At 57.1% G+C, this 56,567-nt stretch carries 61 protein-coding genes, 5 tRNA genes and 2 rRNA genes (2 of these 68 running past the window's edge); 8 read left to right on the top strand and 60 right to left on the bottom strand.

Annotation, left to right across the window (positions count from 1 at the left end):
* Positions 1–485: the 3' end of a hypothetical protein gene (locus tag KZ772_RS16285; protein ID WP_290537506.1), read on the top strand. Its footprint begins 493 nt before the window's first position; the window shows 485 of its 978 coding nt (coding positions 494–978); its start codon lies off the left edge, out of view; its stop codon occupies positions 483–485.
* 59 nt (positions 486–544) lie between these two features.
* Here KZ772_RS16285 and KZ772_RS16280 read toward each other — a convergent pair whose 3' ends face one another.
* Together KZ772_RS16280 and KZ772_RS16275 are read right to left on the bottom strand one after the other, a co-directional pair.
* Positions 545–1,039 carry a nucleoside triphosphate pyrophosphohydrolase family protein gene (locus KZ772_RS16280; protein ID WP_290537505.1) on the bottom strand — a complete coding sequence of 165 codons (495 nt, stop codon included), beginning with the start codon at positions 1,037–1,039 and terminating at the stop codon, positions 545–547.
* Positions 1,026–1,991: an alpha/beta hydrolase gene (locus KZ772_RS16275; RefSeq protein WP_290537504.1), complete on the bottom strand. Its 966-nt coding sequence runs from the start codon at positions 1,989–1,991 to the stop codon at positions 1,026–1,028. Before KZ772_RS16275 ends, KZ772_RS16280 begins: the two co-directional genes overlap by 14 nt.
* A 274-nt stretch (positions 1,992–2,265) precedes the next feature.
* Here KZ772_RS16275 and KZ772_RS16270 point away from each other — a divergent pair, with 274 nt between their 5' ends.
* Both KZ772_RS16270 and KZ772_RS16265 read left to right on the top strand, forming a co-directional pair.
* Positions 2,266–3,753, top strand: coding sequence for an adenylate/guanylate cyclase domain-containing protein (locus tag KZ772_RS16270; protein ID WP_290537503.1), 1,488 nt, complete (start codon positions 2,266–2,268; stop codon positions 3,751–3,753).
* Positions 3,746–4,756 carry a hypothetical protein gene (locus tag KZ772_RS16265; protein WP_290537502.1) on the top strand — a complete coding sequence of 337 codons (1,011 nt, stop codon included), beginning with the start codon at positions 3,746–3,748 and terminating at the stop codon, positions 4,754–4,756. The genes KZ772_RS16270 and KZ772_RS16265 overlap by 8 nt, the downstream gene beginning before the upstream one ends.
* A 93-nt stretch (positions 4,757–4,849) precedes the next feature.
* On the opposite strand, the gene gspD is transcribed toward KZ772_RS16265, so the two are convergent.
* From gspD to KZ772_RS16240, 5 genes are all read right to left on the bottom strand, one after another.
* Complete coding sequence (gene gspD, locus KZ772_RS16260; protein ID WP_290537501.1) at positions 4,850–6,904, bottom strand: type II secretion system secretin GspD; 2,055 nt, start codon at positions 6,902–6,904, stop codon at positions 4,850–4,852.
* 11 nt (positions 6,905–6,915) lie between these two features.
* Positions 6,916–7,782, bottom strand: coding sequence for a type II secretion system protein GspC (gene gspC / locus KZ772_RS16255; RefSeq protein WP_290537500.1), 867 nt, complete (start codon positions 7,780–7,782; stop codon positions 6,916–6,918).
* A gap of 101 nt (positions 7,783–7,883) precedes the next feature.
* Positions 7,884–8,618 carry a type II secretion system protein N gene (gene gspN / locus KZ772_RS16250; RefSeq protein WP_290537499.1) on the bottom strand — a complete coding sequence of 245 codons (735 nt, stop codon included), beginning with the start codon at positions 8,616–8,618 and terminating at the stop codon, positions 7,884–7,886.
* 8 nt (positions 8,619–8,626) lie between these two features.
* Entirely contained in the window at positions 8,627–9,154 is a 528-nt protein-coding gene (gene ssb / locus KZ772_RS16245; protein WP_290537498.1) for a single-stranded DNA-binding protein, read from the bottom strand.
* Positions 9,155–9,259: 105 nt separating this feature from the next.
* Complete coding sequence (locus KZ772_RS16240; RefSeq protein ID WP_290537497.1) at positions 9,260–10,627, bottom strand: MFS transporter; 1,368 nt, start codon at positions 10,625–10,627, stop codon at positions 9,260–9,262.
* Between the two features lie 241 nt (positions 10,628–10,868).
* Between KZ772_RS16240 and KZ772_RS16235 the strand changes: the two genes are divergently transcribed.
* From KZ772_RS16235 to KZ772_RS16220, 4 genes are all read left to right on the top strand, one after another.
* The gene (locus tag KZ772_RS16235; protein ID WP_290509083.1) at positions 10,869–11,519 is read left to right on the top strand and encodes a response regulator transcription factor; all 651 of its coding nucleotides are present in this window, start codon (positions 10,869–10,871) and stop codon (positions 11,517–11,519) included.
* Between the two features lie 140 nt (positions 11,520–11,659).
* Positions 11,660–14,482, top strand: coding sequence for an excinuclease ABC subunit UvrA (gene uvrA, locus KZ772_RS16230; protein WP_290537496.1), 2,823 nt, complete (start codon positions 11,660–11,662; stop codon positions 14,480–14,482).
* 119 nt (positions 14,483–14,601) lie between these two features.
* Positions 14,602–15,867 carry a glycerophosphodiester phosphodiesterase family protein gene (locus KZ772_RS16225; protein WP_290537495.1) on the top strand — a complete coding sequence of 422 codons (1,266 nt, stop codon included), beginning with the start codon at positions 14,602–14,604 and terminating at the stop codon, positions 15,865–15,867.
* A gap of 164 nt (positions 15,868–16,031) precedes the next feature.
* Positions 16,032–16,403: a hypothetical protein gene (locus KZ772_RS16220; RefSeq protein WP_290537494.1), complete on the top strand. Its 372-nt coding sequence runs from the start codon at positions 16,032–16,034 to the stop codon at positions 16,401–16,403.
* Positions 16,404–16,423: 20 nt separating this feature from the next.
* Here the strand turns inward: KZ772_RS16220 and KZ772_RS16215 are convergent, their stop codons facing one another.
* The 51 genes from KZ772_RS16215 to KZ772_RS15965 form a co-directional block, all read right to left on the bottom strand.
* On the bottom strand, positions 16,424–16,759 hold the full coding sequence (locus tag KZ772_RS16215) for a DOPA 4,5-dioxygenase family protein (RefSeq protein WP_290537493.1): 336 nt from the start codon (positions 16,757–16,759) through the stop codon (positions 16,424–16,426).
* 117 nt (positions 16,760–16,876) lie between these two features.
* Complete coding sequence (rplQ, locus tag KZ772_RS16210; protein WP_062817650.1) at positions 16,877–17,260, bottom strand: 50S ribosomal protein L17; 384 nt, start codon at positions 17,258–17,260, stop codon at positions 16,877–16,879.
* 50 nt (positions 17,261–17,310) lie between these two features.
* Positions 17,311–18,318, bottom strand: coding sequence for a DNA-directed RNA polymerase subunit alpha (gene rpoA, locus KZ772_RS16205; protein WP_290537492.1), 1,008 nt, complete (start codon positions 18,316–18,318; stop codon positions 17,311–17,313).
* A 20-nt stretch (positions 18,319–18,338) separates the two neighbouring features.
* Positions 18,339–18,971 carry a 30S ribosomal protein S4 gene (gene rpsD / locus KZ772_RS16200; RefSeq protein ID WP_062817652.1) on the bottom strand — a complete coding sequence of 211 codons (633 nt, stop codon included), beginning with the start codon at positions 18,969–18,971 and terminating at the stop codon, positions 18,339–18,341.
* A 16-nt stretch (positions 18,972–18,987) separates the two neighbouring features.
* Positions 18,988–19,386 carry a 30S ribosomal protein S11 gene (gene rpsK, locus KZ772_RS16195; protein WP_011587706.1) on the bottom strand — a complete coding sequence of 133 codons (399 nt, stop codon included), beginning with the start codon at positions 19,384–19,386 and terminating at the stop codon, positions 18,988–18,990.
* Between the two features lie 35 nt (positions 19,387–19,421).
* Positions 19,422–19,778: a 30S ribosomal protein S13 gene (rpsM, locus tag KZ772_RS16190; RefSeq protein WP_062817653.1), complete on the bottom strand. Its 357-nt coding sequence runs from the start codon at positions 19,776–19,778 to the stop codon at positions 19,422–19,424.
* A gap of 116 nt (positions 19,779–19,894) precedes the next feature.
* Complete coding sequence (rpmJ, locus tag KZ772_RS16185) at positions 19,895–20,011, bottom strand: 50S ribosomal protein L36 (protein ID WP_008928865.1); 117 nt, start codon at positions 20,009–20,011, stop codon at positions 19,895–19,897.
* A gap of 17 nt (positions 20,012–20,028) precedes the next feature.
* Positions 20,029–21,411 carry a preprotein translocase subunit SecY gene (gene secY / locus KZ772_RS16180; protein ID WP_290537491.1) on the bottom strand — a complete coding sequence of 461 codons (1,383 nt, stop codon included), beginning with the start codon at positions 21,409–21,411 and terminating at the stop codon, positions 20,029–20,031.
* Between the two features lie 11 nt (positions 21,412–21,422).
* Positions 21,423–21,857, bottom strand: a complete 435-nt coding sequence (gene rplO, locus KZ772_RS16175) for a 50S ribosomal protein L15 (protein ID WP_290508866.1) — start codon at positions 21,855–21,857, stop codon at positions 21,423–21,425.
* Between the two features lie 3 nt (positions 21,858–21,860).
* A complete protein-coding gene (gene rpmD, locus KZ772_RS16170; RefSeq protein WP_062817655.1) occupies positions 21,861–22,043 on the bottom strand; it encodes a 50S ribosomal protein L30 in 183 nt (60 codons plus the stop codon).
* Positions 22,044–22,066: 23 nt separating this feature from the next.
* Positions 22,067–22,564, bottom strand: coding sequence for a 30S ribosomal protein S5 (gene rpsE, locus KZ772_RS16165; protein WP_035249941.1), 498 nt, complete (start codon positions 22,562–22,564; stop codon positions 22,067–22,069).
* Positions 22,565–22,576: 12 nt separating this feature from the next.
* A complete protein-coding gene (gene rplR / locus KZ772_RS16160; protein ID WP_035249939.1) occupies positions 22,577–22,927 on the bottom strand; it encodes a 50S ribosomal protein L18 in 351 nt (116 codons plus the stop codon).
* A gap of 17 nt (positions 22,928–22,944) precedes the next feature.
* Positions 22,945–23,478 carry a 50S ribosomal protein L6 gene (rplF, locus tag KZ772_RS16155; protein ID WP_290508858.1) on the bottom strand — a complete coding sequence of 178 codons (534 nt, stop codon included), beginning with the start codon at positions 23,476–23,478 and terminating at the stop codon, positions 22,945–22,947.
* A gap of 31 nt (positions 23,479–23,509) precedes the next feature.
* Positions 23,510–23,902 carry a 30S ribosomal protein S8 gene (rpsH, locus tag KZ772_RS16150; RefSeq protein WP_062817658.1) on the bottom strand — a complete coding sequence of 131 codons (393 nt, stop codon included), beginning with the start codon at positions 23,900–23,902 and terminating at the stop codon, positions 23,510–23,512.
* Between the two features lie 26 nt (positions 23,903–23,928).
* Positions 23,929–24,234 carry a 30S ribosomal protein S14 gene (gene rpsN / locus KZ772_RS16145; protein WP_035249935.1) on the bottom strand — a complete coding sequence of 102 codons (306 nt, stop codon included), beginning with the start codon at positions 24,232–24,234 and terminating at the stop codon, positions 23,929–23,931.
* Between the two features lie 11 nt (positions 24,235–24,245).
* Positions 24,246–24,785: a 50S ribosomal protein L5 gene (gene rplE, locus KZ772_RS16140; protein ID WP_290508859.1), complete on the bottom strand. Its 540-nt coding sequence runs from the start codon at positions 24,783–24,785 to the stop codon at positions 24,246–24,248.
* 12 nt (positions 24,786–24,797) lie between these two features.
* Positions 24,798–25,106 carry a 50S ribosomal protein L24 gene (rplX, locus tag KZ772_RS16135; protein ID WP_290508860.1) on the bottom strand — a complete coding sequence of 103 codons (309 nt, stop codon included), beginning with the start codon at positions 25,104–25,106 and terminating at the stop codon, positions 24,798–24,800.
* Between the two features lie 15 nt (positions 25,107–25,121).
* The gene (gene rplN, locus KZ772_RS16130) at positions 25,122–25,490 is read right to left on the bottom strand and encodes a 50S ribosomal protein L14 (protein WP_022986486.1); all 369 of its coding nucleotides are present in this window, start codon (positions 25,488–25,490) and stop codon (positions 25,122–25,124) included.
* Between the two features lie 50 nt (positions 25,491–25,540).
* Positions 25,541–25,807: a 30S ribosomal protein S17 gene (gene rpsQ, locus KZ772_RS16125; RefSeq protein WP_290508861.1), complete on the bottom strand. Its 267-nt coding sequence runs from the start codon at positions 25,805–25,807 to the stop codon at positions 25,541–25,543.
* 2 nt (positions 25,808–25,809) lie between these two features.
* Positions 25,810–26,001, bottom strand: coding sequence for a 50S ribosomal protein L29 (gene rpmC, locus KZ772_RS16120; RefSeq protein ID WP_011587694.1), 192 nt, complete (start codon positions 25,999–26,001; stop codon positions 25,810–25,812).
* Between the two features lie 3 nt (positions 26,002–26,004).
* Entirely contained in the window at positions 26,005–26,418 is a 414-nt protein-coding gene (rplP, locus tag KZ772_RS16115) for a 50S ribosomal protein L16 (RefSeq protein WP_035249931.1), read from the bottom strand.
* A 13-nt stretch (positions 26,419–26,431) separates the two neighbouring features.
* The gene (rpsC, locus tag KZ772_RS16110) at positions 26,432–27,130 is read right to left on the bottom strand and encodes a 30S ribosomal protein S3 (protein ID WP_062817663.1); all 699 of its coding nucleotides are present in this window, start codon (positions 27,128–27,130) and stop codon (positions 26,432–26,434) included.
* A gap of 4 nt (positions 27,131–27,134) precedes the next feature.
* On the bottom strand, positions 27,135–27,479 hold the full coding sequence (gene rplV / locus KZ772_RS16105) for a 50S ribosomal protein L22 (RefSeq protein WP_062817664.1): 345 nt from the start codon (positions 27,477–27,479) through the stop codon (positions 27,135–27,137).
* Between the two features lie 10 nt (positions 27,480–27,489).
* Positions 27,490–27,765, bottom strand: coding sequence for a 30S ribosomal protein S19 (rpsS, locus tag KZ772_RS16100; RefSeq protein WP_035249928.1), 276 nt, complete (start codon positions 27,763–27,765; stop codon positions 27,490–27,492).
* Positions 27,766–27,787: 22 nt separating this feature from the next.
* The gene (gene rplB, locus KZ772_RS16095; RefSeq protein ID WP_290537490.1) at positions 27,788–28,612 is read right to left on the bottom strand and encodes a 50S ribosomal protein L2; all 825 of its coding nucleotides are present in this window, start codon (positions 28,610–28,612) and stop codon (positions 27,788–27,790) included.
* An 18-nt stretch (positions 28,613–28,630) separates the two neighbouring features.
* Positions 28,631–28,927, bottom strand: a complete 297-nt coding sequence (rplW, locus tag KZ772_RS16090) for a 50S ribosomal protein L23 (protein ID WP_035249926.1) — start codon at positions 28,925–28,927, stop codon at positions 28,631–28,633.
* Positions 28,924–29,526, bottom strand: a complete 603-nt coding sequence (rplD, locus tag KZ772_RS16085) for a 50S ribosomal protein L4 (protein WP_290508863.1) — start codon at positions 29,524–29,526, stop codon at positions 28,924–28,926. Before rplD ends, rplW begins: the two co-directional genes overlap by 4 nt.
* A gap of 14 nt (positions 29,527–29,540) precedes the next feature.
* Positions 29,541–30,176, bottom strand: a complete 636-nt coding sequence (gene rplC / locus KZ772_RS16080; protein WP_035249924.1) for a 50S ribosomal protein L3 — start codon at positions 30,174–30,176, stop codon at positions 29,541–29,543.
* Positions 30,177–30,219: 43 nt separating this feature from the next.
* The gene (gene rpsJ / locus KZ772_RS16075; RefSeq protein ID WP_022986497.1) at positions 30,220–30,531 is read right to left on the bottom strand and encodes a 30S ribosomal protein S10; all 312 of its coding nucleotides are present in this window, start codon (positions 30,529–30,531) and stop codon (positions 30,220–30,222) included.
* A 352-nt stretch (positions 30,532–30,883) separates the two neighbouring features.
* Entirely contained in the window at positions 30,884–32,071 is a 1,188-nt protein-coding gene (gene tuf, locus KZ772_RS16070; RefSeq protein ID WP_290537489.1) for an elongation factor Tu, read from the bottom strand.
* 32 nt (positions 32,072–32,103) lie between these two features.
* Positions 32,104–34,203: an elongation factor G gene (fusA, locus tag KZ772_RS16065; RefSeq protein WP_290537488.1), complete on the bottom strand. Its 2,100-nt coding sequence runs from the start codon at positions 34,201–34,203 to the stop codon at positions 32,104–32,106.
* Between the two features lie 79 nt (positions 34,204–34,282).
* Positions 34,283–34,753, bottom strand: coding sequence for a 30S ribosomal protein S7 (gene rpsG / locus KZ772_RS16060; protein WP_062817997.1), 471 nt, complete (start codon positions 34,751–34,753; stop codon positions 34,283–34,285).
* A gap of 138 nt (positions 34,754–34,891) precedes the next feature.
* Positions 34,892–35,266, bottom strand: a complete 375-nt coding sequence (rpsL, locus tag KZ772_RS16055; protein WP_022986299.1) for a 30S ribosomal protein S12 — start codon at positions 35,264–35,266, stop codon at positions 34,892–34,894.
* Between the two features lie 152 nt (positions 35,267–35,418).
* Positions 35,419–39,621 (bottom strand): DNA-directed RNA polymerase subunit beta', encoded by a 4,203-nt coding sequence (rpoC, locus tag KZ772_RS16050; protein WP_290537487.1) that lies wholly within the window; start codon positions 39,619–39,621, stop codon positions 35,419–35,421.
* Positions 39,622–39,719: 98 nt separating this feature from the next.
* Positions 39,720–43,862: a DNA-directed RNA polymerase subunit beta gene (gene rpoB / locus KZ772_RS16045; protein WP_290537486.1), complete on the bottom strand. Its 4,143-nt coding sequence runs from the start codon at positions 43,860–43,862 to the stop codon at positions 39,720–39,722.
* A gap of 146 nt (positions 43,863–44,008) precedes the next feature.
* Entirely contained in the window at positions 44,009–44,386 is a 378-nt protein-coding gene (gene rplL, locus KZ772_RS16040) for a 50S ribosomal protein L7/L12 (protein WP_290537485.1), read from the bottom strand.
* 65 nt (positions 44,387–44,451) lie between these two features.
* Entirely contained in the window at positions 44,452–44,982 is a 531-nt protein-coding gene (rplJ, locus tag KZ772_RS16035) for a 50S ribosomal protein L10 (RefSeq protein WP_290537484.1), read from the bottom strand.
* A gap of 310 nt (positions 44,983–45,292) precedes the next feature.
* Positions 45,293–45,988, bottom strand: coding sequence for a 50S ribosomal protein L1 (gene rplA / locus KZ772_RS16030; protein ID WP_290509367.1), 696 nt, complete (start codon positions 45,986–45,988; stop codon positions 45,293–45,295).
* A 3-nt stretch (positions 45,989–45,991) separates the two neighbouring features.
* On the bottom strand, positions 45,992–46,420 hold the full coding sequence (gene rplK / locus KZ772_RS16025; RefSeq protein WP_062817991.1) for a 50S ribosomal protein L11: 429 nt from the start codon (positions 46,418–46,420) through the stop codon (positions 45,992–45,994).
* A 113-nt stretch (positions 46,421–46,533) separates the two neighbouring features.
* Complete coding sequence (gene nusG / locus KZ772_RS16020) at positions 46,534–47,076, bottom strand: transcription termination/antitermination protein NusG (protein WP_062817990.1); 543 nt, start codon at positions 47,074–47,076, stop codon at positions 46,534–46,536.
* 9 nt (positions 47,077–47,085) lie between these two features.
* The gene (gene secE, locus KZ772_RS16015; RefSeq protein WP_062817989.1) at positions 47,086–47,460 is read right to left on the bottom strand and encodes a preprotein translocase subunit SecE; all 375 of its coding nucleotides are present in this window, start codon (positions 47,458–47,460) and stop codon (positions 47,086–47,088) included.
* A 43-nt stretch (positions 47,461–47,503) separates the two neighbouring features.
* Positions 47,504–47,579: transfer RNA gene (locus KZ772_RS16010), tRNA-Trp, on the bottom strand.
* Between the two features lie 67 nt (positions 47,580–47,646).
* Complete coding sequence (tuf, locus tag KZ772_RS16005; RefSeq protein ID WP_290537483.1) at positions 47,647–48,837, bottom strand: elongation factor Tu; 1,191 nt, start codon at positions 48,835–48,837, stop codon at positions 47,647–47,649.
* 155 nt (positions 48,838–48,992) lie between these two features.
* A tRNA-Thr gene (locus KZ772_RS16000) sits at positions 48,993–49,068 on the bottom strand.
* 43 nt (positions 49,069–49,111) lie between these two features.
* Positions 49,112–49,185: transfer RNA gene (locus tag KZ772_RS15995), tRNA-Gly, on the bottom strand.
* Between the two features lie 66 nt (positions 49,186–49,251).
* Positions 49,252–49,335: transfer RNA gene (locus KZ772_RS15990), tRNA-Tyr, on the bottom strand.
* A 75-nt stretch (positions 49,336–49,410) separates the two neighbouring features.
* Positions 49,411–49,486 (bottom strand) — tRNA-Thr (locus KZ772_RS15985).
* 83 nt (positions 49,487–49,569) lie between these two features.
* Positions 49,570–50,220 (bottom strand): SPOR domain-containing protein, encoded by a 651-nt coding sequence (locus KZ772_RS15980; protein WP_290537482.1) that lies wholly within the window; start codon positions 50,218–50,220, stop codon positions 49,570–49,572.
* A gap of 16 nt (positions 50,221–50,236) precedes the next feature.
* A complete protein-coding gene (locus KZ772_RS15975; RefSeq protein ID WP_290537481.1) occupies positions 50,237–50,971 on the bottom strand; it encodes a type III pantothenate kinase in 735 nt (244 codons plus the stop codon).
* Positions 50,968–51,939, bottom strand: a complete 972-nt coding sequence (locus KZ772_RS15970) for a biotin--[acetyl-CoA-carboxylase] ligase (protein ID WP_290537480.1) — start codon at positions 51,937–51,939, stop codon at positions 50,968–50,970. The genes KZ772_RS15975 and KZ772_RS15970 overlap by 4 nt, the downstream gene beginning before the upstream one ends.
* Positions 51,936–53,621 (bottom strand): AMP-binding protein, encoded by a 1,686-nt coding sequence (locus KZ772_RS15965; RefSeq protein ID WP_290537479.1) that lies wholly within the window; start codon positions 53,619–53,621, stop codon positions 51,936–51,938. The genes KZ772_RS15970 and KZ772_RS15965 overlap by 4 nt, the downstream gene beginning before the upstream one ends.
* 384 nt (positions 53,622–54,005) lie before the next feature.
* Here KZ772_RS15965 and KZ772_RS15960 point away from each other — a divergent pair, with 384 nt between their 5' ends.
* The gene (locus KZ772_RS15960) at positions 54,006–54,242 is read left to right on the top strand and encodes an acetyltransferase (protein ID WP_290537478.1); all 237 of its coding nucleotides are present in this window, start codon (positions 54,006–54,008) and stop codon (positions 54,240–54,242) included.
* Positions 54,243–54,551: 309 nt separating this feature from the next.
* On the opposite strand, the gene rrf is transcribed toward KZ772_RS15960, so the two are convergent.
* Together rrf and KZ772_RS15950 are read right to left on the bottom strand one after the other, a co-directional pair.
* Positions 54,552–54,667: ribosomal RNA gene (gene rrf, locus KZ772_RS15955) — 5S ribosomal RNA — on the bottom strand.
* Positions 54,668–54,854: 187 nt separating this feature from the next.
* A 23S ribosomal RNA gene (locus tag KZ772_RS15950) occupies positions 54,855–56,567 on the bottom strand; it runs 1,185 nt beyond the window's last position.

Below are 56,567 nucleotides of genomic sequence, written 5' to 3'. Positions count from 1 at the left end.
GCGAAAACCATAACTGGGGCAGTCAACATACCGACCGCTATGCCTGGGGCCAGGTAGCGGGCTTCGATAATGCCCCGGACGCCTTTCTGGAATGCGCCACCGCCCAGGTGAAGGTAGGCCCACTCTACAGTCCTCAACTTTCCATTGCCGCCCTGCGACTGGACGGGGAAACACTGCTGTTCAACAGCCTGTCACGGGCGCTGCGTGCCAACGCCCACTACCGCCCTTTCCAGTGGACCCTGCAGACCGGTAACGGTGATACCCGTTTAAACATCAGTATGGCCACGATGGCAGACCGGGTGGCTGCCCTGACCTATTACAACCCGCCAGGGGGCAACAAGATCTGCCTGAACAGCAAACTGGCCGGCGTCACCGCCACCCTGTCCCGGCGCGGGCAACCGGAACGGGTGCTACACAGCGCCCATGGTGGCGCGTTTGAAATTTTGACTGATCGCTTGCCTGTGGGGATGGCGTTGCAAGTCTAAGCGCCAGCCTTTGGCAAGCCTCCAACGCTCACAGCCCGGAGCATCGCCGATCACGGCTGCTATTCCGGGTCATTGCCGCCCTGCCGGGCCAATACCGGTGCCAGCGCCGGCGGAGAATAGGCCGGCCCCTTGAGCACCTTGCCGCGCTCGTCTTTCACCGGCCTGCCGTCGGCACCCAGCTTGCTCATGTTGCTGCGATGCACCTCCGCGCAGGTGGCATTCAGGTCGATGCCGAAGGTATGGCCGGCGCCATAGGTCACATAATTGATGTCGGTGAGCGCATCGGCCACTTCCACCAGGTCCACGCGAAAACCTCTGAGCGATGCCAACTGCTCTCTGGCTGCCGCCAGAGTATCGAGAAACGCCTGTTGATCCTTATCCGGTTGCTGGCAGGTGGCCTCGGCCAGTTCGTGAAACTCCTCCAGCAACAGGGCCAGACGCAGGCGGATGGTGGCATCATCAGGCACCACTGGCTGCGGCTCCACCGGCAGGGAAAACGCGCGGTGAAACTCGGCCACCCGGTGAAAATTACTGGTTTGTTCAGCCTTTGCCATCGACTTCCTCCAGAAAGGCGATCATCTCACGGTTCACTTCCGCCGCCTGCTCCATCTGGATCCAGTGCCCGCACTGGTCCAGCATCACCGTGCGCAGATCCGGGATGTAATCGGGCATGCGTTGCAGGGCCTTCTGACTGAACACGATCACCGGGTCCTGCATGCCGCCGATAAACAGGGTGGGCATGGTCAGCTGCCAGTTGTCGTCGTCCCGGCTTTCCTCCCAGGACGCATCCATGGCCCGGTACCAGTTGATCGGTCCGGTAAAGCCGCTGTGCTGGAACCGCTCCACGTAATAGGCCAGGTCTTCCTCACGCATCCAGCGCGGCTGTTGCTCGGGGGTCGGCATGGATTGCAGGAAACCGGTGTCGTCCGGAGCCACCCGGAAATCGGCGATACCATCCGCAGACAATCCGTGGAAGATCTTGCGCAGGCTGGTGGGCACATCCGCCTCCAGCTCCTGCTCAGGCAGTTGCGGCTTCTGGAAATAAAGCATGTAGAAGAAGCGGTCTTCGAACAGCCGCCGCATTGACTCGGTGGGTGCCTCCGGGGCAGGCCCGCCATAGGGCACCGACATGCCGATTACGGCACGAATCATTTGCGGGTAGCGGCGCGCCACCTGCCAGGTCAGTGCGCACCCCCAGTCATGCCCGACCAGGATTGCCGATTCATGCCCCAATGCCCGGATCAGGGCGACCACGTCCTCCACCAGCACGCTCTGACGGTAACTATCCGCCTCCGCCGGGCCTCCGGTGTAGCCGTAGCCGCGCAGATCCGGCGCCACCGCGTGGTAACCGGACTGGGCCAGTACCGGTAACTGATAGCGCCAGGAAGCCCAACATTCCGGAAAACCATGCAGACACAACACCAAAGGGTTTCCCGGCTCCCCAGCCTCCGCTACAAAAAAATCCAGGCCATTGGCAGCAAGCTGCCGCTCACGCATAAATGCCATACTCTCTCTTCCCGATTCCAATTCAGCCAGTCAGCATAGACAACTACTTACCCGGCACGACGAAAGTGCTATTGTTAGCATATTCGTTTGACCATTGTTGTGATTCAGCATAAGCGCAAAAAGAACAAGAACTCTGCGCCACTGCCGCGGTCTTAGCCGACGCAGCGCCATTCCGGGCCCGTTAATTCGCCCGGGGCGGACTGTGAATTTGACAGCATGGTCCGCCGCTGACAAGCGTGCAAAGTGACCGTTACGACTCAACCAGGGACGCATCGTGACAGAGCCGCAAGGACAAGCCAGCCCCACGAAGCCCTCCCGCATTGGCGGGTGGCTGGCTCCCTATGTGCCTGCTTACTTTCCAGTAGCCTGGAAGCTGGGGCTGTCCATTTCCCTGCTGATCCTGTGTGGCATGACCATTCTCGGCTCCCTGCTGCTCAACAATCAGCTCGACCGCATGCGCGACCAGGCGGACACCTTCGGTGAAGCCATTGCCCTGCAGCTGGCCAACACGGCCCGGGAGCCCCTACTCGCCGATGACACCTTCCTGCTCAAGGTCCAACTCAACAACCTGACACGCAGTGAGAGCGTGCGCGGCGCCGCCCTGTTTGATCGCAGCGGCAACCTGGTCGACAAGGCCGGCATTTTGCCCCTGGCCGCCGATCCGCTGGAGGAACAGATCAAGCGCTGGGAACTGCAGAACGAACCGGTAACCACCTACTATGCTGCTGTTGATGTGGGCGATACGGTAGCCGGCTACACAGCCATTTCCCTGTCCGACCGCCCGATCATGGCCGCCCGGGAATCAGTGCAGGACACCATGATCAATGCCACGCTGATCATGAGCGTAATCGCCATCATCGCCTCGTTCCTGATCAGCCGGCGATTGGCTCGCCCCATTCAGGATCTACTGGAGGCCACCAGCGCCATGCGCCGGGGAGACCTGAATTATCGAATTCAGGATCGTCGCAATGATGAAATCGGCGGTCTTATCGAAGCCTATAACACCATGGCCCACGGCATGCTGGAAAAAGACCAGGTGGAACAGGTACTGAAGCGTTTTGTCAGCCCGTCGGTAGCACAGAACATGATGGCGGACCTGGACCAGGTCCAACTGGGTGGCCGCGATGTCCATGCCACCGTGGTGTTTGCCGATATAGTCGGCTTCACCCGGCTGTCGGAAACCCTCCCACCGGATGCCATCGCCGACATGCTCAATGTGTATTTCGATGCTATCACCACCGCCACCACCTTTTACCGTGGCACCATCGACAAATATATGGGCGACTGCGCCATGATCGTATTCGGCGTACCCGAGAAGGATGACGAGCACCTGTTCCACGGACTGTGCTGCGCAGTCATGATTCAGAGAATGGTGGAAAGGCTTAATGAGCACCGCCGTGCCCATGGCCACACCACAGTGGAATTCCGTATCGGCATCAATTCCGGCGCCATGTTGGCCGGCAACCTGGGCTCGCGGGAGCGCATGCAATACACGGTGGTTGGCGATACCGTCAATCTGGCATCGCGCCTGTCCAACATGGCCGGTGGCAACGAGATCATTGCCGCCTCGACACTACTGGCCAACCCCAACATCGCTTCGCGGGTTCGCGCTACCGAGTACGGCGCCATGCGTATCCGTGGCAAAGCCGAACCGGTGAGCACCTTCCGCATCGATGGCGTTCACGCCCTGTCGGAAACGCTCATGGAACAACGTATTGCCCAATTCCTGGCAAAACTGAATACGGAGTCGCAACGTGCGTAAGGCTGGCCTGGTGATGGTAGCCCTGCTTGGTGGCTGTGCCACCCTGGGGAACCCGGAGCGCCGGGTCAGCGAGGCCCTTGCAGAAGGCAATTACGCCCGCGCAGCCGCTATCATTGAAGATACTCACCCCGCCCATGATCAATATCCTCTTCTGCAGGAGCAATACCCGGGCATCATTATGGCAAGCCACCAGTATCGCCAGCGCCTGATTCTTGAAGCCGGAGCCATGAGCCGCGAACAACACTGGGAGCAGGCTCATACTCTGGTGAAGAATCACCGCCACAAGGTGGTAGATCCCTCCGCACTGGATGAAATGCTGACCGCCCTGAACAGCCTGGAAGAACACCAGTTAAACCAGGTGCTGGCTGAACGGCGACGTGCTCAGGCCCAAGCCCTGCAGGACAGTGCCGGCCTGACAGAAAAATTAAGCGGCTTCCACTTGCCTCGCGCCAAACAGGAACAGCAGCAGCTAGCAGAGGAACGGCTTTTTGTGGCAAACGATCTGACACGTCTGGGGGAGTATTTCGCCCAGCGTCAGCAATGGCTGCTGGCCCGCGACCTGCTCAGCACCGCTCACCAACTGACGCCAGATCAGCCTCCTTCTGCGCAATTGGCCAAAGCCCAACAGATTCTCAATGACGCCAGCCAGCGAGCCCGCGCCCGACACAATCGCGCTCTGCTTACAGAAGCGGATCAGTTGATGGCTCGTTATCAGCGCAACGGCCAGCTGGATTCATTGCTTGCTGCCCGCAGCTTCCTGAATAAACACCGGAACAACCCGGCGCTGGCCGATCACCAGAAACGCCTGGAGCAATGGGCCCGACGCCGCTTCAGCGAAGAAATGAATACCGGCGAAGCTCTGTATGCCCGCGGCCAGTATCGCGAAGCCTACAGAATCTGGAAGCAGGTAGCGCCGCTCTATCCTGATAACGAAGAACTGAACAAAAAACTGGAGCGCAGCCGCCGGGTCCTTGCCAACCTGCGAAACCTGCAAGACAACTAACAGGGCAACGCCTGCATACGGCCGGACACCCCTGTGCCGGCAGCAAAAAAAACGCGCCATGATAGGCGCGTTTTTCTGCAACCCTTTACGACACTACTCCTGCTCGGCGCCCTCGACCTCAACATCCTGTTCAGGTGCGTTTTGTCGGGCGTCATAGGCATCCCGGTATTCCTGAGAGATTTTTTGGCGACCTTCGAACACCTGCTCAAGATTGACCGGCAGCGGGTTACGCACCACTTGCTCCAGTTGGCCCTTGCCATTCAATTCGAACTGCAAGGCGGTAATGCCCATGTATTTCTGTCGGGTCATGCTCAACAGTCGTTCATTATCCGGCAGGATAGTCGGCCGCAGAAAGACCATCAGGTTACTTTTCTCTCGCGAATTGCTGGTTGAACGAAACAGGATGCCCAACAGGGGAATATCACCCAGGATCGGTACCTTGCGTACCGTCTTGGTAATATTGTCGCGAATCAAGCCGCCCAGGGCGATGGTCTCGCCATCGTCCGCCAGCACCGTGCTTTCCAGCTTGCGCGTGGTGGTAACGATATCCGCCGCTTCGCCCACGGAGTCCTTTACCTGGGAATTTTCCTGCTCCAGCTCCAAACGGATGGTGGACAAGCCCGCCACATGGGGAGTGACCTTCAGGCTCAGACCCACATCTTCGCGCTGGATGGTCTGGAAGGGGTTGGACACGCCGGAACCGGTGCTGGTGCTGGTGCCGGTAATGAAGGGCACGTTCTCACCCACCACAATGGAGGCTTCCTGATTATCCAGGGTCAAAATACTGGGGGTGGAGAGCAGGTTCACATCGGTGGAAGTGGACAGGGCCTGAATCAGCGCACCCCACTTCAGATCGCCATTGGAGTCCTCTTCCCCGAAGCCCATGGTAATGCCATCGCCGAGGGCCAGACCTGACGGGTCATCCGTGGCCAGGGCCTGAACGATAGAGTTGATGGTGAGGCCCGCGTTGCCAAAATTGATCGCACCGACGCCGCTTTCATCACTGCCTGCCACATACTGAAAGCCCAGCGCCTTACCGGTATCCCCGGACACTTCCACGATGGCGGCTTCGATAAGAATCTGTGCCCGGCGCACATCCAGCTGACTGATCACCGACATGATCTCTTTCATCATTGCCGGTTCTGCGCGTATCACCAGAGCATTGAGGGATTTGTCCGCCTGAATGGACACTTTGTCTCCGGTAATGGATGCCGCGGCGGCCTTACCGTCGGCGCCTGGCTTGGCGGCGGAGGCGCCCTCGGCAAAATTTTTCAGCAACTCGGCCAGCGCTTCCGCATCACCGTGGCTGAGCCGTACCACCTGCACACCACCAGTGGCACTGGCTGGAGTATCCAGATTACGGATCATCTGCGCCATGCGCTGGCGAGTAATCCGGTCACCCTTGATGATCAGACGATTGGTACGTTCATCTGCCACCACGGTAACGCCACCATCCTTGGTCTTGCCCCGGCGACCACCAGTCTGGGGGGTCAGGCTTTCCAGCATTTTCACCATGTCGCCGGCAAAGGCATGCTCCAGCTTGATCACCTGTACGTCCTCGGACTCGGCATTGTCCAGGCTGGCGATGATCGCTTCCATGCGGCGAATATTGTCCATGTGGTCACTAATGATCAGGGCATTGGCTGAACCCACGGCCGCCAGATGACCGTACTGGGGCACCAGCGGACGAAGCACCGGCACCAGCTCCTCCACCGGTGAGTTTTCCACCGGAATCACTCGGGTCACCAACTCTTCGCCACCAGCTTCGTTCTTGCCCACCAGCGGCAGGTTACTTTGCTTGGCGGTGGTATTGGGAACGATCTTGATAATGTCGCCGGAAGGCACCGCCGCGTAGCCATGTACCTGCAGCACGGACAGAAACAGCTCGTAGACTTCCGCAGCAGTCAGCGCCTTGGTGGATACAACGGTGACATCCCGGGCACGAACGCGAGGATCGACCACGAAGTTCTTGCCGGTCATCTCGGCGATCTGGCTGATAAACGCCTGAATATCCGCATTGCGGATATTCACCGTCCAACTCTTGCCATCTTCACTGGCCGCAACCTGGGCCTGGCCGGTAAGCGCCGCTGCTGACAACAGCACCACAATCAGTGTTCGAAGTGCCGAGGCTTTGAAAAAGGACATCATAAAACCACTCACTATGGCGGATAATTCACGGTGAATTGCTGATCACCCCGCTGCACCACGATACTGGCCTGCCGGGTTTCCTGAAATGAACGCAACGCAGCCAGATCACCCTCTTCCGTTCCCAGCCCGTGGCCATTAACAGAGAGAATGACATCATTGCTTTTCAAGCCAACCTGACTGATCAACTGCTTGGGCGCGCGCCTACCCAGCTGGTAGCCTTGATTGTCGCCTTCGGCCACCGGCGTCAGCCCTAACTGGCCTATAATGGCCTTACGCTGACGCTGCATGTCTTCCTCGCTGCCCTCACTCACGGCCTGCTCATCAGCCGGCCGTTGCACCGGTTCGGCACGGGATTGGACCTGACTGACACCGCCCAGGGAACTGTCAGACCAGCGCAGGGTTTCCAGACGCCCGGCCCTGCGCAGGATTACCCGGTCCGGGTAGACCTCTTCCAGGCTGGCATTACCGGGAATACTGTCGCCGATACGGTACAACTCACCTTCCTTGCCCTTTTCGGCAATGATGGCGGAGGCCTTTGCGGTATCTGCAGTCTGGAACACGCCAAGCAACTCCAGGCGCAGGCGGGTTTCAGGGGCGTCGGTGGGCTTGTCTGACTGGGTGGCAGCTTCCTGCTCGAAGTTTCCGAACAATTGCCAACTATCTACCTGGGACTGGCTCAGACTAACAGTCTGGCCGGCAGAGGAGACCTGTAAGCGGGTCTTGCTATTGGAAGGAATCGGCTCGCTGGGTCCGTACCACAACAACCAGAAGGTTTGGGCCAGCACAAAGGCCAACGCGATAACCAGCAAAACGGCAACCAACCAGCGCACCGGCTTGCCCCACTGCTGATACTGACCCCACGCTGCCCACTGCGACATAACTGTCCGCTCTTCCTTTATCGTTATTACCGGACTGAAGATACCGGATTTTAAGGCAAATTATTGCAATATAGTGTTACTGAAACTGGGTTTTCTGCTTCTCAACCCTGACTACGTTTTAGCGAGAACGGTTGGGACATCTGGAATACCACATCATCCGGGCTACCGCCCTGGCTGACACCAAGCAACAACGGCCACGCACGCATCACTTCCAGATGGAAACGACCTTCACTGATGCGTGCATGCATCAGACGCTCTCCCTGGGGATCTTTCACCCGCAGCGTGGGCACCTGGCCCTCCATGCTCAAACGCCCCTGTAACTCCGGCACCGTGGCGGAGCCGTTATTCCCCCAGGTCACCGTACCGCCAGTGTAGTCCAGAGTACCCTGCAGGTTACCGATCGTGTCATCGGCAATCCGCAGGGACATCAGCACCGCATCCACCCGGCCGTCGGCGCCGCCCTGGGGAACATGTTCCGCCACCAGCGCCACCGGCAAGGACAGGCGCGCCTGCTCTACCTGCCAGTCACCCCAGTCCGCGCCGACCCAGCCTGACAGGTTCGCCTGTTGCCCCTGATCACTGCGCAGGGCCAGTTGCGCGCCCGGCACCAGGCCGTGCCAGTCCAGGGTCCAGTCCAGCGAGCCCTGCAGCTGCTTCCAGCGCCAACGGGCCTGGCCCTGCCACCAGCGCCCACGGGGCTCGGACAGGGTCAGCGCAGCATCGGCCAACCGCACGGCAGGGACTCGCTCCACTACCACGGCGGCAGGCATGCTGACAGTCAAGAAAACCAACAAGCTGACAATGAAGACCAGTGTCAGCGTCAAAGTACGAGGCATGGCGGTTCTCAGAACGGGATATCGTCGTCGAAATCGTCCGCCGGGCCACTGAAGCCACCCTGATTCTGGCTCTGGCCGGAGGGCTGATTCTGCTGCGGTGCAGCACTGCCCCCACCACCGTAGTTCTCATTCTGGTTCTGGTAACCACCCTGATTACCCTGGGACGCATAGCCACCACCCTGACCACCGCCGCCGTCACCACGGCCATCCAGCATCTGCATCTCGTTGGCGACGATTTCAGTGGTGTAGCGGTCCTGGCCATCCTGGCCCTGCCACTTACGGGTACGAATGGAGCCTTCGATATAAACCTTGGAGCCCTTCTTCAGGTACTCACCGGCAATCTCGCCCAGCTTGTTGAAAAATACCACCCGATGCCATTCCGTGCGTTCCTGCATCTGCCCGCTCTGCTTGTCTTTCCAGCTTTCGCTGGTGGCCAGCCGAACATTGGTGACAGCGCCACCACTGGGCATGAAACGGGTTTCCGGGTCAGCCCCCAGGTTGCCAATCAGAATTACCTTGTTAACGCCGCGCGCCATGTTTCTCTCCGTGACTCTCAGGGTCAGTACTGTTGTAGCCGGCGATACCCTGCCAGGTAAATCACCGGTTTCTGAAATGCATGTCAGATCAAGCCAATCATTGTGTCAGCTTTGCCCGGCGCTCGCGAGTCCCGCAAGTCGGGCCTCATCCAGCAGCCCGGCATCTACCTTGAGCAGGGCCAGGGCCTGCTCCTCGACGATCACCGTCTCGACCACACCGGGCACCGTCTGCAGCTCACGGGCCAGTTTCTGCCAGTCCTGGCCCGGCGCCAGCATTAGCACCCGGTTATCCAGTTTCGGCAGCTCCCGCAGCCCCGTCAGCACCACCAGCCAGACCGCCGCCAGCAGTGCACAGCCATAGAAGACGGCTTCAGCGCCTACCCACTGGTACAGCGCACCGCCCAGCTGCCCGCCGACAAAGACGCCCAGAAACTGACTGGTGGAGTATACCCCCATGGCCGTGCCACGAGTTCCCGCCGGCGCCGCACGCCCCACCAGTGAGGGCAGCAGCGCCTCAAGCAGATTAAAAGCAGCAAAGAATACCAACAGAGCCAGCACAAAGTGCCACAGCTCGGCCCCAGCCACCGCCAGAAGGATCTGTGACACCGCCAGCAGCACCACCGCCAGCCGCTTCACCGGCACTGCGCCACGCCGTTCGGCACGGATGATCAGCGGCACCATGGCCACGAACCCGGCCACCAGCACGCCCAGGTAGATCAGGCTGTGGCTGCGCAGCCCCAGCCCAAGTCGTTCGCTGAGCAGAGCCGGCACCACCACAAATGAGGCCGTCATGATCAGGTGCAGGGTAAAAATGCCCACGTCAAAGCGCAGCAATGTCTCGCTGCCAAGCACACGACGGAAACGCACCCTCACCGGCAAGGCTTCACCTTGCAACGCCCGTGGTGCCGGCACCACCATGGCTACCAGCAAGGCAAAAACGCCCATCACCGACGTCATCCAGAACAGGCCGGACAACCCCAGCCAGCTAGCCAGTAGCGGGCCCAGGATCAGTGCCAGCACAAAGGAACCACCCACCGACATGCCGATCAGGGCCATGGCCCGGGTACGGTGCTTTTCGCTGACCACATCGCCGATCAGCGCCATGATCACACTGGCAATAGCGCCGGCGCCCTGCAGGGCGCGCCCGGCAATGACGCCATGGATATGATCACTCATGGCCGCCACCACGCCCCCGGCCACAAACAACAGCAGACCGATCAGTAGCAGCGGGCGCCGCCCGAAACGGTCGGAGAGCATGCCAAACGGAATCTGAAGCAGGGCCTGCATCAGCCCGTAGGCACCGATGGCGGTACCGATCAATAGCGGTGTCGCACCTTCCAGAGATTGCCCGTAGACCGCAAAAATCGGCAAAATCATGAACAGGCCGAACATCCGCAGCGCGAAGATGGTCGCCAGATAGCCGGTGGTTTTCAGCTCTGTTCGCTGCAGGACACGGGAAGAAGATGCCGACATGAACGCTTGTTGCTCCAGAAACGGGAGGCCGCAACGTCACGGCCACTACAAAAAGGCGGGCAGTGTATCAGATTCCCCACCGGGCCGGACCAGGACACAGTGCCCCACTTTGGCGCTCCGAGATCGTGAAATCAGTAAAACCGGGCAATGGTAAATTGAACCCCGGTCAAAGCGGTGATAAATTCACACGCTGATAAGTTTTTTTTCTTAGGCTTTGCCTGAGACATCATGGACGGCATCGATGAACAGCCAACAACAAACCCAGCAAGTTTACGTAGTAGGCAGCCAGCAACTGCAAAATGCCCTGCTCACCGAATTTCTCGTCAAGGAAGAAGTGGCTAGCAAGAGCATTCCCTCGGTAGAGACCATCTCCGTGGAAACCCTACGGGAATTTGACCAGAACCTGTTTCTGGTGGATTACCACAGTGTCGACGTGAACGAGGTGATCGCCCATCTCCTGGAAGCAGATCAGGAAGTGGAAAACGACGTTCTGATTGCCCTGTTCAATGTGGACAGCGACGATTCGCTCTCCCGCCTGGCCGGCCTGCCCATGGTCAATGGCGGTTTTCAGCATGACTGCCCCCAGGCACTGCTGAGCAAAGGCATCAAGGCAATTTTCGACGGCGAGCTGTGGTTCCCACGCGCCGTGCTGCAGGCCTATCTGATGAAAAGCCGCACTTTCAACAAGACCTTTTCCCGTAGCGAGGTAAACCTTACCGACCGGGAAGTGGAAGTGCTGAAAGTCATGGCCACCGGCGCCAAGAATTCGGAAATCGCCTCCAGCCTGAATCTGAGCCCGCACACCATCAAGACGCACATCTACAATATCTTCAAGAAGATCAACGCCTCCAACCGCCTGCAGGCGGTGAACTGGGCACAAGAGAACCTGTAGCAACCCCGCACGCAACACGCTCGCACGCTTTTTTGCGTGCCCGCGTGAAGCGGGCTGCAGGAAAGCGCGCCTTTCTTTTCCCCTTCACACGAATTCGCCTATACTGCCCTGTTCATTTTGACAGTAGTCAGGGGTAGTTGATGGATACCATTCTGGTCCGCGGTGCACGGACTCATAACCTGAAGAACGTGGATCTGGATATCCCGCGTGACAAACTGGTGGTGATCACCGGCCTGTCCGGCTCCGGCAAATCCTCACTGGCCTTCGACACCCTTTACGCGGAAGGCCAGCGCCGCTATGTGGAATCCCTCTCCACCTATGCCCGCCAGTTCCTGTCGATGATGGAGAAGCCCGATGTGGATCACATCGAAGGGCTCAGCCCGGCCATTTCCATCGAGCAGAAATCCACCAGCCACAACCCCCGCTCCACCGTGGGCACCATTACCGAAATCTACGATTACCTGCGGCTGCTGTTCGCCCGGGTGGGCGAACCCCGCTGTCCGGAGCACGAGGCGCCGCTGGCTGCCCAGACCATCAGCCAGATGGTGGATCAGGTACTGGCCATGGAAGAAGGCAGCAAGCTGATGCTGCTGGCGCCGGTGATTCGCGAAAAGAAAGGCGAGCACCTGCACCTGTTCGAAGAGCTGCGCGCCCAGGGCTTTATCCGCGCGCGTATCGACGGGCGCATCTATGACATGGATGACACACCGGATCTGGACAAGAACAAGAAGCACACCATCGAAGTAGTGGTGGATCGCTTCAAAGTCCGTGACGACCTGCAGAACCGGCTGGCGGAATCCTTTGAGACCGCCCTTAATCTGGCTGACGACATCGCCATCATTGCCCCCATGGACGGCGATGGCGAGGAAGTGACTTTCTCGGCCAAGTTTGCCTGCCCGCACTGCGGCTATTCGATCCCCGAACTGGAACCGCGGCTGTTTTCCTTCAACAATCCAGCCGGGGCCTGCCCCAGCTGTGATGGTTTGGGCATGAAGCAGTTCTTCGACGAGGACAAGGTGATCAATTCCGACGAATTGTCCCTGTCGGAAGGCGCCATCCGCGGCTGGGACCGCCGCAATGTCTACTATTTCCAGATGCTCAACTCCCTGTCTCAGAGCCTGGGTTTCGACATGGACGTGGCATTTCGCGAGCTGCCCGGGGATATCCGCAAGAAAGTCCTCCATGGCACCGGCAAGGAAAGCATCGAATTCCGTTATCTGAACGACCGCGGCGACATTATAAAACGCAACCATCCGTTCGAGGGCATCATCCCCAATATGGAGCGGCGCTACCGGGAAACCGAATCCGATGCGGTGCGCGAGGATCTGCTCAGCTACATGTCCACCTCCAGCTGCCCCAGCTGTAATGGCTCGCGACTGCGCGAGGCGGCCCGTCACGTGTTTATCGAAGAAACCACCCTGCCGGAGGTGGTACGGTTGGCGGTCGGCAAGGCCCATGCCTATTTCAGTGACCTGAACCTGCCCGGCAGCAAGGGCGAGATCGCCGACAAGATTCTCAAGGAGATCCGCGATCGCCTGCAGTTTCTCGTCAACGTAGGCCTGGAATACCTGACCCTGGAGCGCAGCGCAGAAACCCTGTCCGGCGGCGAGGCCCAGCGCATCCGTCTGGCCAGCCAGATCGGCGCCGGCCTGGTGGGCGTCATGTACGTGCTGGATGAGCCGTCCATCGGCCTGCACCAGCGCGACAACGAGCGCCTGCTGAGCACCCTCACCCGCCTGCGTGACCTGGGTAACACCGTACTGGTGGTGGAACACGACGAGGAAGCCATCCGCCTGGCCGACCACGTGATCGACATCGGTCCCGGGGCCGGCGTCCATGGTGGCACCGTAGTCGCCCAGGGCAGCGCCCAGGACGTGGCCGACAACCCGGACTCTCTCACCGGGGACTACCTGTCCGGCCGCAAACAGATCGCTATCCCCAAACAACGACGGCAGAACGAGGCCGATCACTGGCTAACCCTGCACGGTGCCACCGGCAACAACCTGAAGGGTCACCCATTGAACATCCCGGTGGGGCTGTTCACCTGCATCACCGGCGTTTCCGGCTCCGGCAAGTCCACCCTGATCAACAGCACCCTGTACCCTTTGGCGGCCACCAAACTGAACAAGGCCACCACGCTCACGCCGTCTGTTTACGAGTCCATCGAGGGGCTGGAGCATTTCGACAAGGTGGTGGATATCGATCAAAGCCCCATCGGCCGTACCCCACGCTCCAACCCGGCCACCTACACCGGCATCTTCACCCCGGTGCGCGAACTGTTCGCCGGCACCCAGGAAGCCCGCGCCCGTGGCTACAAGCCCGGCCGTTTCAGCTTCAACGTGAAAGGCGGTCGCTGCGAAGCCTGCCAGGGCGATGGCGTGATCAAGGTGGAAATGCACTTCCTGCCGGATATCTACGTGCCCTGTGAAGTCTGCGAAGGCAAACGCTATAACCGGGAAACCCTGGAAATCACCTACAAGGGCAAGAACATCTTCGAGGTGCTGGACCTGACCATCGAAGACGCCCGTGAATTCTTCGATGCGGTCCCCTCCCTGGCCCGCAAACTGCAGACCCTGATGGACGTCGGCCTGAGCTACGTGAAACTGGGCCAGGCCGCCACCACCCTGTCCGGCGGCGAAGCCCAGCGGGTGAAACTGGCCAAGGAACTGTCCCGCCGCGATACCGGCAACACCCTCTATATCCTCGACGAACCCACCACCGGCCTGCACTTCCACGATATCCAGCTACTGCTGGACGTACTCAACCGGCTGGCGGACCACGGCAACTCCGTGGTGGTGATCGAACACAACCTGGATGTGATCAAGACGGCCGACTGGATCGTGGATCTGGGCCCGGAAGGTGGCGACGGCGGCGGCGAAATTATTGCCGAAGGCACGCCGGAGGAAGTGGCCAAGGTGAAGGGCAGTCACACCGGACGCTTTTTGAAAAGCATGCTGAAGTAGGCCTCACCGTGAACGGCGACACACTTCGCGGCATGGTCACACAGCCGCAGTGTACCGCCCATCCAGCCGTCATACTGTCGTTGCAGACTCAGCCCCATCACTCACTCTGGAGGCTGATCATGAAACGGATATGGGCACTGAAAGGACTCATCGCCACCCTTGCCATCGGCGCGGTGGCGGCAGCCTGTGCCGGGCACGGGGCGCACAACAGCGTGGAGCTTGGGCCGCGCCCCTATTACCTGGTTGCAAACATGGATGAAGGGCCGCTCAAGCAGGCGCTGCAGGAATGCACTAGCCAGCGACGGCCACAGCAAGCCAGCGACTTCTCCATCGGCCATCGCGGGGCCCCGCTGCAATTCCCCGAACATACCGAAGAGTCCTACCGTGCGGCGGCCCGCATGGGCGCCGGCATCGTGGAATGCGATGTGGCGTTTACCAAGGATCGCGAGCTGGTCTGCCGCCATTCCCAGTGCGACCTGCACACCACCACCAATATTCTCGACACCGAACTGGCCAGCCAGTGCAGCGAACCTTTCACTCCCTTTGATGGCAGCAAGCCGGCCCGCGCCCGCTGCTGCACCAGTGACATTACCCTGGCCGAGTTCAAGACCCTGAAAGGCAAGATGGACGGCGCCAATCCCCGTGCCACCACAGTGGAAGAATATCTGCAGGGCACAGCGAGCTGGCGCACGGATCTCTACAATCAAAGCGGCACCCTGCTCAGTCACCGGGAGAGCATCACCCTGTTTCAGGAACTGGGGGTAAAGATGACACCGGAACTGAAAGATCCGCAGGTATCAATGCCCTATCAGGGGGATTACAGTCAGCAGGACTATGCCCGGCAATTGATTGAGGAATACCGACAAGCCGGGGTGTCGCCGCGGGATGTGTACCCCCAGTCCTTCAACCTGGAGGACGTGCGCTACTGGATCGATCATCACCCCCGCTACGGCCAACAGGCCGTGTATCTGGATGGCCGCGACACCGAAGGGCTGGACCCGCAGAACCCCGGCACCTGGCAGCCAGACATGGAAACCCTGAAAGGCTATGGTGTGAATATCATCGCCCCGCCCCTGTGGATGCTGGTGACCACCGATTACCACAACCACATCGTGCCAAGCCCTTATGCACGAGCCGCACGCGATGCCGACCTGGATATCATCGCCTGGTCCCTGGAACGCTCCGGCCCGCTGGCCAATGGCGGCGGCTGGTACTACCAAAGCGTCCAGCCAGCAATCGATAATGACGGCGACACTTTCACCCTGCTGGATGTACTGGCGAGGGACGTAGGTGTCATCGGCGTCTTTTCCGACTGGCCAGCCACCACCACGCTCTACGCCAACTGCCAGAAAGCCTTGACCGGCAAGCGCCACGCCCAACCTTAGCGCACGCGCACCACATCAGCCCCGCCCCGTTCCCGAACGGGGCAATCGCATCAGAAAAAAGGGCCACGCCGGTGGCACGCTTTCTGCTTTGCTCTATCTGACCTGAAGCTGACGCTTCAACCTCATGCAGCCGTCTCCGGCAACCATTCAAAGGAGTACATGAAATGGACGCCACCCCCGACCACCGCTGGTTGATGCAATACAACATCGTCAATCTGGTCAATCAGTGCCGCCGATTGATCCGCGCTGAATTCGACGAGAGCCTGTCACTGACCGACCCGGCACTGCGCCAGAAGCTGGCCCATTATGCGGGCCACACCCGCTCCCAGGGCCTGCAACGGCTTTACGGGGAGATTCGTCTGGCGCTGCTGGAGCTGGAGGGCGAAGACTCACCACCAGCCCCCTCGAACGGGCCGGCTGTGCGTCTGTACCGAGGCCAGCCGGTAGACACCCCAACAAGCGACAAAGAGACGCCTCGCTCTCAACACACTCCTCGTAAAGGGCTGATGTATCGGGGCCGCAAGGTGGCAGGCTAATCGCAGCTTGGTTCAGGGAATCAGGCGGAAAACTGGAAAATACTCAGATCCAGGGGCTGGCTTTCTCCAAGCCACATGACCAGCTCGGTATGGTCGCGCAGATCATCGCCGCTGAGCCCGTGAACGAAGATGGTCAGCCCATTACGGCTGGCCATCAACCAGGGAATCACCTCGCCCGCCTGACGACGAGGAATAGAGAGCTGACAACTCCAGCACGGATGCGGCCCAACCGGTTTGCGGTGCATATGCCCCATGGGAATGTCGAAACGCTGATGAGCGGCCTGACACAGCGCTGCCGCCTGGGAAAAGGTGAATTCGTCAAAATAGACGTGCGCATGAAAGCCGTTGATTGCCATATGCCCTGCCCTTGAGGTTTGCTCAGCCTCACTGACAGCATAGTACAAGAGCGCCGGCTTACGACAGACATAAAAAAACCGGGCTATATGCCCGGTTTTTTTGAAGCTTTGAGACGCTTACTCTTCGTCAGCGTCCGCCAGCTCGGGGCGATCCACCAGCTCAACATAGGCCATCGGTGCATTGTCACCGGCACGGAAGCCCATCTTGAGGATACGAACGTAGCCGCCAGGACGGCTCTGGTAACGGGGACCCAGCTCGTTGAACAGCTTGCCAACCACTTCCTTGGAACGGGTGCGGTCGAAAGCCAGACGACGGTTCGCTACCGAGTCTTCCTTTGCCAGAGTGATCAACGGCTCAGCCACACGACGCAGCTCTTTTGCCTTCGGCAGAGTGGTCTTGATCACTTCGTGCTCCAGCAGAGACACGGCCATGTTACGGAACATCGCCTGACGATGAGAGCTGTTCCGATTCAGTTTTCTGCCGCTTTTGCGATGACGCATGATTCTGTTCCTATGTTCAGGGGCGCTTCACAGCGTCCACAACAACTAACTTAGCGCAATTTGGTGTTCAGCCGGTCGTCGTCACGGAGGCTGACCGGAGGCCAGTTTTCCAGACGCATACCCAGCGACAGGCCTTTGGAAGCCAACACATCCTTGATCTCGGTGAGCGACTTCTTGCCCAGGTTCGGGGTCTTCAGCAGCTCCACCTCGGTACGCTGTACCAGGTCACCGATGTAGTAAATGTTCTCAGCCTTCAGGCAGTTGGCGGAACGGACGGTCAGTTCCAGATCATCTACCGGACGCAGCAGGATGGGATCGATCTCCTCGCGTTCCTGCTTCGGCTCAGGCTTGGCATCCTGCTCCAGATCCACAAACACAGCGATCTGCTGCTGCAGAATGGTGGCAGCGCGACGAATCGCTTCTTCCGGATCGATGGTGCCATCGGTTTCCAGATCGATAACCAGCTTGTCCAGGTCAGTACGCTGCTCTACACGGGCAGCCTCAACCACATAAGCCACGCGACGTACCGGGCTGTAGCTGGCATCCAGCTGCAGACGGCCAATACCGCGGGTTTCGTCGTCATCAGACTGACGGGCGTCAGCAGCTACGTAGCCGCGACCCTTCTGCACCTTGAGCTTCACACGCAGTTCAGTGTCGCCGGTAATGGTGCAGATCAGATGATCCGGGTTGACGATCTCAACACTGTGATCACGCTGGATATCGCTCGCGGTAACAACACCCGGGCCTTTCTTGACCAGCTCGAGAGTCGCTTCTTCGCGATCTTCCATCTTCAGGGCAACGCCCTTCAGGTTCAGCAGGATGTTGATCACATCTTCCTGGACCCCTTCGATGGAGGAGTATTCATGCTGTACCCCGTCGATCTCCACTTCGGTGATCGCACAGCCGGGCATACTGGAGATCAGGATGCGACGCAGCGCAGTCCCCAGGGTGTGGCCAAAGCCACGCTCCAGCGGTTCCAGAACCACCTTGGCATGGGTCTGGTTGATCGCGTTGACCGCGATCGAGCGGGGCGTGAGAAAGTCGTTCACGGCGGTCATAGAGATCCCTCAGGCAGTCCTTACTTGGAGTACAGCTCGACGATCAGGTTTTCGTTGATCTCGGCAGGCAGGTCGATACGCTCAGGCTTCGCCTTGTAGGTACCTTCCAGCTTCTTCTCGTCAACTTCGATCCAGGGCATAAAGCCACGCTGCTGAGCCAGCTCCATGGCGTTTTTCACGCGCAACTGAGCTTTGGACTTCTCGCGAACGGTGATGATGTCACCCGGCTTGACCTGGTAAGAAGCCACATTGACAGACTGACCGTTGACCAGAATCGCACGGTGGCTTACCAGCTGACGCGCTTCAGCACGGGTTGAGCCGAAGCCCATGCGGTAAACCACGTTATCCAGACGACCTTCCAGAAGCTGCAGCAGGACTTCGCCGGTTGCACCCTTGGAGGAAGCTGCTTTCTTGTAGTAGCTACGGAACTGCTTTTCCAGCACACCATAGGTACGACGAACTTTCTGCTTCTCGCGCAGCTGCACACCGTAATCGGACAAACGAGCCGGACGACGACCGCTAGCGCCAGCTGCCTGACCCGGTGCCTGCTCGGCTTTACACTTTGATTCCAGAGGGCGGATACCGCTCTTCAGGAACAGATCGGTGCCTTCACGACGGGAAAGCTTGCACTTGGGACCGATGTATCTTGCCATCTTGCTTTAACTCCCGTTACACGCGACGCTTTTTGGGCGGACGACAGCCGTTATGCGGAATCGGCGTAACGTCCTCAATATGGGTAATCTTGTAGCCACAGCCATTCAGGGCACGAATGGAAGATTCGCGGCCTGGGCCCGGGCCTTTTACCCGTACTTCCAAATTCTTGAGACCGTAGTCCTTCGCAGCATTGCCCGCGTTTTCAGCAGCCACCTGGGCAGCAAACGGGGTGCTCTTACGGGAACCACGGAAACCAGCGCCACCGGAGGTCGCCCAGGACAACGCATTGCCCTGACGATCAGTGATGGTGATGATGGTATTGTTGAAGGATGCGTGCACGTGGGCGATACCGTCTGCAACGGTACGCGTTACCTTCTTACGACGTGCGCCACTATCTTTCTTTGACTTAGCCATAATGCCTATCCAAATCCAGCCGCTGACGTTTCAGCTTATTTGCGAATCGGTTTACGCGGACCTTTACGGGTCCGAGCATTGGTCTTGGTACGCTGGCCACGCAGTGGCAAGCCGCGACGATGACGAATACCACGGTAGCAACCGAGGTCCATCAGACGCTTGATGTTCATGGTGATTTCCCGGCGCAGGTCACCTTCAGTAGACAACTTGGCTACCTCGCCACGAATGACGTCAAGTTGTTCACCGCTCAGATCACGAACTTTCGCGGTCTGATCAATACCGGCCGCGGTGCAGATTTGAGCTGCACGGGTACGACCGATCCCGAAGATGTAGGTGAGAGAGATCACCGTGTGCTTATTTTCCGGGATGTTAACGCCTGCAATACGGGCCATCCGAATATCTCCGATTCACAAAACGGGTGGCGCCAGACTCAAGGGCGCCGAAAGGCGGCAGAGTCTAGCGCTACACCGACTGAATTTCAACCAAACACTTAAAAGAAGACGTAACCTTAACCCTGGCGCTGCTTGTGCCGGGGTTCGGCACTGCAGATAACCATGACGCGACCCTTACGACGGATCACTTTGCAGTTTCGGCAGATCTTCTTCACAGAAGCCTGAACTTTCATCGCACTCGCCTCGTTCGTTAACGCACCAGACCGGTGCCACCATACCCTTTCAGGTTGGATTTCTTCATCAACTTCTCGTACTGGGTGGACGTCAGGTGCGAATTAACCTGCGACCAGAAGTCCATCACCACCACCACCACAATCAGCAGGGAGGTACCGCCCAGATAGAAGGGCACGTTGGCAACTGCCTGCAGACCCAGTGGCAGCAAGCACACCAGCGTCATGTATACCGAACCGATCAGGGTCAAACGCCCCATCACTGTGTCGATATAGCGAGCAGATTGCTCGCCCGGGCGAATGCCCGGAATATAAGCGCCGGATTTCTTCAGGTTGTCAGCGACATCCTTCGGATTGAACACCAGCGCAGTATAAAAGTAGCAGAAGAACACGATTGCCAGGGTAAACAGCAGAATATACAGCGGCGTACCCGGCAGCAGAGCATCACTCACGTTTCTCAGTGCCTGGCCCCACCAGGAATCCGGATTGGAATCACTGAACCACTGGGTCAGAGATGCCGGAAACAGCAGAATGGAGCTGGCAAAGATAGCCGGAATCACGCCTGCCATGTTCACCTTCAGCGGCAGATGACTCTGCTGCGCTGCATACACACGACGTCCCTGCTGACGGCGCGCATAGTTCACCGTAATACGGCGCTGCCCACGCTCCATGAACACCACACCGAAAATCACGGCGAGGGCCACGAGGAACACGAACAACATCATGATCAGGCTCAGGTCACCAGTACGGGCGGACTCGAAAGTCTGCGCAATGGCACCAGGCAGGCCTGACACGATGGAAGCGAAGATCAGCATGGAAATACCATTGCCGATACCACGCTCGGTAATCTGCTCACCCAGCCACATCAGGAATACGGTACCGGTCAGCAAGGTGGTTACCGCCACAAAATAGAAGCTGGCAACCTGCATAGTGCTGGCCGTTTCCGGCAGCAGTGTAATGCCCTGGCTGTTCAGTCCGGCCACCATGCCGAAGGACTGGATGCCACCCAGCAATACCGTCAGATAACGGGTGTACTGGGTAATCTTGCGTCGACCCTGCTCACCTTCCTTACGAAGCTGTTCCAGGGTAGGCACTACTGCCGTCATCAGCTGAATCACGATGCTGGCAGTAATGTAGGGCATGATGCCCAGCGCAAAAATACTCATGCGCTCCAGGGAACCCCCGGAGAACATGTTGAACAGGCCAAGAATGGTGTCCCGGTTGTTGTTGAACATCTGTTGCAACGCTTCCGGGTTCATGCCCGGGACCGGGATATGTGCCCCGATCCGGAACACCACCAGGGCGCCCAACAGAAAACCGATTCGCCGCCACAGCTCACGCATTGCGCTACTGTCAGCCTTCGGCGGACCACCATTCAATGTCTGAGCGCGATTCTTCGCCATAAAGCGCTGCCTTATTCTTCGACTTTACCGCCAGCTTTCTCGACCGCTTCGCGGGCGCCTTTGCTGATCGCTACGCCGCGAATGGTTACTGCACGGTCGATTTCGCCCTGCAGAACAATCTTGGCGCGCTTCATGTCACGACGCACAACATTGGCTGCTTTCAGGGCGGCCAGATCGATCACATCGCCTTCAACTTTAGCCAGTTCAGCAAGACGGACTTCAGCAGTGCCCATAGCCAGCTTGGACGTGAAACCGAACTTCGGCACACGACGCTGCAGCGGCATTTGACCACCCTCGAAACCGGGCTTCACGGTTCCGCCGGAACGGGACTTCTGACCCTTGTGGCCGCGACCACCGGTCTTGCCCAGGCCGGAGCCGATACCACGACCAACGCGCTTGGCGTCCGGACGGGAACCTTCAGCGGGATGCAGATCATTCAGACGCATCACTTATTCTCCCTCTACCTGCACCAGATACGCGACCTTGTTGATCATGCCGCGTACTGCCGGGGTATCTTCAACTTCCACAGTGTGGCCGATGCGGCGCAGACCGAGACCGCGCACACAGGCCCTATGCTTTTCCAGCCGGCCGTTGATGCTCTTAACCAGCTTTACCTTGATCTTATCAGCCATCGTAACGATTCCGTTATCTGCGCTTAGTTCAGAATGTCTTCGACAGACTTGCCACGCTTGGCAGCCACAGACTCCGGAGAAGCCATGGACTTCAGGCCGTTAAAAGTAGCCCGAACCACGTTTACCGGATTGGTGGAGCCATAGCACTTGGCCAGTACGTTCTGAACGCCTGCGACTTCCAGCACGGCACGCATGGCACCGCCGGCAATTACACCGGTACCGTCATCGGCCGGCTGCATGTACACCTTGGAGGCACCGTGACGAGCCTTCATCGGGTGCTGGATGGTGGTGCCGTTAAGCTCCACCTGAATCATGTTGCGGCGGGCAGCTTCCAGGGCTTTCTGGATAGCAGCAGGCACTTCACGGGCCTTACCACGACCAAAGCCGACCTTACCCTTGCCGTCACCCACTACGGTCAACGCGGTAAAACCGAAAATACGGCCGCCTTTAACAACCTTAGCAACCCGGTTTACCTGAACCAGCTTTTCCTGCAGACCTTCGTTGGGATCAACCTTCGCCATAACCAAGCACCCTTAGAATTCAAGACCGTTTTCACGCGCGGCATCTGCCAGCGCCTTAACACGGCCGTGATATTTGAAACCAGAACGGTCAAAGGCTACGCGCTCAATGCCCGCTTCCTTGGCACGCTGAGCGATCAGCTGGCCAACTTTCACCGCTGCGTCAGCATTACCTGTTGCGTCAGCACGCAGATCTTTTTCAACCGTGCTTGCAGACGCCAGCACCTGGTCACCAGCCACAGAGATCACCTGCGCATAAATATGACGCGGGGTACGATGTACGCAGAGACGGACTTCGCCCAGCTCGCGAATCTTCAGGCGAGTGCGCTTGGCCCTGCGTAGACGTGAAACTTTTTTGTCTTTCATGGCATCAATCTCGACAATTATTTCTTCTTGGCTTCCTTACGGCGCACTTGCTCATCAGCATAGCGCACCCCTTTGCCCTTGTAGGGCTCAGGCGGACGGAAGGCCCGAACATTGGCAGCAACCTGACCAACCAGCTGCTTATCAATGCCTTTAATGACAATTTCGGTCTGGCTCGGGGTTTCAACAGTAATCCCTTCGGGCAGCTCGAAAGCTACCGGATGGGAGAAACCGAGGGTCAGGTTCAGTACCTTGCCCTGAGCCTGCGCGCGATAACCCACACCGAGGAGCTGAAGCTTGCGCTCAAACCCTTCGGCAACGCCAGTCACCATGTTATTCAGCAGAGCCCGAGAGGTTCCGGCCAGTGCCCACGCCTTCTGGGAATCATCGTGCGGCTTAACCGTTACCACACCATCTTCCAGAGACACGGCTACCAGCTCGTGTACTTCGTGCTCCATGCTGCCTTTGCCACCTTTAACGGTGACTTTCTGGCCGTCGACTTTGACTTCGACGCCCTTCGGCAGATTTACCGGACTTTTAGCTACTCTAGACATTGCTGCACCTAACCCGTCTACGCCACTTCTGTTAGGACACTTCGCAGATCAGCTCGCCACCAACATTGGCTTTGCGCGCTGCGCGGTCAGAAATAATGCCCTGATTGGTGGATACGATCATGATACCCAGGCCGCCTTTGACCTTGGGAATCTCACCCGCGGCCTTGTAGACCCGCAGACCAGGACGACTTACCCGTTTGATCGTGTCAATCACCGGGTTGCCTTCGAAATACTTAAGCTCAACCGTCATTACCGGTTTCTTGTCATCGCTGATCTTGTAATCAGCAATGAAGCCCTCTTCCTTCAGTACTTTGGCTACAGCTTCCTTTGCCTTGGAGGCAGGAATCTCGACCTGTACTTTCTCGGCCATCTGGGCGTTACGAATACGAGTTAACATATCCGCCATGGTATCTTGCATGCTCATGCCGCAATCGCTCCGCTTAACTTTGCTTACCAGCTGGCTTTAACCAGACCGGGAACATCACCGCGCATCGCTGCTTCACGCAGCTTGATCCGGCTCAGGCCGAACTTGCGGTAGTAGCCGTGCGGACGACCGGTGATACGGCAGCGATTACGCTGACGAACCGGGGAAGAATCGCGCGGCAATTTTTGCAGCTGAAGCTGAGCATCCCACTTCGCTTCAGGTTCTGCATTGGGATCCTGGATAATCGCCTTAAGCGCTGCACGCTTGGCGGCAAAACGCTTAACCAGCTTAGCGCGTTTTGCTTCCCGGTTTTTCATGGATTCTTTAGCCATGATAAATCCTCTTAGCCCTTCAGCGGGAAGTTGAAGGCGCGCAGCAGCGCCCGTGCTTGGTCGTCGTTCTCAGCTGTGGTGGTAATGGTAATATCCAGACCACGCAGCTTGTCGACTTTGTCGAAATCGATTTCCGGGAACACGATCTGCTCACGCAGACCCATGGAATAGTTACCACGCCCGTCAAAGGATTTCGGATTCAGACCACGGAAGTCGCGAATACGCGGAATGGCAATGGAAACCAGGCGCTCGAGAAATTCATACATACGCTCGCCACGCAGGGTTACCTTACAGCCAATCGGCCAGCCTTCACGAATCTTGAAGCCTGCAACAGACTTCCGCGCGTTGGTTACCAGGGGCTTCTGACCAGAAATTGCAGTCATATCCGCCAGGGCACCATCCATCGCCTTACGATCCTGGGAGGCCTCACCAACACCCATATTCAGGGTGATCTTGGTGATCTTTGGCACTTCCATGATATTACCGAGACCAAGCTCTTCTTTCAGCTTGGGCACGATCTCGTCTTGATAAATCTTTTTCAGATCACTCATGGGTCACCTAACCTACAGCGTTTCGCCGTTGGACTTGAAGAAACGCACTTTTTTGCCGTCTTCAAAACGGAAGCCCACACGATCCGCTTTCTGCGTCTTGGGGTTCCAGATGGCAACGTTGGAAGCGTTAAGCGATGCTTCCTGTTCTACGATGCCGCCTTGAGTACCACGGTTAGGATTGGCTTTAACATGTTTCTTGACCATGTTGACGCCAGCAACGATGAGGCGGCCGTTGTCCAGAACCTGCTGAACAGAGCCACGCTTACCTTTGTCCTTTCCCGCAATTACGATGACTTCGTCATCACGCTTAATCTTGAGCATTACCTTCACCCGCCTTTACAGAACTTCAGGTGCCAGGGAGATGATCTTCATAAACTGCTCGGTACGCAGTTCCCGCGTTACCGGGCCGAAGATCCGGGTACCGATCGGTGCTTTGTTGTTGTTCAACAGCACCGCGGCGTTTTCGTCGAAACGAATCAGTGAACCGTCTGGACGACGCACACCCTTACGGGTACGCACGACCACAGCGGTCATTACATCACCTTTCTTAACACGGCCGCGCGGAATTGCTTCCTTCACTGTGACCTTGATGATGTCACCAATGCCTGCATAGCGGCGGTGAGAACCACCCAGCACTTTGATGCACTGTACCCGACGGGCGCCGCTGTTATCGGCGACTTCGAGCATGCTTTCGGTCTGAATCATCGCTAAATCTCTCCAACTCTGCCTTTACAGGCAGCCACAGCAACGGTCCGTCAGGCTTCGTTCGCCTGTTCAACTACGTTTACCAGCATCCAGGTCTTGCGCTTGGACAGCGGCCGGCACTCCTCAATGGTGACCAGGTCACCTTCACGACATGCATTTTCTTCATCGTGCGCCATCAGTTTCGTGGAACGCTTGATGATCTTGCCGTAAATCGGGTGCTGGACCCGGCGCTCTACCAACACAGTGATAGTTTTGTCACCTTTGTTAGAGATGACTTTGCCGGTAGCGGTCCGGCGCATTGTATTCGCCTCTGCCATGACTAGTTACCCTGCTTCTCTCTCAGAATGGTCTTAACGCGCGCAATATTGCGGCGAACCGTCCCAAGCTCATGGGTTTTAGAAATCTGACCGGACGCGCTCTTCATACGCAGCTTGAATTGTTCTTCAAGCAGCTCGATTTGCGTCTGCTGCAGCTCTTCGACACTCTTTTCTTTCAGCTCGCTCGCTTTCATGGCTTACATCACCGTCCGAGTCACGACACGGGTGCTTACCGGCAGCTTGGCCGCGGCCAGACGGAACGCTTCACGCGCAACGTCTTCTGACACACCTTCCATTTCGTAAAGCATCTTGCCGGGTTGAATTTGGGCAACCCAATACTCTACAGAACCCTTACCTTTACCCATCCGCACTTCGAGAGGCTTCTTGGTAATCGGCTTGTCCGGGAAAACCCGGATCCAAATTTTACCACCACGCTTGATGTGGCGGGTCATTGCACGACGGGCCGCTTCGATCTGGCGCGCAGTAATACGGCCACGACCGGTCGCTTGCAGACCAATGGTGCCAAAAGACACCTTGCTGCCCCGCTGTGCCAGGCCGCGGTTACGGCCCTTCATCACTTTCCGGAATTTGGTACGCTTCGGCTGCAACATCGTTCGTTACCCTTTAACCGCGGCCGCGCTTCTTCGCGCCCTTGGACTGCTTCTGCTGCTCTTCCTGCTGAACCTGCTCCATGCCACCAAGCACTTCGCCACGGAAGATCCACACCTTGATACCGATGGTGCCGTAAGTGGTTTCAGCACGTACGCTTGCGTAATCGATGTCAGCACGCAAAGTATGCAGAGGCACTCGGCCCTCGCGGTACCATTCGGTACGCGCAATTTCTGCACCACCCAGACGACCGGACAACTGAATCTTGATACCTTCAGCACCGGACTTCATGGCGTTCTGAACCGCACGCTTCATGGCGCGACGGAACATCACACGGCGCTCCAGCTGACCAGCGACATTGTCGCCTACCAGACGCGCATCCAGGTCGGGCTTGCGCACTTCCTCGATGTTGATATGAACCGGCACGCCCATTTGAGCGGCAACATCGCGGCGCAGACGCTCAACGTCTTCGCCTTTTTTGCCGATCACGATACCCGGACGCGCAGTAGCAATAGTGATACGCACGTTCTCTGACGGACGCTCAATCTTGATACGGCTCACCGACGCGTTTTTCAAACGCTTGAACAGGAACTCACGCACCTGCAGGTCGGTAACCAGGCAGTCTGAGTAAGACTTCGGTCCGGCATACCAGAGCGAGTTGTGCTCTTTGACAATGCCAAGGCGAATACCGACCGGATGAACTTTCTGACCCATCTGGTTACTCCTGACCTTCTGAGACTTTCACAGTAATGTGGCAAGTACGCTTGAGGATTCGGTCGGCGCGGCCTTTGGCGCGCGGACGAATACGCTTCATGGTCATGCCTTCATCCACGTAAACCGTGGACACCTTCAGCTCATCAACGTCAGCGCCGTCGTTGTTTTCCGCATTTGCAATCGCGGACTCCAGCACTTTCTTAACGATTTTTGCCGCCTTCTTCGGGCTGAATTCCAGAAGATTCAGCGCCTTCTCGACTTCCAGGCCTCGGACCTGGTCCGCTACGAGGCGGGCTTTCTGAGCCGAAATTCTTGCGCCGCGCAGACGGGCTGCAACTTCAGTAGCCATGGCTGTCACCTTATCGCTTAGCCTTTTTGTCCACGATATGCCCGCGGTAGGTGCGGGTCAGGGCGAATTCGCCCAACTTGTGGCCCACCATGTGCTCGGTAACCATTACCGGGACATGCTGTTTGCCGTTATGCACAGCAATTGTCAGACCCACCATCTCCGGAACAATCATGGAGCGACGGGACCAGGTTTTAATCGGCTTACGGGAGCCGGCTTCCACCGCATCTTCCACCTTGCTGAGCAGGTGGTGATCCACGAAAGGACCTTTTTTCAGTGAACGTGGCACAGCCTGAACCTCTCTTTATCCCTTACTTACGACGGTCACGCACAATCATCTTGGAAGTGCGCTTGTTTGTACGGGTCTTGTGGCCCTTGGTCGGCACACCCCAGGGGGTAACCGGATGACGACCACCAGAAGAGCGCCCTTCACCACCACCATGTGGGTGGTCGACCGGGTTCATCGCCGCACCGCGAACGGTGGGTCGAACACCCCGCCAGCGCGTTGCGCCCGCTTTACCCAGTGAGCGCAAACTATGCTCACTGTTGGATACTGAACCGATGGTCGCCTTGCAGTCGGCGTGAACCTTACGCATCTCGCCGGAGCGCAAACGCAGGGTCACATACTGACCGTCTTTCGCCAGCACCTGCACGGAAGTTCCTGCAGAGCGAGCCAGCTGACCACCTTTACCGGGCTTCATTTCCACGTTGTGCACGGTGGAACCCAGCGGAATATTACGCAGCGGCAAGGCGTTACCCAGCTTGATCGGCGCATCTTCGCCGGACTGGATGCGGTCTTCCGCCTGCAGGCCTTTGGGGGCCAGAATGTAGCGACGCTCACCGTCCAGGTACTTGACCAGCGCAATGTGCGCGGAACGGTTCGGATCGTATTCCAGACGCTCAACAATGCCTACAACACCGTCTTTATTACGACGGAAGTCAATCAAGCGATACTTCTGCTTGTGACCACCACCTTTGTGACGAGTGGTGATACGACCATTGTTGTTACGACCACCGTTTTTGCTCTTGGCTTCCAACAGCGGCGCGTAGGGAGCACCTTTATGCAGATCTTCGTTGACCACCTTGACTACAAAGCGGCGGCCCGGAGAAGTCGGCTTGCACTTTACAATCGCCATTATTCCTTACTCCCTTCCTTACTCTGCGCCCAGGAAGTCAATGTCCTGGCCTTCCTCAAGGGAAACATAGGCCTTCTTCCAGTCAGCGCGCTTACCAGCAACGCGACCAAAGAATTTGGACTTGCCTTTCATGTTGGCGGTACGAACAGCCTTAACTTTCACTTCAAAAAGGGCTTCAACTGCCTTTTTGATTTCCAGCTTGTTCGCATCTTTAGCCACTTTAAACACGAAGGTGCCATTCTGATCGGCAAGAACTGTTGCCTTTTCAGATACGTGCGCAGCACGCAGCACTTTCAAAATACGTTCCTGGTTCATGCCAGTGCCTCCTCAAGCTTCTTCAGAGCCGGCACAGTAACAAGCACCTTCTCGAAAGCAATCAGGCTCACCGGATCCACGCCATCAGCGTCACGCACGTCGACTTTCGGCAGATTGCGCGAACCCAGATACAGGTTCTCGTCAACACTGTCAGTCACAATCAATACGTTAGTCAGATCCAGCTCTTTCAGCTTGGCTGCAACAGCCTTGGTCTTCGGCTCACCGACGGTGAACTCATCGACCACAACCAGACGATCCTGACGAACCAGCTCAGACATGATGCACTGGAGCGCACCACGGTACATTTTACGGTTCACTTTCTGAGAGTGATCACGCGGTACCGCAGCAAATGTCTTGCCGCCGCCACGCCAGATCGGGCTACGGATCGTACCAGCACGGGCACGACCGGTGCCTTTTTGGCGCCACGGCTTACGGCCACCACCACTCACATCAGAGCGGTTTTTCTGAGCTTTGGTACCCTGACGGGCACCGGCCAGAAACGCAGTAACAACCTGATGAACCAGAGGCTCGTTAAAGTCCTTGCCGAAGGCGACTTCGGAAACGGTAACGGTACCTCCAGAGGCAGTATTGAGATTCATCCTCTATTCCTCTTTCAGGCCTTCGCCTTCACTGCCAGACGCACGATCACATCACCACCGGTAGCACCGGGGACCGCACCTTTAACCAGCAACAGATTCTTTTCAGCATCTACGCGAACCACTTCCAGATTCTGGACAGTGACGCGCTCAGCACCCATATGGCCAGCCATCTTCTTGCCTTTAAACACTCGGCCCGGGGTCTGGTTTTGACCAATAGAACCCGGAGCACGGTGAGACAAGGAGTTACCGTGGGTCATATCCTGGGTGCTGAAGTTCCAACGCTTCACGCCACCAGCAAAACCCTTACCTTTGGAAGTGCCGGTCACATCAATCATCTGACCCGCTTCAAATCCTTCGACGGTCACTTCAGAACCCGGCTGCAGCTCACCTGCTTCAGCACGGAATTCCCAAACGCCACGGCCTGCTTCTACACCAGCCTTTGCAAAATGACCGGCTTGCGCCTTGGTCACGCGGCTGGCACGGCGCTCACCGACCGTTACCTGCACGGCCTGGTAGCCATCTGATTCTTCGGCCTTGAGCTGGGAGACCCGATTCGGGGTCACTTCGATGACAGTCACGGGAACACTGATACCTTCCTCAGTGAAGACCCGGGTCATCCCACATTTCCGACCGATCACACCAATCGCCATTGTTTACCTCTTCACAACCTGTCGCGGTAATACCCGCCCGTTGTTAACCCAGGCTGATCTGCACATCCACACCAGCAGCCAGATCCAGCTTCATCAGCGCATCCACGGTTTTATCCGTAGGCTCAACGATGTCCACCAGCCGCTTGTGGGTGCGGATCTCATACTGATCTCGCGCGTCTTTGTTTACGTGCGGAGAGATCAGCACTGTAAAGCGTTCTTTACGCGTCGGCAGCGGGATAGGACCCGTCACTTGCGCGCCTGTCCGTTTAGCCGTATCCACGATCTCTTGGGCGGACTGATCAATCAGACGATGATCAAAGGCCTTGAGCCGGATGCGGATTCTTTGGTTAGCCATAGCTAACAAACTCCAGACTGTTTCGAACCATATTTATATGGCAAAAAGCCCACTTACCTGATCACTAACGGATAGGTGAGTGGTGTCAAAACAAGCCCGGGAACAATGCCCCGGTTGGTACTGCTCGAAAGCAGGGCGCAGATAGTAGCCATTCCCCCCGGGCATTGCAAGGGCCTTTTGCCCCTAATCCGGGAAATCCGGCAAAAAAGTGAAAATAAAGCGCTCTCGCCCTTTAAGTTTACCTTCCTACCCACTCCCGGCATCCCGAGAGCACGCCGGCACACGCCCAAAGGCCTGACACCAGCATCAAAAAGGGGCCGCCAGGCGGCCCCTTTCTCACACCAAGCAACGATTACTCGGTGATTTTGGCAACCACACCGGCACCAACGGTACGACCACCTTCGCGGATAGCGAAGCGCAGGCCGTCTTCCATGGCGATCGGCGCGATCAGTTCAACGTCCATCTGCACGTTGTCGCCCGGCATTACCATTTCGGTACCTTCCGGCAGGGTACAAGCACCCGTTACATCGGTAGTACGGAAGTAGAACTGCGGACGGTAGCCGTTGAAGAACGGGGTATGACGACCACCTTCGTCCTTGCTCAGCACGTACACTTCAGCAATGAACTTGGTGTGCGGCTTGATGGAGCCCGGCTTGGCCAGCACCTGACCACGCTCAACGTCATCACGCTTGGTACCACGCAGCAGAACACCAACGTTCTCACCAGCACGACCTTCGTCGAGCAGCTTGCGGAACATCTCAACACCGGTACAGGTGGTCTTGGTGTCGTGGATACCGACGATCTCGATTTCCTCGCCCACCTTGATGATGCCGCGCTCTACACGGCCGGTTACTACAGTACCGCGACCGGAGATGGAGAATACGTCTTCGATCGGCATCAGGAACGGCTGGTCTACGGCACGCTCCGGCTCCGGGATGTACTCATCCAGGGTCTCAACCAGTTTCTGTACGGCAGGCATGCCGATGTCGCTGGTGTCGCCTTCCAGCGCTTTCAGGGCAGAACCCTTGATGATCGGCGTGTCGTCGCCCGGGAAGTCATAGTCGCTCAGCAGTTCGCGAACTTCCATTTCTACCAGCTCGAGCAGCTCTTCATCGTCAACCATGTCCGCTTTGTTCAGGAACACAACGATGTAAGGTACGCCAACCTGACGGGACAGCAGGATGTGCTCGCGAGTCTGCGGCATCGGGCCGTCAGCAGCGGAACATACCAGGATCGCGCCGTCCATCTGCGCGGCACCGGTGATCATGTTTTTCACATAATCAGCGTGACCGGGGCAGTCTACGTGGGCGTAGTGACGAGTCGGGGAATCGTATTCCACGTGAGAAGTTGCAATGGTGATACCACGCTCACGCTCTTCCGGGGCATTATCAATGCCGTCGAAAGCGATGGCGCTACCGCCCCAAACCTCTGCACACACGCGGGTCAGCGCGGCGGTCAGAGTGGTTTTACCATGGTCAACGTGACCAATGGTGCCTACGTTTACGTGCGGTTTATTACGTTCAAACTTTTCCTTTGCCACGGCTCTATACCCTTAACAAATTAACCGTAAATTTAAGATTTTTTGCCGCTGATCACTTCATCAGCGATATTCTTCGGTGCCTCAGCGTACTTCAGGAACTCCATGGAGTAACTGGCACGACCCTGGGACATGGAACGCAGGTCGGTAGCGTAACCGAACATTTCAGACAACGGCACCTCGGCACGAATAATCTTGCCGGCCATGGTGTCTTCCATGCCCTGAACGATACCGCGACGACGGTTAAGGTCGCCCATTACGTCACCCATGTAGTCTTCCGGGGTTACCGCTTCCACCTTCATCATCGGCTCAAGCAGTACCGCGCCGGCTTCCTTCGCTGCGTTCTTCACAGCCAGGGCACCCGCCATGCGGAAAGCGTTTTCGTTGGAATCCACCTCATGGTAGGAACCATCGTAGAGAATCGCTTTCACGCCGAGGATCGGATAACCAGCAAGCACACCAGACTGCAGCTGCTCGTCGATACCCTTCTGGACCGCACCGAAGTATTCCTTCGGAACCGTACCGCCGTGAATCTGCTCTTCGAACTGGAACTCCTCATCACGATCGATGGGCTCAAACTTCACCTTAACGTGACCATACTGACCACGACCACCGGACTGCTTGACGAACTTACCTTCTACGTCAGCAGGACGGGTGAAGGTTTCACGGTAGGCAACCTGCGGCGCACCGATGTTGGCTTCCACCTTGAATTCCCGCTTCATGCGATCCACGAGAATATCCAGGTGCAGCTCACCCATACCAGAGATAATGGTCTGGCCGGTTTCTTCGTCGGTCTTCACACGGAAAGACGGATCTTCCTGCGCCAGACGCCCCAGAGCCAGACCCATTTTTTCCTGGTCTGCCTTGGACTTCGGCTCTACCGCTACGGAAATTACCGGATCCGGGAATTCCATACGCTCAAGAACGATGATGTTGTTCAGGTCACACAGAGTATCACCGGTGGTGATGTCCTTGAGACCTACACAGGCAGCGATATCACCCGCCAATACTTCCTTGATCTCTTCACGGCTGTTTGCGTGCATCTGCAACAGACGCCCCACACGCTCTTTCTTCTGACGCACGGAGTTCATCACGCTGTCACCGGAGTTCAGCACACCGGAGTAAACACGGATAAAGGTCAGGGAGCCCACGAACGGGTCGGTGGCGATCTTGAACGCCAGCGCGGAGAACGGCGCCTTGTCTGAAGACTCACGGGACTCAACGGTCTCGCCATCTTCCAGCACACCCTGAATGGCTTTAACTTCATCCGGCGCAGGCAGGAACTCAATCACCGCATCCAGCAGCGCCTGAACGCCCTTGTTCTTGAACGCAGAGCCACACAGACCCAGAACGATCTCATTGGCCAGCACCTGCTGACGCAGACCCGCCTTGATTTCGTCGTTGCTGAGCTCGCCGGTTTCCAGATACTTTTCCATCAGCTCTTCGGAGCCTTCGGCCGCAGATTCCATCATCTGCTCACGAAGCTCGTCACAACGGGCCTGGATGTTTTCCGGGATGTCGCGCTCTTCATAGGTCATGCCCATGTCTTCTTCGTTCCAGAAGATCGCTTTCATCCGGATCAGGTCGACAACACCCTTGAATTCGTCTTCCGCACCAATGTTGTACTGAATCGGCACAACCTTGGCACCCAGACGATTACGGATCTGGTCACAAACACGGTCAAAATCAGCACCGGCGCGGTCCATCTTGTTGACGAACACGATCCGCGGCACTTCATATTTGTTGGCCTGACGCCATACGGTTTCAGACTGGGGCTCAACACCGGAGGAACCACAGAACACTACAACCGCACCATCCAGTACACGCAGGGAACGCTCTACCTCAATGGTAAAGTCTACGTGCCCGGGAGTATCAATGATGTTGATTCGGTGCTGGTCATACTGCTGGTCCATACCCTGCCAGAAGGTAGTGGTAGCAGCAGAGGTAATGGTAATACCACGCTCCTGCTCCTGCTCCATCCAGTCCATGGTGGCAGCGCCGTCATGCACCTCACCAATCTTGTGAGACACACCGGTGTAGAAAAGAATACGTTCGGTAGTGGTAGTTTTACCCGCATCTACGTGTGCGCAGATACCGATATTACGATAGCGATTGAGAGGAGTCTTACGTGCCACGCGGCTAACCTCGATTCACTGGTTCAAATATAGAAACCGGCCTGATGTTAGGCCGGCTTCACTCGATTGCCTTCTGCTATTAGAAGCGGAAGTGAGAGAAGGCCTTGTTGGCCTCTGCCATGCGATGCACGTCTTCACGCTTCTTCATCGCTGCGCCTTTACCTTCGGCGGCATCCATCACTTCGCCGGCCAGACGAGCAGGCATGCTCTTCTCACCACGCTTACGGGCAGCATCTACCAACCAGCGCATTGCCAGGGCGGTACGACGGCTGGGACGAACCTCAACGGGAACCTGGTAAGTGGCACCACCGACACGGCGGCTCTTTACCTCAACGGCGGGACGAATATTGTCCAGCGCCTTTTCGAACATCTCCAGGGAGTCAGCCCCTTTGCGTTCGCTGATGATATCCAGGGCACCGTACACGATGCGCTCGGATACAGATTTCTTACCACTGACCATTACATGGTTCATGAACTTGGCCAGCAACTGGCTTCCAAACTTGGGATCCGGAAGGATCTCACGTTTGGCAACAACGCGACGTCTTGGCATCGGATGTGTTCCTCTAACATTCCCGCTGTGGGCGGGGAAATCTTCAGGTAATTCCGGAACGGCATGCCGTCCGGACCTTACTCATCCCTCCGCAGCCATCAGGCTACGGCATTCAGAAAAGGTGCTCGGTTACTTCAATTACTTCTTGGGACGCTTGGCGCCATACTTGGAGCGACGCTGCTTGCGATCCTGCACACCTGCCGTATCCAGGGTTCCACGTACAGTGTGGTAGCGCACACCGGGAAGGTCTTTTACACGACCGCCACGGATCAGTACTACGGAGTGCTCCTGCAGGTTATGCCCTTCACCACCAATGTAGGAAGAGACTTCATAACCGTTGGTCAGACGCACACGACACACTTTACGCAGTGCGGAGTTTGGCTTCTTCGGGGTAGTGGTATACACCCGAGTGCAAACGCCGCGACGCTGGGGGCAGCCCTGCAGGGCTACGGAGTCGCTCTTTTCTACCTTGCTTTTGCGCGGCTTGCGCACCAGCTGGTTTACAGTTGCCATGAAACTACTGCCTCACGCTTACAGTTCTGTGACAGAAACCGTCATCTGACAGCTCTGACACCCATTTACTGCCCATAGAACAGGGGGGCAGCGATTGTAGGGAGCCCCCGGCATCACGTCAAGATGCCAGGAACTCCGTCACTCGCCAGCAATCACTCGTCAGAGGAGCTGAGAGCCTCGGACAGGGCGGCTTCCACCTCGTCCATGGTGGGCGCTTCCGGCCCGCGTGCCTCGACACGCTGGCGGCGACGCTCCAGGTGGTGAGCATAGCCGGTACCTGCTGGCACCAGACGACCTACCACCACGTTTTCCTTCAGACCGCGCAAATCATCTTCCTTGCCGGTGACCGCTGCCTCGGTAAGAACCCGGGTGGTCTCCTGGAAGGACGCTGCAGAGATAAAGGACTCGGTGGCCAGGGATGCCTTGGTGATACCCAGCAACTGACGCTCATACTGGGGCAGCATCTTGTCCTCGGCCTTGAGCCGCTCGATCTCTTCCATCACGCGGGCGTACTCCGCCTGCTCGCCCTTGATGAAGCGGGACTCGCCCACTTCCAGGATCTCTACTTTACGCAGCATCTGGCGGATGATCGTCTCAATGTGCTTGTCATTGATCTTCACACCCTGCAGGCGGTAAACCTCCTGCACCTCATTAACGATATAACGAGCCAGCTCGGATTCACCCATCAGGCGCAGGATATCGTGGGGGTTAAGCGGGCCATCAGAGACCACCTCACCCTTCTCCACTTTCTCACCTTCGAAGACGTTCAGCTGACGCCACTTGTGAATCAGCTCTTCGTAGACTTCGCCACCGTCATCCGGGGTGATCACCAGGCGCACCTTGCCCTTGGTTTCCTTGCCGAAGGAAACGGTACCGGACTTCTCAGCCAGGATTGCCGCTTCCTTGGGGTTCCGCGCCTCGAACAGGTCGGCAACACGGGGCAGACCACCGGTGATGTCACGGGTCTTGGAGGATTCCTGCGGAATCCGCGCAATCACGTCACCCACGGAGATATTGGCACCGTCCTTGAGACCACACAGCGCACCGCCCGGCAGCAGGTACTGGGCCGGCATGTCGGTGTTAGGCATCAATACCGCCTTGCCCTTGCCATCAACCACACGCACCATCGGGCGCATGTCCTTGCCGGCGGCTGGACGGTTCTGAGTGCCCAGCACTTCGATGTTAGTCAGGCCGGTCAGTTCGTCGGTCTGGTGGTTTACGGTGATACCTTCTTCCATATCACCGAACTGCACCTTACCTTCCACTTCCGCGATGATCGGGTGGGTATGGGGATCCCAGGTGGCAACCACCTGACCGCCATCAACCTGATCACCTTCGCCCACGGTCACAGTCGCACCATAGGGCAGCTTGTAACGCTCACGCTCCCGGCCCAGCTCATCCGCTACCGCCAGATCGGCGGAACGGGAAACGATCACCAGACCGTCCTTGTGCTGTACGTGCTTGGCGTTGTGGAAACGCACCTTGCCGCCGTGCTTGATCTGGATGCTGGACACCGCAGAAGCCCGGCTGGCCGCACCACCGATGTGGAAGGTACGCATGGTCAGCTGGGTACCCGGCTCACCAATGGACTGGGCCGCGATAACGCCCACTGCCTCACCTACATTGACCTGATGGCCACGAGCCAGGTCACGGCCGTAACAGGTGGAACATACACCCCAACGGGTGGCACAGGTAATCGGCGAGCGCACCAGCACTTCATCCACACCCATGGATTCCAGCTTGTTGACCCACACCTCGTCCAGCAGGGTACCGGCTTCCGCCAGCACTTCGTCCTGGTTGAGCGGGTTCATCACATCACGGGCCACGACACGACCCAGCACACGCTCACCCAGGGCCTCAACCACGTCACCACCTTCGATCAGCGGCGTCATCAGCAGACCTTCCTCGGTACCGCAATCCTCGGCGGTAACCACCAGATCCTGAGCCACGTCAACCAGACGACGGGTCAGATAACCGGAGTTCGCCGTCTTCAAGGCGGTATCGGCCAGACCTTTACGTGCACCGTGAGTAGAGATGAAGTACTGGAGTACGTTCAGACCTTCACGGAAGTTGCTGGTAATCGGCGTTTCAATAATGGAACCATCCGGCTTCGCCATCAGACCACGCATACCGGCCAGCTGACGAATCTGTGCCGGGGAGCCCCGCGCACCGGAATCGGCCATCATAAAGATAGAGTTGAAGGAGCCCTGCTCTTCGTCCTCGCCGTCGCGGTTTTTCACCACTTCGACGCGCAGGTTTTCCATCATTGCCTTGGCGATCTGGTCGTTAGTACGGGCCCAGATATCCACCACCTTGTTATAACGCTCACCACGGGTTACCAGACCGGAAGCGAATTGCTCCTCGATCTCGCGAACCTCGTCTTCGGCCGCGTCGATCATGGTGTACTTGGCATCCGGGATCACCATGTCTTCCACACCAATCGAGGAACCGGACAGGGTTGCTTCACGGAAGCCCAGGTACATCAGCTGGTCAGCAAAGATACAGGTTTCTTTGGTACCAAGAATCCGGTAACACGTGTTCAACAGCTTGGAAATCGCCTTCTTGGTCATGTTCTGGTTGACCATGGCGAAGCCCAGACCGGTGGGTACGATATCCCACAGCTTGCAGCGACCCGGGGTGGTATCAGCGATAAAGGTACGCTCTTCAACGCCACCTTCTAGATCACGCACCACTTCATGAACACGCACTTTCACCCGGGCATGCAGATCAACCTGCTTGTTGGCCAGGGCACGCATCACTTCCTTGGTGTCGGCAAAAATCTGGCCTTCACCCTTGGCGTTTACCTTTTCGCGGCTGATGTAGTACAGACCCAGTACCACGTCCTGGGTCGGACCGATGATGGGCTCACCATTGGCCGGCGACAGGATGTTGTTGGTGGACATCATCAGCGCGCGAGCTTCCAGCTGGGCTTCCAGGGTCAGCGGCAAATGCACCGCCATCTGGTCACCATCGAAGTCCGCGTTGAAGGCAGCACAGACCAGCGGATGCAGCTGGATCGCCTTACCTTCAATCAGTACCGGCTCGAACGCCTGGATACCCAGACGGTGAAGGGTCGGCGCCCGGTTCAACATGACCGGGTGCTCGCGAATCACTTCAGCCAGGATATCCCAGACCTCGGCAGTTTCGCGTTCGACCATCTTCTTGGCCGCCTTGATGGTGGTTGCCAGACCACGGGCTTCCAGCTTGGCAAAGATGAACGGCTTGAACAGTTCCAGCGCCATCTTCTTGGGCAGGCCGGTCTCGTGCAGCTTGAGAGACGGCCCCACCACGATCACGGAACGACCGGAGTAGTCCACCCGCTTACCCAGCAGGTTCTGACGGAAACGACCCTGCTTACCCTTGATCATGTCAGCCAGGGATTTCAGCGGGCGCTTGTTGGAACCGGTGATGGCACGGCCACGACGACCGTTATCCAGCAACGCATCCACGGATTCCTGCAGCATGCGCTTTTCGTTGCGCACGATGATGTCCGGCGCACTCAGGTCCAGCAGACGCTTGAGGCGGTTGTTCCGGTTGATCACGCGGCGGTACAGATCGTTCAGGTCGGAGGTGGCAAAACGGCCCCCGTCCAGCGGTACCAGCGGACGCAGATCCGGCGGCAGCACCGGCAGCACAGTGAGGATCATCCACTCCGGCTTGTTACCGGAATCCTTGAAGGCCTCCATCAGCTTGAGACGCTTGGACAGCTTCTTCAGCTTGGTATCGGAGTTGGTGGATTCCACTTCCTCACGGAGGATCTTGATCTCTTCGACCAGGTCCAGCTCCATGAGCAACTGCTGTACGGCCTCGGCACCCATCTTGGCTTCGAATTCGTCGCCGAACTCTTCGAGGGCATCGAAGTACTCTTCGTCAGTCAGCAGCTGACCACGCTCAAGGGTGGTCATGCCTGGCTCGGTCACCACAAAGGACTCGAAGTACAGCACCCGTTCGATATCACGCAGGGTCATGTCCAGCATGAGACCGATACGGGACGGCAGCGACTTCAGGAACCAGATGTGCGCGGTGGGGCTGGCCAGCTCAATGTGACCCATGCGCTCACGGCGAACCTTGGAGAGGGTGACTTCCACGCCACACTTCTCACAGATCACACCACGGTGCTTGAGACGCTTGTACTTGCCGCACAGGCACTCGTAGTCCTTGATCGGACCAAAGATACGCGCACAGAACAGGCCATCCCGTTCCGGCTTGAAGGTACGATAATTAATGGTTTCCGGCTTTTTCACTTCGCCGAAAGACCAGGAGCGGATCAGATCCGGCGGTGCCAGAGAGATCTTGAGTTTATCAAACTCCGTGACTTGTCCCTGACTTTTAAGCAGATTCAGCAGGTCTTTCAAGGCCAGTCCTCCGTAGCGAGCTTTACGCTCTCAATTCTTTCCTAAACCCGGGTAACAACGCGAGCCGCTCCCCCCGAAGGGAAGCGGCACACATCGCTTCAGTCGTTTTCCAACTCGATATTGATACCGAGAGAGCGGATTTCCTTCAGCAATACGTTGAAGGATTCCGGCATACCCGGGTCCATACGGTGATCACCATCCACGATGTTCTTGTACATACGAGTACGGCCATTCACATCATCGGACTTCACGGTAAGCATTTCCTGCAAGGTGTAGGCGGCGCCATAGGCTTCCAGCGCCCACACTTCCATCTCACCGAAACGCTGACCACCGAACTGTGCCTTACCACCCAGCGGTTGCTGGGTTACCAGGCTGTAGGAGCCGGTGGAACGGGCATGCATCTTGTCGTCCACCAGGTGGTTCAACTTCAGCATGTACATGTAGCCAACGGTGACCTTGCGATCAAATTTCTCACCGGTACGGCCATCCCAGAGCTGCATCTGACCGGAACGATCGTAACCGGCAAGCTCCAGCAGTTCCTTGATCTCGAATTCCTTGGCACCGTCGAATACCGCGGTTGCCATGGGAACGCCACCAACCAGGTTCTGGGCCAGCTCGATGATTTCATCATCACTGAAGCTGTCCAGATCTTCCGGTGAACCACCGGCACCTGCCTTGTTGTAGATCTTGTCCAGGAAGCCGCGGACCTCCGCCACTTTCTTCTGCTCGGCCAGCATCTCGCCAATGCGCTCGCCCAGGCCCTTGGCGGCCCAACCCAGGTGGGTTTCCAGGATCTGCCCCACGTTCATACGGGACGGTACACCCAGCGGGTTCAACACCACATCTACCGGCACGCCATGCTCGTCGTACGGCATATCTTCTTCCGGCATGATCACGGAGATCACACCCTTGTTACCGTGACGACCAGCCATCTTGTCACCCGGCTGGATGCGACGCTTGATAGCCAGGTAGACCTTGACCACTTTCAGCACGCCGTGAGCCAGGTCATCACCACCGGAAATCTTGGCCTGCTTGTCGCGGTAGCGCTCGTCCTGCTCTTTCTTGTGCAGTTCAAGATACTGCTGGGCACGCTCAAGCTGCTCAGCCACATCGTCATCCGCCGGACGCAGTTCGAACCACTTGTCCGCATCCAGGTTATCCAGTGCTTCGGCAGTCAGCTCGGTACCGCGCTTGAAGCCGGCACCGCCATTGACCTTCTTGCCCACCAGCACGGTGCGCAGACGCTCGAGAATATCCTGCTGAACGATACGGAACTCGTCTTTCAGATCCTTGCGGAACTGATCCAGGGAGTCCTGCTCGATTTGCTTGGCGCGCTCGTCTTTTTCCACACCATCACGGGTGAAGACCTGCACGTCGATCACGGTGCCCTTGACGCCGGAAGACACTCGCAGGGAGGTATCTTTCACATCAGAGGCTTTCTCGCCGAAGATGGCACGCAACAGCTTCTCTTCCGGAGTCAGCTGGGTCTCACCTTTCGGCGTTACCTTACCGACCAGAATGTCGCCAGCGCCCACTTCCGCACCGATGTAAACAATGCCGGACTCGTCCAGTTTAGACAGTGCCGCCTCGCCCACATTGGGGATATCGGCGGTAATTTCTTCCGGGCCCAACTTGGTATCACGGGCAATCGCGGTCAATTCCTGAATATGAATGGAGGTGAAGCGATCTTCCTTCACCACCCGCTCGGAGATCAGGATGGAATCCTCGAAGTTGTAGCCATTCCAGGGCATGAACGCCACGCGCATGTTCTGACCCAGGGCCAGTTCGCCCATGTCCACGGACGGACCGTCAGCCATGATGTCGCGGGCAGCAACCCGGTCACCCACTTTCACCAGCGGACGCTGGTTGATACAGGTGTTCTGGTTGGAACGGGTGTATTTGGTCAGGTTGTAGATATCTACACCTGCTTCACCTTCGTTCACTTCGTCGTCGTTCACCTTAACGATGATCCGCGATGCATCCACCTTGTCGACGATACCGCCACGAGTAGCAACCACACAGACACCGGAATCCCGGGCCACGTGACGCTCGAAGCCGGTACCGACCAGCGGCTTGTCGGCACGCAGGGTGGGCACAGCCTGACGCTGCATGTTGGAGCCCATCAATGCGCGGTTCGCATCATCGTGCTCAAGGAACGGAATCAGGGACGCCGCCACGGACACCACCTGACGGGGAGAGACATCCATATGGGTAATGGTGTCACGCTCCATCACGGTAAATTCGTAACGGTGACGCACGGTCACGAAGTCTTCCGCAAAACCGCCCTCTTCCGTCATCTTCGCGTCCACCTGTGCGATCACGCACTCGGCTTCCTCGATGGCGGACAGGTATTCGATTTCCTCGCTGACCTTGCCGTCAATCACTTTCAGGTACGGAGACTCGAGGAAACCGTACTCATTGGCGCGGGCATATGTGGCCAGGGAGTTGATCAAACCGATGTTCGGACCTTCAGGAGTCTCGATGGGACATACACGACCATAGTGGGTCGGGTGTACGTCACGCACCTCGAAGCCGGCACGCTCACGGGTCAGACCGCCTGGGCCCAACGCGGAAACACGACGCTTGTGCGTGATCTCGGACAGCGGGTTGTTCTGATCCATGAACTGGGACAGCTGGGAAGAGCCGAAGAACTCTTTAACAGCAGCCGCCACCGGCTTGGAGTTGATCAGATCCTGCGGCATCAGGCCTTCGGACTCCGCCAGGCTCAGACGCTCCTTGACCGCACGCTCTACACGCACCAGACCCACACGGAACTGGTTTTCGGCCATTTCACCCACGGAACGCACACGGCGGTTACCCAGGTGATCGATATCATCCACCACACCGTTACCGTTGCGGATGTCCACCAGGGTGCGCAGCACTTCAATGATGTCAGAGGTTTCTTCACCCATCTGCGCAAAGTACTGCTTGCCTTCCTCATCGGTGCGGGTGCTGAAGTAGCGACCATCGTAGAGGATGCCAGGACCGGTTTCGTCTTCGCGACCGAGACGACGGTTGAACTTCATCCGGCCAACACCGGACAGGTCGTAACGCTCGTCGGTGAAGAACAGGTTCTTGAACAGGTTCTCTGCCGCTTCTTTGGTCGGCGGCTCACCGGGACGCATCATGCGGTAGATCTCGACCAGCGCCTCCAGCGGAGTACGGGTCGGATCAGCACGCAGGGTGTCGGCCATGAACGGGCCGTTGTCCAGATCGTTGGTGTACAGGGTTTCGAAATCGGTGATACCGCCCTGCTCCAGCTTCTCAAGCGTTTCCGCTGTCAGTTCGGTATTACACTCCACCAGGATCTCGCCAGTGTCCTGGTCGATGATGGATTTGGCCAGGTACTTGCCCTGCAGGTATTCGGCAGGAATATCCAGGTACTCGATATTGGCCTTTTCCAGCTGGCGAATATGGCGCGCGGTAATACGACGGCCGCGCTCCACCACGACTTCACCGTCAGCCAGGATATCGAAGGTCGCGGTTTCACCACGCAGACGCTCCGGCACCAGCTTCATACGGTAAATGCCGTCTTCCACTGCAATTTCGTTGGTCTCGAAGAACATCTCCAACACTTCGTCGGAGGTATAACCCAACGCACGCAGCAGGATCGTCGCCGGCAACTTGCGGCGACGGTCGATCCGCACGAACACCTGGTCCTTGGGATCGAATTCGAAGTCCAGCCAGGAGCCACGGTAAGGAATCACCCGGGCGGAATACAGCAGCTTGCCGGAGGAGTGAGTCTTGCCTTTATCGTGGTCGAAAAACACACCGGGGGAACGGTGCAGCTGGGACACAATGACACGCTCGGTACCGTTGATCACAAAGGTACCGTTTTCGGTCATCAAGGGCATTTCGCCCATGTAGACCTGCTGTTCACGGATATCCTTGATAGCCCCACTGGATTCCTTGTCATAGATGACCAGACGAATCCGTACGCGCAGCGGCGCAGCGTAGGTGGTACCACGAACAGTACATTCTTTTACATCAAAAACAGGCTTGCCGAACTCATAGCCGGCATACTCCAGCGCGGCATTCCCGGAATAACTTGAAATCGGAAATACTGACCGGAAAGCGGCTTCCAGACCCTGGTCCAGACGCTCTTCTGCGCTCTTGTCTTGCTGCAGAAATTTACGGTAAGAATCGAGCTGTATGGCCAGAAGGTACGGGACCTCCATAACCTTCGGAAGCTTGCCGAAATCTTTGCGGATCCGCTTTTTCTCAGTGAATGAGTATGCCATCTGCGTTCCTCAGCTGTTGATCTATCACCCTTGGGTGATATTCCTGTATGAAACCTCTCATACAGAAACGACAAAAGGCTGGCAGCCCTCAAGCTGCCAGCCGGTGCCTTTCCGCATTATTGTGGAAAGACATTGCGCAAATGCGCTTACTTGAGCTCGGCAGTACCGCCAGCCTCTTCGATCTTTTTCTTGATCTCTTCGGCTTCGTCTTTGGAGGCACCTTCTTTAACAGGAGCAGGAGCGCCTTCAACGAGCTCTTTGGCTTCTTTCAGACCCAGGCCGGTTACTTCACGGACAGCCTTGATCACGCCAACTTTCTTGTCACCGAAACCGGTCAGAACAACGTCAAACTCGGTTTTCTCTTCGGCGGCAGCTTCGCCACCAGCAGCAGCTGCAGGAGCAGCGGCAACAGCGGCAGCGGCGGTAACGCCGAACTTCTCTTCCATGGCCTCGATCAGTTCAACGAGGTCCATAACGCTCATATCGGCGATAGCGCCGAGGATATCTTCTTTGGAAACGGCCATTTTCAATCTCCTAAATCACCACACGGGCGATCCGATTGGATCGGGTAGTTACGCAGCCTGACAAATCAGGCGGCACTCTGTTTCTGGTCCTTGACTGCAGCAACCGTGCGAACAAATTTGCCGGGCACCTCGTTGAGGGTACGAACAAACTTGGCCACCGGGGCCTGCATAACGGACATGAGCTGAGAAAGTGCTTCGTCGCGAGTCGGCAGCTTGGCCAGGACATCAATATCCTGGGGACCATACGCTACACCACCCACAGCCAGAGCCTTAACTTCCAGCGCGTCATTGTCTTTAGCAAAATCCTTGATGAGACGGGCAGCTGCACCCGGATCATCCTGGGAAAAAGCCAAAACAGTGGGGCCAACCAGAACGTCGCTCAAACACTCGTACTCAGTGTCTTTCACGGCGAACTTCGCCAGCGTGTTCCGTACCACTTTCAGGTACACGCCGGTTTCACGGGCCTTACTACGCAACTCAGTCATCTGAGAAACAGTGAGACCACGATAGTCAGCAACCACAGCAGACAGCGCTTCAGTAGCTACAGCATTAACCGAAGCAACAATCGCCCGTTTGTCCTCCAGATTCAAAGGCATGTTTACCTCCTGGATTCACAAACATTAACCGTCAAAATCGACTGCAATCTGATTTCGAGGCGGTCGCCAGGGCCGGTTTCCCGGCCATTATCGCGGAGCCACAACCTGAAACGAGCCAGGAAACAACTACCGCGCCTGCGCAGGCGGTTACCCCTTAATCCCGGCCTGTTACTTGCCTCTTAAAGGCAGACTCCAAACAGAACCGGAAACCTGCGGTCTTTGACGCCCCGACGAGACTCTCATTAAAGAGTGAGTCATCGGGATCAAAGCCCTTGTGAGCCTGGCCAGGGTTGCACCAGGCTCAAATTCTTTACATCGCCAGGGAGGCCGGATCAATATTCAGACCGGGACCCATGGTGGTGGACAGGGTCACCTTCTTGAAATAGGTACCCTTGGCGGAAGACGGCTTGGCTCTCTTAAGGTCAGCCAGCAGAGATTCCACATTTTCCTTGATCGCATTGGAGTCAAAACCAACCTGACCCACGGTGCAGTGCACAATGCCACCCTTGTCGGTACGGTAACGAACCTGACCACCCTTGGCGTTCTTCACTGCCTGGGCAACATCAGGAGTTACGGTGCCTACCTTCGGGTTGGGCATCAGACCACGGGGGCCCAAAATAGTGCCCAGCTTGCCGACAACACGCATGGCGTCCGGGGAGGCAATAACCACATCAAAGTTGATTTCGCCACCCTGAACCTGCTCGGCCAGATCGTCAAAACCAACCACATCCGCACCGGCTTCCTTGGCTTCTTCAGCCTTGGCGCCCTGGGCGAACACTGCTACGCGAACGGTTTTACCGGTACCGTGGGGCAGCACGGAAGCACCACGAACATTCTGGTCTGATTTACGCGGATCCACACCCAGGTTGACCGCTACGTCCAGAGATTCCTTGAACTTCACGGTAGACAGCTCGGCCAGCAGGGCCACAGCTTCCTCTACCTGGTACAGTTTGCCAGCTTCCACTTTTTCCCGGATGGCACGGGTACGCTTGGACAACTTAGCCATTGGTTAACCCTCCACATCCAGACCCATGGAACGGGCAGAGCCCGCGATAGTGCGCACGGCAGCTTCCAGATCCGCAGCGGTCAGATCAGGCTCTTTGGCCTTGGCGATCTCTTCCAGCTGCTCACGGGTTACCTTGCCCACTTTCTTGGTGTTCGGCTCGCCAGAGCCGCTCTTGATACCGGCCGCTTTCTTCAGCAGGTAAGACGCCGGCGGCGTCTTCATGGTGAAGGTAAAGGAGCGGTCGCTATAAACGGTGATCACAACAGGAACCGGCGCACCGGCATCCAGCTGCTGAGTCTGGGCGTTGAACGCCTTACAGAACTCCATGATATTCACACCGTGCTGACCCAGTGCGGGACCAACCGGCGGGGACGGGTTAGCCTGACCCGCTGCAACCTGCAGCTTGATGTAGGCTTGGACTTTCTTCGCCATTGTAAGACTCCTTGGGTGCAAACGCCGCGCAGAGTGCGGGCTCCCCTCAGGTTGTCAAAACGCCCCGAACGCTTTTCAGCGATCAGGGCACCTAATTGATACCACTGAAAGGATCAGGTTTTTTCGACCTGACCGAATTCCAGCTCTACCGGCGTGGAACGACCGAAGATCATTACTGCCACCTGCAGGCGACTCTTCTCGTAATTCACTTCTTCGATTACGCCATTGAAGTCAGCAAAGGGACCGTCGTTGACACGAACCACTTCACCCGCCTCAAACAGTGTCTTCGGCTTCGGCTTCTCGACCGCATCATCCATGCGACGCAGAATGGCATCCGCCTCTTTCTGGGTAATCGGTGAAACGCGACCCGGATTTTTCGGATCTTCACCAATAAAGCCCATCACTTTCGGGGTTTCTTTTACCAGGTGCCAGGAGTCATCACACATCTCCATCTGCACCAACACATAGCCCGGGAAGAACTTACGCTCAGACTTGCGCTTTTGGCCGCCCTTGATCTCCACCACTTCTTCGGTAGGAACCAGAATCTCGCCGAAAAGCTCTTCCATAGAACGCAATTTAACGCGCTCTTCCAGGGCGCGTTTTACGTGCTTCTCGAAACCCGAATAGGCATGTACCACATACCAGCGCTTTGCCATGTTTACCCCTTAGCCAATAACCCAGGACATGAGCCCACCGAGGATCCAGTCGAGCACAAACAGCAACAGGGCCACAATCACAACAAAGACAAGAACAATCAGCGTGGTCTGCAGGGTTTCCTGACGCGTCGGCCACACCACTTTACGCAGCTCGACCATGGAATCCTTGCGCAGCTGATTGAACGCCTTGCCCTGCTCGGTCTGCAGAGCAAAAAACACTGCGACCAGGGCAACAGCAACAACACCGACCACCCGGTAAAGAGTGGGCTGCTCGGAGAAATAGCTATTACCGACAACAGCAGCGGCCACCAGACCGACTACCAGCAACCACTTCACCGCCTCGAAGGCGGCAGAGCCGGAACGTGCTTCTGTTTTCTCGCTCATCTTACGATGCACCCCACCACCCAAGCGGCAGCCTTGGGAAAATTGGCAGGCCAGGAGGGACTCGAACCCCCAACAGCCGGTTTTGGAGACCGGTGCTCTACCAATTGAACTACTGGCCTGTAACTCTGAAACCTTTAAATAAAACAGGGTGGCAGGCTAGCCCGCCACCCTTCTTCACCGCAACGATTACTCGGTGATTTTGGCAACCACACCGGCACCAACGGTACGACCACCTTCGCGGATAGCGAAGCGCAGGCCGTCTTCCATGGCGATCGGCGCGATCAGCTCAACGTCCATCTGTACGTTGTCGCCCGGCATAACCATCTCGGTACCTTCCGGCAGGGTACAAGCACCCGTTACGTCGGTAGTACGGAAGTAGAACTGCGGACGGTAGCCGTTGAAGAACGGGGTATGACGACCACCTTCGTCCTTGCTCAGCACGTACACTTCAGCAATGAACTTGGTGTGCGGCTTGATGGAGCCCGGCTTGGCCAGCACCTGACCACGCTCAACGTCATCACGCTTGGTACCACGCAGCAGAACACCAACGTTCTCACCAGCACGACCTTCGTCGAGCAGCTTGCGGAACATCTCAACACCGGTACAGGTGGTCTTGGTGGTGTCGTGGATACCGACGATCTCGATTTCCTCGCCCACCTTGATGATGCCACGCTCTACACGGCCGGTTACTACAGTACCGCGACCGGAGATGGAGAATACGTCTTCGATCGGCATCAGGAACGGCTGGTCTACGGCACGCTCCGGCTCCGGGATGTACTCGTCCAGGGTCTCAACCAGTTTCTGTACGGCAGGCATGCCGATGTCGCTGGTGTCGCCTTCCAGTGCTTTCAGGGCAGAACCCTTGATGATCGGCGTGTCGTCGCCCGGGAAGTCATAGTCGCTCAGCAGTTCGCGAACTTCCATTTCTACCAGCTCGAGCAGCTCTTCATCGTCAACCATGTCCGCTTTGTTCAGGAACACAACGATGTAAGGTACGCCAACCTGACGGGACAGCAGGATGTGCTCGCGAGTCTGCGGCATCGGGCCGTCAGCAGCGGAACATACCAGGATCGCGCCGTCCATCTGCGCGGCACCGGTGATCATGTTTTTCACATAATCAGCGTGACCGGGGCAGTCTACGTGGGCGTAGTGACGAGTCGGGGAATCGTATTCCACATGAGAAGTTGCAATGGTGATACCACGCTCACGCTCTTCCGGGGCATTATCAATGCCGTCGAAAGCGATGGCGCTACCGCCCCAAACCTCTGCACACACGCGGGTCAGCGCGGCGGTCAGAGTGGTTTTACCATGGTCAACGTGACCAATGGTGCCTACGTTTACGTGCGGTTTATTACGTTCAAACTTTTCCTTTGCCACGACTCTTCACCTCTTAACTTGGCTGTGCTTCCTCGCCATATGGCGCGCATACACCCGATAAAGACACATTTAAGGACTGTATTGATAAACACAGACCACCTTGGCACCATCAAGACACATGAAGCCGGACCCAGGATATACCTGGGCCCGGAAATTGGAGCTCTTGACCGGATTTGAACCGGTGACCTCACCCTTACCAAGGGTGTGCTCTACCTACTGAGCTACAAGAGCATAACCTTCATGCCGCCTAGCGGCGACCAAACTCTACCGGAGCTGGAGCGGGTAGCGGGAATCGAACCCGCATCATCAGCTTGGAAGGCTGAGGTTCTACCGTTGAACTATACCCGCAAACCTTCCGATGCCTGCCAGCCTTCCGGCCATACAAACCATCCAAAGAATGATCTGCTTTTAATCTGGTGGAGGGGGGAGGATTCGAACCTCCGAAGCTTTCGCGTCAGATTTACAGTCTGATCCCTTTGGCCACTCGGGAACCCCTCCAGAAAAGGGCCTACATTCTCTTTTCGGCCCAACCACTTGTCAACCTATTTTCAAGTAGTTAGGCACGTTTAAAGCTGGAGCTGGCGAGAGGAGTCGAACCCCCGACCGGCTGATTACAAATCAGCTGCTCTACCAACTGAGCTACGCCAGCTCACAAGGGTTGCGAATTCTATAGAAAGGAATCAGGCGGCGCAATCCACTTGGAGATCAAACGCCTAATAATTGCCCAGCAATTTACGGACAGGCTACCCAGTCAAGCTTAAGAGACTGATTTGCCTGCAGAAATATATCCAGTTCCGGCTTCTCTTTTGGCGCCTGGTCAGCCAGATAAACCCAGTATTCAGTGACCGCCCGGGATGTTTCACGCACAAAGGCCGGATAACCGGCGTTGCGCATCTTTACGCGCAACCCTTCCGCCGACTCCGCACTGGAAAAATAGCCTAGCGAAATGGCATTGGCATCATCACCTTCCTTGACCACAAAGCTGTCTACGCCATGATCCTGCAGCTCATGAAGCACCCTCAACGCACGCTCCCTGTCAGGATAAGGAGGCAGATAGACCCAATTGAGGCGATCCTTCTCGATATTCAGCGCCCGCACGCGGCCCGGCAAACCTGCCGCCCTGAGCTGCACCGCACCAGCATTGGCCGCCTCCCGCGACTGCCAGGGCCCCACCACCGCACAGAGGGAGCCGGCTTCCGGCCTGCGTGCGCCCTCTCTGCTCGGCTGCGACCGCTCGGAAAGCAGCACCAACGGCTCCCCACCCGCAGCCTGGGCAGGCACACGCAACGACACCGTCGCATCACGGGGAGCCAGGCTCTTGGTGAGCTGCACCCCCAGATAAACCAGATTCACGACCAGCAAGCTGTAAAATATCCACCGCACCGGTGTTCCCCCACCATTATTGTTGTCGGGCTGCCACGCGCTCAAGGCCATCGAGGACCAGGTCGGGCATATGCAGAAAGTCGAACTGGAAAGCACCTGTCAATTTCGGGGCATCACCGCCAGTCACCAGCACTTTACAAGTATCATCAAGCACTTGGCGCAGTTCAACCACCACCTCCGTGACGAAGGCCACAGACATACGCAACAAACCATTGTGCACACACTCACCGGTGGAGCGCCCCAGCCCCGGTCTGGCCGCGGCCGGTTCGATATGCACGTCAGAGGTATCACGCAACAGGGCCGTTCGCAGCATTCCCAGCCCCGGGACAATGTACCCACCCAGGAACTCGCCCTTGCCATCTACAGCATCAATGGTCAGCGCACTGCCACAATCGATAATGATACTGGCCCCAAAACGCTGATAACCCTCGATCATTGCCACCCAGCGATCCACACCCAGCTTTCGAGGCTCCGGATAACAGCTGCGCACGCCGAAGTCATCCGCGCAGGAGTAATAGAAACACGGCGACACTCCGGTCCGGTCAGCCAGCAAGCCGGCAATTTCAGCGTCCGCAGAGGGCCCAGCCACAGAAGCGATCCAGATCGACTCAAGGTGTCCGCCATCTTTCAGCAAGGCGCCAATAACGGCAGGCCAGTCCCTGCCATGCCGGCACCCGCCCTGCTCAACCTTCTCACCCTGGCGAAAGCGCCATTTCATGGCAGTGTTGCCCACATCCACAAACAGTTTCATCGCACTCTCAGACTCACTTCACCGCCATAGACTTCACGGACCCCGTCAGGAGTTTCCACACGCAAAGCCCCATCCGCCAGAACACCAACAGCCCGCCCCAGAATCATCTGGTCACCGGACTGAACCTGCACCGACTTTCCCCGCACCGCATCATAGCGATCAAAATCATTCTGGAAAGCGACAAAGCCGTGTTGCGAAAAATGAGGCATCATTTCCAGCAAACGGGATAGCACACAGGCGGCCAGCGTTGTCCGCGGCGGCATATCGGCAAGCTCGCTGGCCAGATCGGTCCAGGCCTGATCGATATCCCGGGCCTGATGTCCCGTCATGCGACCATTAACACCCACACCGATGACCACATCCACCTGACCATCCATTTCTCCGGCCAGCTCTATCAGCACACCACCAACCTTGGCACCATTGATCTGCAGATCATTGGGCCATTTCAAGGTTACCGGCAAAGGCGGATCCAGCTCCTGTAACGCCTTAGCCACAGCCACACCCACCGCCAGACTCAACCCGCCCAAAGCGGCGAATCCGCCACTGACCGGAAAACGAATGGAGAAATACAGGTTGGCAGCAAAGGGAGATTGCCACTGCCGGCCTCGCCGGCCACGACCGGCGGTCTGGCATTCAGTGACAAACACCAGGGGACCACTGACCGGCCCTTCTATGGCCAGGGCATCCGCATTGGTAGATTCGGTAACCCACTGATAGTGCAACTGCGCCCGGTCACCCAATGTCGCCTGCAGAGAAAGGGGATCAATCAGATCGACAGGCTGTGCCAGCCGATAGCCTTTTCCCTTGACGGACTCCAGCGCCAGGCCGAACTCCTCAAGCCGCTGCACACGCTTCCAGATGGCTGCCCTGGAAATCCCCAGGGCCTCACCCAGTTCTGAGCCGGAACGGAATTGACCATCAGCAAGAAGGCGGATCAATTGCTGATCCGCCTCTTTGAGAACGCTCAAGCTTCCCAAACCACCCCTTTGGTTTTCGCCCACTTGGGGATGTCGTCTGCATAACGTTTTTCGATTTCGTTACGCTTCAACTTCAAGGTAGGCGTAATCAGGTTGTTTTCCACTGTCCATGCATCTTTGCACACCACCAGAGTCGTCATACGTTCGTGGGGATCGAGCTCATTGTTAACTCGAGCCAGCAGCGCCTCCAGCTCTTTGGTGAAATGCTCTTTCTCACTACCCTTGGACAGTTTCTCCTGCTCTTCCGGGGTAATGTTCAACAAGGCAATGGGCTGCCCCATTCCCTGTCCGATGACACAGGACAGTTCCAGACCCGGCTGAGTAGAGAGACGATTTTCAATCGGCGCTGGCGCCACATACTTACCTTTTTCCGTCTTGAAGATTTCCTTGACGCGACCGGTAATACGCAACCGACCCTTCTCGTCGATCTCGCCCACATCACCAGTATGCAACCAACCGTCTTCAGTCAGATCTTCAGCCGTCTTGTCTGGCTGCTTGTAGTAGCCCTTCATGTTACCCAGGCTGCGCACCAGGATTTCACCGCCCTCGCCAATACGGCATTCCACCCCATCATTGGGAGTGCCTACCCAACCGATTTTCTGATCACCCTCTTCAGTGGTATGCGACCAGGCCAGGTTTTCGGTCATGCCGTACACTTCGAGAATTTCCAAATCCAGCTTCTTGAACCAGGTGATGATGTCAGGGGACAGCGCGGCAGCACCGGACAGCGCAATGCGACACTGGTCCAGCCCCATGGCGCCCAGCACCTTCTTTTTGATCACTTTATTCAGGAAGGGAATTTTCAGCAGCTTGTTGAGCTTCTTGGGCGGCACCGCCTCGGAAGCCTTCTGATAGAACTTGGACCAGATACGCGGCACCGCAAAGAAGACCGTGGGCTGGGCACGCTTGATGTCTTCGCCGAATGTTTCCAGGGATTCGGCAAAGAAGATCTTGTTGCCTACGTATAGCTGGGCAATCTCCACCGCCACACGCTCAGCCACATGGGACAGCGGCAGGTAGGAAATCATGCGCTCGTCAGGGGTCAGGTTATACACCTTGATCATCTTCTCGCCCACGGTCGAGAAAGACTGAAAATCATGCATGACCCCTTTAGGCATACCGGTAGTGCCAGAGGTATAAATAATGGTCGCAATATCCTCCATGGCAGGCTCGGCCACTTTTTCGATCGGCGCAGTGTCACGGATAATATCGCCCCAGTTGGGGAAATCATTCAGAGCATCACGCGGAGCCAATGTAAAGGCCACCTGCTTGACTCCCGCAGGTACCCCCGCCTTCATCATGTCCCAGTCATCCAGCTTGCCCACAAACAAGAACTTGGACTCACTGTGCTCCATGATTTGACGCACCGTCTCTTCAACCAGGGTCGGGTACAGCGGAACACTGACGGCACCAGCCATCCAGATAGAAAGATCAGCAATAATCCATTCCGCACAGTTTTTGGAAACCAGCGCCACATGGTCACCCTTTTGCACACCCTGCGACTGCAGATAGGCCGCCATTCTGCGAGCCTCATCGTTGATTCGTTCCCAGGTATAGTCCTGCAGCTCACCACCACCCATGGGCTGAACCATAGCTACCGACTTGCCCTGTTTTTCACAACGCTGTTCCAGCGCCTTGAGCGGGCTCATTACTGCTGCCTTATCCTTTGTCATAATTCTTAACCTTTTCCCAAGTCCAAACGTATCGATACAGCCCGTTTCCGCGGGTCTGGAGCAGGCCTACCCTGCAAAACCGCAACAACTCTATCAACCCGGCGCCGGATGCCGATCCATCCAGCGCCGGATCGCAACCCTGCTATGCAGGGTCGGCTTGATTAGCAAACCCCAACCATACCACTTTCGCCGCCGGCGATGGAGCCTTTACAGCGTCAGAAAAGGGCTCCTGGCATGGCTGGTATTGGCGGCGTCCAGCATAGAATGGCCGCCACCAGGGATAAAGCCCCTCTTGGTTTAATAATGTTTACGCCCTTTACCCTTGCCAGCGCCATACCAATCGCCGCACCCTGAAAGTTACAGGACGAGCCGGGAGGAAATAGCATGTTTCTCAAAGAGTCCAAAAGCGGCCATCTGGTCCAGATTATTGACCTGACAGAGCTGGTAAACCCTCTTCGCAGCGAGGTAAGCGGGTGCTACCACCATGGTGAAGAAGTGCAGGAAACTGAACCCTTCAGCAAAGAAGAGCTGGTATTCCCATCTGGCGAGACGCTGCCCAGGTGCTGGGTGGACCCGCACTATCGGGATAATGAGATTCGTAGTACCGGGATGGGGGTTTAGGGGTTGGGTTTGCAGCTGGATACTGATTCGTTGGAGCCATGCTTGCATGGCGAAGGGGTGGTTTTAGCTTCTAGCTTCTAGCTTGTGGCTTGGGAGATGACCTACTTAGGCAGCGAGCATGCTTGCTGTCCCTGCGGGACGCCTGCGGCGCCTCAAGCTGCCCCCTGCGGGGCATCGCTTGTTACACCTCGGTCCCCCTTGAGGGGATGGCGGCGTTGCCGCGAGGTAGGGAGTGTTGATCACCGTGATCCTGTATAAAACAAAAAACCCCCGACACTTTCGTGGCGGGGGTCTTTTGTTTATTTAAGAGCCTGACGATGACCTACTCTCACATGGGGAGACCCCACACTACCATCGGCGATATGTCGTTTCACTTCTGAGTTCGGCATGGGATCAGGTGGTTCCAACACTCTATGGTCGTCAGGCAAACTGGTTTGGTTTTCCTGATTGTCTCAGGGTCACCAAATTAGGTTGCCTTACCGGTGTACTACACTGCTCACCGGCAAAGCCAAATGGGAACGAGAAGTTTGCTATTCAATGGTGCAAGCGTCTATCTCTGACACCGTCTCTTTGCTGTCCTGGCTCTCGGAGCCGAGACTGCTTTGGTGTTATATAGTCAAGCCTCACGGGCAATTAGTACTGGTTAGCTTCACGCCTTACAACGCTTCCACACCCAGCCTATCAACGTTGTGGTCTTCAACGGCCCTTCAGGGGGGTCAAGCCCCCAGGGAGATCTCATCTTGAGGGAGGCTTCCCGCTTAGATGCTTTCAGCGGTTATCCCGTCCGAACGTAGCTACCCGGCAATGCCACTGGCGTGACAACCGGAACACCAGAGGTTCGTCCACTCCGGTCCTCTCGTACTAGGAGCAGCTCCTCTCAAATCTCCAACGCCCACGGCAGATAGGGACCGAACTGTCTCACGACGTTCTAAACCCAGCTCGCGTACCTCTTTAAATGGCGAACAGCCATACCCTTGGGACCGGCTTCAGCCCCAGGATGAGATGAGCCGACATCGAGGTGCCAAACACCGCCGTCGATATGAACTCTTGGGCGGTATCAGCCTGTTATCCCCGGAGTACCTTTTATCCGTTGAGCGATGGCCCTTCCATACAGAACCACCGGATCACTAAGACCTGCTTTCGCACCTGCTCGACTTGTAGGTCTCGCAGTCAAGCACCCTTCTACCTTTACGCTCGTTGCACGATGTCCGACCGTGCTGAGGGTACCTTTGTGCTCCTCCGTTACTCTTTGGGAGGAGACCGCCCCAGTCAAACTACCCACCACACAATGTCCCCGACCCGGATAACGGGCCTAGGTTAGAACCTCAAACATGCCAGGCTGGTATTTCAAGGACGACTCCACGATGACTAGCGTCACCGCTTCAAAGTCTCCCAGCTATCCTACACAAGCAGGTTCAAAGTCCACTGTGAAGCTATAGTAAAGGTTCACGGGGTCTTTCCGTCTAGCCGCGGGTACACAGCATCTTCACTGCGATTTCAATTTCACTGAGTCTCGGGTGGAGACAGCGTGGCCATGGTTACCCCATTCGTGCAGGTCGGAACTTACCCGACAAGGAATTTCGCTACCTTAGGACCGTTAGAGAGTTACGGCCGCCGTTTACCGGGGCTTCGATCAAGAGCTTCGCCGAAGCTAACCCCATCAATTAACCTTCCGGCACCGGGCAGGCGTCACACCCTATACGTCCGCTTACGCGTTTGCAGAGTGCTGTGTTTTTAATAAACAGTTGCAGGGGCCTTTTCACTGCGACCGCCAATAGCTCAGAGAGCAAGTCTCGTCACCGTCAGCGGCGTACCTTCTCCCGAAGTTACGGTACAATTTTGCCTAGTTCCTTCACCCGAGTTCTCTCAAGCGCCTTAGAATACTCATCCCAACCACCTGTGTCGGTTTGGGGTACGGTTCCTTATAACCTGAAGCTTAGAAGATTTTCCTGGAAGCATGGCATCAACCACTTCCCGGTCACAAAGGACCAGTGGTCTCGGTTCTCAGCCTTAAGGTGCCGGATTTGCCTAACACCTCAGCCTACGACCTTTCCCCGGGACAACCAACGCCCGGTAGGTATAGCCTTCTCCGTCTCTCCATCGCAGTTATAAGAAGTACGGGAATATTAACCCGTTTCCCATCAGCTACGCATTTCTGCCTCGCCTTAGGGGCCGACTCACCCTGCGCCGATTAGCGTTGCGCAGGAAACCTTGGTCTTTCGGCGTGGGGGTTTTTCACCCCCATTATCGTTACTCACGTCAGCATTCGCACTTGTGATACCTCCAGCATGCTTCTCAACACACCTTCACAGGCTTACACAACGC

It is taken from the genome of Alcanivorax sp. (assembly GCF_019431375.1).
In the GTDB taxonomy this organism is placed as follows: domain Bacteria; phylum Pseudomonadota; class Gammaproteobacteria; order Pseudomonadales; family Alcanivoracaceae; genus Alcanivorax; species Alcanivorax jadensis_A.
Note: the sequence above shows the minus strand (reverse complement) of the source record. Positions and strands in the feature narration are given on the sequence as shown.

Excerpts from the sequence above, each read along its gene's own strand:
- KZ772_RS16280 (WP_290537505.1), bottom strand. The coding sequence starts at position 1,039 with ATGGCAAAGGCTGAACAAACCAGTAATTTTCACCGGGTGGCCGAGTTT.
- KZ772_RS16275 (WP_290537504.1), bottom strand. The coding sequence starts at position 1,991 with ATGGCATTTATGCGTGAGCGGCAGCTTGCTGCCAATGGCCTGGATTTT.
- gspD (WP_290537501.1), bottom strand. The coding sequence starts at position 6,904 with ATGATGTCCTTTTTCAAAGCCTCGGCACTTCGAACACTGATTGTGGTG.
- gspC (WP_290537500.1), bottom strand. The coding sequence starts at position 7,782 with ATGTCGCAGTGGGCAGCGTGGGGTCAGTATCAGCAGTGGGGCAAGCCG.
- gspN (WP_290537499.1), bottom strand. The coding sequence starts at position 8,618 with ATGCCTCGTACTTTGACGCTGACACTGGTCTTCATTGTCAGCTTGTTG.
- ssb (WP_290537498.1), bottom strand. The coding sequence starts at position 9,154 with ATGGCGCGCGGCGTTAACAAGGTAATTCTGATTGGCAACCTGGGGGCT.
- KZ772_RS16240 (WP_290537497.1), bottom strand. The coding sequence starts at position 10,627 with ATGTCGGCATCTTCTTCCCGTGTCCTGCAGCGAACAGAGCTGAAAACC.
- KZ772_RS16235 (WP_290509083.1), top strand. The coding sequence starts at position 10,869 with ATGAACAGCCAACAACAAACCCAGCAAGTTTACGTAGTAGGCAGCCAG.
- uvrA (WP_290537496.1), top strand. The coding sequence starts at position 11,660 with ATGGATACCATTCTGGTCCGCGGTGCACGGACTCATAACCTGAAGAAC.
- KZ772_RS16225 (WP_290537495.1), top strand. The coding sequence starts at position 14,602 with ATGAAACGGATATGGGCACTGAAAGGACTCATCGCCACCCTTGCCATC.
- KZ772_RS16220 (WP_290537494.1), top strand. The coding sequence starts at position 16,032 with ATGGACGCCACCCCCGACCACCGCTGGTTGATGCAATACAACATCGTC.
- KZ772_RS16215 (WP_290537493.1), bottom strand. The coding sequence starts at position 16,759 with ATGGCAATCAACGGCTTTCATGCGCACGTCTATTTTGACGAATTCACC.
- rplQ (WP_062817650.1), bottom strand. The coding sequence starts at position 17,260 with ATGCGTCATCGCAAAAGCGGCAGAAAACTGAATCGGAACAGCTCTCAT.
- rpoA (WP_290537492.1), bottom strand. The coding sequence starts at position 18,318 with ATGACCGCCGTGAACGACTTTCTCACGCCCCGCTCGATCGCGGTCAAC.
- rpsD (WP_062817652.1), bottom strand. The coding sequence starts at position 18,971 with ATGGCAAGATACATCGGTCCCAAGTGCAAGCTTTCCCGTCGTGAAGGC.
- rpsK (WP_011587706.1), bottom strand. The coding sequence starts at position 19,386 with ATGGCTAAGTCAAAGAAAGATAGTGGCGCACGTCGTAAGAAGGTAACG.
- rpsM (WP_062817653.1), bottom strand. The coding sequence starts at position 19,778 with ATGGCCCGTATTGCAGGCGTTAACATCCCGGAAAATAAGCACACGGTG.
- rpmJ (WP_008928865.1), bottom strand. The coding sequence starts at position 20,011 with ATGAAAGTTCAGGCTTCTGTGAAGAAGATCTGCCGAAACTGCAAAGTG.
- secY (WP_290537491.1), bottom strand. The coding sequence starts at position 21,411 with ATGGCGAAGAATCGCGCTCAGACATTGAATGGTGGTCCGCCGAAGGCT.
- rplO (WP_290508866.1), bottom strand. The coding sequence starts at position 21,857 with ATGCGTCTGAATGATCTGCATCCCGCTGAAGGTTCCCGTCCGGACGCC.
- rpmD (WP_062817655.1), bottom strand. The coding sequence starts at position 22,043 with ATGGCTGATAAGATCAAGGTAAAGCTGGTTAAGAGCATCAACGGCCGG.
- rpsE (WP_035249941.1), bottom strand. The coding sequence starts at position 22,564 with ATGGCGAAGGTTGATCCCAACGAAGGTCTGCAGGAAAAGCTGGTTCAG.
- rplR (WP_035249939.1), bottom strand. The coding sequence starts at position 22,927 with ATGAAAGACAAAAAAGTTTCACGTCTACGCAGGGCCAAGCGCACTCGC.
- rplF (WP_290508858.1), bottom strand. The coding sequence starts at position 23,478 with ATGTCTAGAGTAGCTAAAAGTCCGGTAAATCTGCCGAAGGGCGTCGAA.
- rpsH (WP_062817658.1), bottom strand. The coding sequence starts at position 23,902 with ATGAGCATGCAAGATACCATGGCGGATATGTTAACTCGTATTCGTAAC.
- rpsN (WP_035249935.1), bottom strand. The coding sequence starts at position 24,234 with ATGGCTAAAGAATCCATGAAAAACCGGGAAGCAAAACGCGCTAAGCTG.
- rplE (WP_290508859.1), bottom strand. The coding sequence starts at position 24,785 with ATGAGTGATCTGAAAAAGATTTATCAAGACGAGATCGTGCCCAAGCTG.
- rplX (WP_290508860.1), bottom strand. The coding sequence starts at position 25,106 with ATGCTCAAGATTAAGCGTGATGACGAAGTCATCGTAATTGCGGGAAAG.
- rplN (WP_022986486.1), bottom strand. The coding sequence starts at position 25,490 with ATGATTCAGACCGAAAGCATGCTCGAAGTCGCCGATAACAGCGGCGCC.
- rpsQ (WP_290508861.1), bottom strand. The coding sequence starts at position 25,807 with ATGGCAGAGGCGAATACAATGCGCCGGACCGCTACCGGCAAAGTCATC.
- rpmC (WP_011587694.1), bottom strand. The coding sequence starts at position 26,001 with ATGAAAGCGAGCGAGCTGAAAGAAAAGAGTGTCGAAGAGCTGCAGCAG.
- rplP (WP_035249931.1), bottom strand. The coding sequence starts at position 26,418 with ATGTTGCAGCCGAAGCGTACCAAATTCCGGAAAGTGATGAAGGGCCGT.
- rpsC (WP_062817663.1), bottom strand. The coding sequence starts at position 27,130 with ATGGGTCAGAAAGTTCATCCGGTCGGTATTCGCCTTGGCATTGTCAAA.
- rplV (WP_062817664.1), bottom strand. The coding sequence starts at position 27,479 with ATGGCTACTGAAGTTGCAGCCCGTCTGCGCGGCGCAAGAATTTCGGCT.
- rplB (WP_290537490.1), bottom strand. The coding sequence starts at position 28,612 with ATGGCGATTGTAAAGTGCAAGCCGACTTCTCCGGGCCGCCGCTTTGTA.
- rplW (WP_035249926.1), bottom strand. The coding sequence starts at position 28,927 with ATGAACCAGGAACGTATTTTGAAAGTGCTGCGTGCTGCGCACGTATCT.
- rplD (WP_290508863.1), bottom strand. The coding sequence starts at position 29,526 with ATGAATCTCAATACTGCCTCTGGAGGTACCGTTACCGTTTCCGAAGTC.
- rplC (WP_035249924.1), bottom strand. The coding sequence starts at position 30,176 with ATGGCGATTGGTGTGATCGGTCGGAAATGTGGGATGACCCGGGTCTTC.
- rpsJ (WP_022986497.1), bottom strand. The coding sequence starts at position 30,531 with ATGGCTAACCAAAGAATCCGCATCCGGCTCAAGGCCTTTGATCATCGT.
- rpsG (WP_062817997.1), bottom strand. The coding sequence starts at position 34,753 with ATGCCAAGACGTCGCGTTGTTGCCAAACGTGAGATCCTTCCGGATCCC.
- rpsL (WP_022986299.1), bottom strand. The coding sequence starts at position 35,266 with ATGGCAACTGTAAACCAGCTGGTGCGCAAGCCGCGCAAAAGCAAGGTA.
- rpoB (WP_290537486.1), bottom strand. The coding sequence starts at position 43,862 with ATGGCATACTCATTCACTGAGAAAAAGCGGATCCGCAAAGATTTCGGC.
- rplL (WP_290537485.1), bottom strand. The coding sequence starts at position 44,386 with ATGGCCGTTTCCAAAGAAGATATCCTCGGCGCTATCGCCGATATGAGC.
- rplJ (WP_290537484.1), bottom strand. The coding sequence starts at position 44,982 with ATGCCTTTGAATCTGGAGGACAAACGGGCGATTGTTGCTTCGGTTAAT.
- rplA (WP_290509367.1), bottom strand. The coding sequence starts at position 45,988 with ATGGCTAAGTTGTCCAAGCGTACCCGTGCCATCCGGGAAAAAGTGGAA.
- rplK (WP_062817991.1), bottom strand. The coding sequence starts at position 46,420 with ATGGCGAAGAAAGTCCAAGCCTACATCAAGCTGCAGGTTGCAGCGGGT.
- nusG (WP_062817990.1), bottom strand. The coding sequence starts at position 47,076 with ATGGCAAAGCGCTGGTATGTGGTACATGCCTATTCGGGTTTCGAGAAG.
- secE (WP_062817989.1), bottom strand. The coding sequence starts at position 47,460 with ATGAGCGAGAAAACAGAAGCACGTTCCGGCTCTGCCGCCTTCGAGGCG.
- KZ772_RS15975 (WP_290537481.1), bottom strand. The coding sequence starts at position 50,971 with ATGAAACTGTTTGTGGATGTGGGCAACACTGCCATGAAATGGCGCTTT.
- KZ772_RS15965 (WP_290537479.1), bottom strand. The coding sequence starts at position 53,621 with ATGACAAAGGATAAGGCAGCAGTAATGAGCCCGCTCAAGGCGCTGGAA.
- KZ772_RS15960 (WP_290537478.1), top strand. The coding sequence starts at position 54,006 with ATGTTTCTCAAAGAGTCCAAAAGCGGCCATCTGGTCCAGATTATTGAC.